This is a genomic window from Streptomyces sp. NPDC102451 (assembly GCF_044765485.1).
Classification (GTDB): Bacteria; Actinomycetota; Actinomycetes; order Streptomycetales; family Streptomycetaceae; genus Streptomyces.
In genome coordinates this window covers 114,377-171,238 of the sequence record NZ_JBIWKD010000001.1, presented here as the reverse complement: position 1 = coordinate 171,238, position 56,862 = coordinate 114,377, and the positions used below count along the sequence as shown (strand labels likewise).

Annotated in this window: 50 protein-coding genes, 3 tRNA genes and 1 pseudogene (2 of these 54 only partly in view); 25 read left to right on the top strand and 29 right to left on the bottom strand. The window is 69.4% G+C overall.

Annotated features, from left to right (window positions below; genetic code table 11):
• Positions 1–999 carry the 5' portion of an ABC transporter substrate-binding protein gene (locus ACIRD8_RS00755; RefSeq protein ID WP_403984564.1) on the bottom strand. The gene continues 66 nt to the left of window position 1, outside the view, so the window shows 999 of its 1,065 coding nt (coding positions 1–999); it begins with the start codon at positions 997–999; its stop codon lies beyond the left edge, outside the window.
• A gap of 486 nt (positions 1,000–1,485) precedes the next feature.
• On the opposite strand from ACIRD8_RS00755, the gene ACIRD8_RS00750 reads away from it, so the two are divergent.
• Both ACIRD8_RS00750 and ACIRD8_RS00745 read left to right on the top strand, forming a co-directional pair.
• Positions 1,486–1,962 carry a MarR family winged helix-turn-helix transcriptional regulator gene (locus ACIRD8_RS00750; RefSeq protein WP_403984562.1) on the top strand — a complete coding sequence of 159 codons (477 nt, stop codon included), beginning with the start codon at positions 1,486–1,488 and terminating at the stop codon, positions 1,960–1,962.
• Positions 1,963–2,265: 303 nt separating this feature from the next.
• Positions 2,266–3,519, top strand: a complete 1,254-nt coding sequence (locus ACIRD8_RS00745) for an MFS transporter (RefSeq protein ID WP_403984560.1) — start codon at positions 2,266–2,268, stop codon at positions 3,517–3,519.
• A gap of 25 nt (positions 3,520–3,544) precedes the next feature.
• Here ACIRD8_RS00745 and ACIRD8_RS00740 read toward each other — a convergent pair whose 3' ends face one another.
• The 15 genes from ACIRD8_RS00740 to ACIRD8_RS00670 all read right to left on the bottom strand — a co-directional run bounded on the left by ACIRD8_RS00740 (position 3,545) and on the right by ACIRD8_RS00670 (position 19,396).
• Positions 3,545–4,771, bottom strand: coding sequence for a lactonase family protein (locus ACIRD8_RS00740; RefSeq protein WP_403984558.1), 1,227 nt, complete (start codon positions 4,769–4,771; stop codon positions 3,545–3,547).
• Between the two features lie 36 nt (positions 4,772–4,807).
• Positions 4,808–5,674: an ABC transporter permease gene (locus ACIRD8_RS00735; RefSeq protein ID WP_403984556.1), complete on the bottom strand. Its 867-nt coding sequence runs from the start codon at positions 5,672–5,674 to the stop codon at positions 4,808–4,810.
• Between the two features lie 32 nt (positions 5,675–5,706).
• Positions 5,707–6,744, bottom strand: coding sequence for an ABC transporter substrate-binding protein (locus ACIRD8_RS00730; protein ID WP_403984554.1), 1,038 nt, complete (start codon positions 6,742–6,744; stop codon positions 5,707–5,709).
• A gap of 14 nt (positions 6,745–6,758) precedes the next feature.
• Positions 6,759–8,348 (bottom strand): carboxylesterase/lipase family protein, encoded by a 1,590-nt coding sequence (locus ACIRD8_RS00725; RefSeq protein WP_403984552.1) that lies wholly within the window; start codon positions 8,346–8,348, stop codon positions 6,759–6,761.
• A 26-nt stretch (positions 8,349–8,374) separates the two neighbouring features.
• Positions 8,375–9,070 (bottom strand): GntR family transcriptional regulator, encoded by a 696-nt coding sequence (locus ACIRD8_RS00720; RefSeq protein ID WP_403984550.1) that lies wholly within the window; start codon positions 9,068–9,070, stop codon positions 8,375–8,377.
• A 63-nt stretch (positions 9,071–9,133) separates the two neighbouring features.
• Positions 9,134–9,994: an amidohydrolase family protein gene (locus ACIRD8_RS00715; protein WP_403984548.1), complete on the bottom strand. Its 861-nt coding sequence runs from the start codon at positions 9,992–9,994 to the stop codon at positions 9,134–9,136.
• A 44-nt stretch (positions 9,995–10,038) separates the two neighbouring features.
• Positions 10,039–11,022 (bottom strand): ABC transporter substrate-binding protein, encoded by a 984-nt coding sequence (locus ACIRD8_RS00710; protein WP_403984546.1) that lies wholly within the window; start codon positions 11,020–11,022, stop codon positions 10,039–10,041.
• A gap of 48 nt (positions 11,023–11,070) precedes the next feature.
• Positions 11,071–11,952: a hypothetical protein gene (locus tag ACIRD8_RS00705; protein WP_403984544.1), complete on the bottom strand. Its 882-nt coding sequence runs from the start codon at positions 11,950–11,952 to the stop codon at positions 11,071–11,073.
• 32 nt (positions 11,953–11,984) lie between these two features.
• Positions 11,985–13,163, bottom strand: coding sequence for a DUF3500 domain-containing protein (locus ACIRD8_RS00700; protein WP_403984542.1), 1,179 nt, complete (start codon positions 13,161–13,163; stop codon positions 11,985–11,987).
• 68 nt (positions 13,164–13,231) lie between these two features.
• Complete coding sequence (locus ACIRD8_RS00695; protein ID WP_403984540.1) at positions 13,232–14,143, bottom strand: ABC transporter substrate-binding protein; 912 nt, start codon at positions 14,141–14,143, stop codon at positions 13,232–13,234.
• 5 nt (positions 14,144–14,148) lie between these two features.
• A complete protein-coding gene (locus ACIRD8_RS00690) occupies positions 14,149–15,801 on the bottom strand; it encodes a thiamine pyrophosphate-binding protein (protein ID WP_403984538.1) in 1,653 nt (550 codons plus the stop codon).
• Positions 15,798–16,868 carry an amidohydrolase family protein gene (locus tag ACIRD8_RS00685; protein WP_403984536.1) on the bottom strand — a complete coding sequence of 357 codons (1,071 nt, stop codon included), beginning with the start codon at positions 16,866–16,868 and terminating at the stop codon, positions 15,798–15,800. The genes ACIRD8_RS00690 and ACIRD8_RS00685 overlap by 4 nt, the downstream gene beginning before the upstream one ends.
• Before the next feature lie 63 nt (positions 16,869–16,931).
• Complete coding sequence (locus ACIRD8_RS00680) at positions 16,932–17,792, bottom strand: HpcH/HpaI aldolase/citrate lyase family protein (RefSeq protein ID WP_403984534.1); 861 nt, start codon at positions 17,790–17,792, stop codon at positions 16,932–16,934.
• On the bottom strand, positions 17,789–18,454 hold the full coding sequence (locus tag ACIRD8_RS00675) for an SRPBCC domain-containing protein (protein ID WP_403984532.1): 666 nt from the start codon (positions 18,452–18,454) through the stop codon (positions 17,789–17,791). The genes ACIRD8_RS00680 and ACIRD8_RS00675 overlap by 4 nt, the downstream gene beginning before the upstream one ends.
• A gap of 147 nt (positions 18,455–18,601) precedes the next feature.
• Positions 18,602–19,396 carry an ABC transporter ATP-binding protein gene (locus ACIRD8_RS00670; RefSeq protein WP_403984530.1) on the bottom strand — a complete coding sequence of 265 codons (795 nt, stop codon included), beginning with the start codon at positions 19,394–19,396 and terminating at the stop codon, positions 18,602–18,604.
• Between the two features lie 1,318 nt (positions 19,397–20,714).
• Here ACIRD8_RS00670 and ACIRD8_RS00665 point away from each other — a divergent pair.
• From ACIRD8_RS00665 to ACIRD8_RS00645, 5 genes are all read left to right on the top strand, one after another.
• Complete coding sequence (locus tag ACIRD8_RS00665) at positions 20,715–21,176, top strand: helix-turn-helix domain-containing protein (RefSeq protein WP_403984528.1); 462 nt, start codon at positions 20,715–20,717, stop codon at positions 21,174–21,176.
• Positions 21,177–21,265: 89 nt separating this feature from the next.
• On the top strand, positions 21,266–21,736 hold the full coding sequence (locus ACIRD8_RS00660; protein WP_403984526.1) for a PIN domain-containing protein: 471 nt from the start codon (positions 21,266–21,268) through the stop codon (positions 21,734–21,736).
• A gap of 1,175 nt (positions 21,737–22,911) precedes the next feature.
• Entirely contained in the window at positions 22,912–23,178 is a 267-nt protein-coding gene (locus ACIRD8_RS00655) for a hypothetical protein (protein ID WP_403984524.1), read from the top strand.
• Between the two features lie 12 nt (positions 23,179–23,190).
• A complete protein-coding gene (locus ACIRD8_RS00650) occupies positions 23,191–25,440 on the top strand; it encodes a DUF6571 family protein (RefSeq protein WP_403984522.1) in 2,250 nt (749 codons plus the stop codon).
• Between the two features lie 3 nt (positions 25,441–25,443).
• A complete protein-coding gene (locus ACIRD8_RS00645; RefSeq protein ID WP_403984520.1) occupies positions 25,444–26,040 on the top strand; it encodes a hypothetical protein in 597 nt (198 codons plus the stop codon).
• A gap of 768 nt (positions 26,041–26,808) precedes the next feature.
• On the opposite strand, the gene ACIRD8_RS00640 is transcribed toward ACIRD8_RS00645, so the two are convergent.
• On the bottom strand, positions 26,809–27,018 hold the full coding sequence (locus ACIRD8_RS00640) for a hypothetical protein (protein ID WP_403984518.1): 210 nt from the start codon (positions 27,016–27,018) through the stop codon (positions 26,809–26,811).
• Positions 27,019–27,223: 205 nt separating this feature from the next.
• Between ACIRD8_RS00640 and ACIRD8_RS00635 the strand changes: the two genes are divergently transcribed.
• The 6 genes and pseudogenes from ACIRD8_RS00635 (at position 27,224) to ACIRD8_RS00610 (ending at position 31,172) form a co-directional block, all read left to right on the top strand.
• Positions 27,224–27,505, top strand: coding sequence for a type II toxin-antitoxin system prevent-host-death family antitoxin (locus ACIRD8_RS00635; RefSeq protein WP_358967472.1), 282 nt, complete (start codon positions 27,224–27,226; stop codon positions 27,503–27,505).
• Positions 27,502–27,765 (top strand): Txe/YoeB family addiction module toxin, encoded by a 264-nt coding sequence (locus tag ACIRD8_RS00630; protein WP_185301023.1) that lies wholly within the window; start codon positions 27,502–27,504, stop codon positions 27,763–27,765. The genes ACIRD8_RS00635 and ACIRD8_RS00630 overlap by 4 nt, the downstream gene beginning before the upstream one ends.
• Before the next feature lie 377 nt (positions 27,766–28,142).
• A pseudogene (locus ACIRD8_RS00625) lies at positions 28,143–28,454 on the top strand (hypothetical protein); the annotation flags it as partial.
• Between the two features lie 285 nt (positions 28,455–28,739).
• Positions 28,740–29,171 carry a hypothetical protein gene (locus tag ACIRD8_RS00620; protein WP_403984516.1) on the top strand — a complete coding sequence of 144 codons (432 nt, stop codon included), beginning with the start codon at positions 28,740–28,742 and terminating at the stop codon, positions 29,169–29,171.
• 49 nt (positions 29,172–29,220) lie between these two features.
• A complete protein-coding gene (locus ACIRD8_RS00615) occupies positions 29,221–30,660 on the top strand; it encodes a hypothetical protein (protein ID WP_403984514.1) in 1,440 nt (479 codons plus the stop codon).
• Positions 30,657–31,172 (top strand): hypothetical protein, encoded by a 516-nt coding sequence (locus ACIRD8_RS00610; protein ID WP_403984512.1) that lies wholly within the window; start codon positions 30,657–30,659, stop codon positions 31,170–31,172. Before ACIRD8_RS00615 ends, ACIRD8_RS00610 begins: the two co-directional genes overlap by 4 nt.
• Positions 31,173–31,941: 769 nt before the next feature.
• Here the strand turns inward: ACIRD8_RS00610 and ACIRD8_RS00605 are convergent.
• The 3 genes from ACIRD8_RS00605 to ACIRD8_RS00595 form a co-directional block, all read right to left on the bottom strand.
• A tRNA-Ile gene (locus tag ACIRD8_RS00605) sits at positions 31,942–32,015 on the bottom strand.
• Between the two features lie 212 nt (positions 32,016–32,227).
• A tRNA-Asn gene (locus tag ACIRD8_RS00600) sits at positions 32,228–32,300 on the bottom strand.
• Positions 32,301–32,305: 5 nt separating this feature from the next.
• A tRNA-Asn gene (locus ACIRD8_RS00595) sits at positions 32,306–32,378 on the bottom strand.
• 191 nt (positions 32,379–32,569) lie between these two features.
• Between ACIRD8_RS00595 and ACIRD8_RS00590 the strand changes: the two genes are divergently transcribed.
• From ACIRD8_RS00590 to ACIRD8_RS00575, 4 genes are all read left to right on the top strand, one after another.
• On the top strand, positions 32,570–32,872 hold the full coding sequence (locus ACIRD8_RS00590; RefSeq protein ID WP_362887825.1) for a YtxH domain-containing protein: 303 nt from the start codon (positions 32,570–32,572) through the stop codon (positions 32,870–32,872).
• 98 nt (positions 32,873–32,970) lie between these two features.
• Positions 32,971–34,416 (top strand): FGGY family carbohydrate kinase, encoded by a 1,446-nt coding sequence (locus ACIRD8_RS00585; protein WP_403984510.1) that lies wholly within the window; start codon positions 32,971–32,973, stop codon positions 34,414–34,416.
• Positions 34,417–34,527: 111 nt separating this feature from the next.
• Positions 34,528–36,261, top strand: a complete 1,734-nt coding sequence (locus tag ACIRD8_RS00580; protein WP_403984508.1) for an ABC transporter ATP-binding protein — start codon at positions 34,528–34,530, stop codon at positions 36,259–36,261.
• Complete coding sequence (locus ACIRD8_RS00575) at positions 36,261–38,183, top strand: ABC transporter ATP-binding protein (protein WP_403984506.1); 1,923 nt, start codon at positions 36,261–36,263, stop codon at positions 38,181–38,183. The genes ACIRD8_RS00580 and ACIRD8_RS00575 overlap by 1 nt, the downstream gene beginning before the upstream one ends.
• 15 nt (positions 38,184–38,198) lie before the next feature.
• On the opposite strand, the gene ACIRD8_RS00570 is transcribed toward ACIRD8_RS00575, so the two are convergent.
• The 5 genes from ACIRD8_RS00570 to ACIRD8_RS00550 all read right to left on the bottom strand — a co-directional run bounded on the left by ACIRD8_RS00570 (position 38,199) and on the right by ACIRD8_RS00550 (position 45,097).
• Positions 38,199–39,275 carry an RNA polymerase sigma factor gene (locus ACIRD8_RS00570; protein ID WP_403985601.1) on the bottom strand — a complete coding sequence of 359 codons (1,077 nt, stop codon included), beginning with the start codon at positions 39,273–39,275 and terminating at the stop codon, positions 38,199–38,201.
• A 187-nt stretch (positions 39,276–39,462) separates the two neighbouring features.
• Positions 39,463–41,370 carry a DNA primase gene (dnaG, locus tag ACIRD8_RS00565; RefSeq protein ID WP_403984504.1) on the bottom strand — a complete coding sequence of 636 codons (1,908 nt, stop codon included), beginning with the start codon at positions 41,368–41,370 and terminating at the stop codon, positions 39,463–39,465.
• 96 nt (positions 41,371–41,466) lie between these two features.
• A complete protein-coding gene (locus ACIRD8_RS00560; protein WP_403984502.1) occupies positions 41,467–42,726 on the bottom strand; it encodes an NAD(P)/FAD-dependent oxidoreductase in 1,260 nt (419 codons plus the stop codon).
• A 118-nt stretch (positions 42,727–42,844) separates the two neighbouring features.
• On the bottom strand, positions 42,845–44,155 hold the full coding sequence (locus ACIRD8_RS00555; RefSeq protein WP_403984500.1) for a deoxyguanosinetriphosphate triphosphohydrolase: 1,311 nt from the start codon (positions 44,153–44,155) through the stop codon (positions 42,845–42,847).
• Positions 44,156–44,191: 36 nt separating this feature from the next.
• Positions 44,192–45,097 carry a sirohydrochlorin chelatase gene (locus tag ACIRD8_RS00550; protein WP_403984498.1) on the bottom strand — a complete coding sequence of 302 codons (906 nt, stop codon included), beginning with the start codon at positions 45,095–45,097 and terminating at the stop codon, positions 44,192–44,194.
• Positions 45,098–45,294: 197 nt separating this feature from the next.
• On the opposite strand from ACIRD8_RS00550, the gene ACIRD8_RS00545 reads away from it, so the two are divergent.
• Together ACIRD8_RS00545 and ACIRD8_RS00540 are read left to right on the top strand one after the other, a co-directional pair.
• Positions 45,295–45,996, top strand: coding sequence for a vancomycin high temperature exclusion protein (locus ACIRD8_RS00545; RefSeq protein WP_403984496.1), 702 nt, complete (start codon positions 45,295–45,297; stop codon positions 45,994–45,996).
• Between the two features lie 67 nt (positions 45,997–46,063).
• Positions 46,064–48,136: a molybdopterin oxidoreductase family protein gene (locus ACIRD8_RS00540; RefSeq protein WP_403984494.1), complete on the top strand. Its 2,073-nt coding sequence runs from the start codon at positions 46,064–46,066 to the stop codon at positions 48,134–48,136.
• Here ACIRD8_RS00540 and ACIRD8_RS00535 read toward each other — a convergent pair.
• From ACIRD8_RS00535 to ACIRD8_RS00525, 3 genes are read right to left on the bottom strand one after another with little or no spacing between them, the layout of a single operon-like run.
• A complete protein-coding gene (locus ACIRD8_RS00535; RefSeq protein WP_403984492.1) occupies positions 48,102–48,542 on the bottom strand; it encodes a gamma-glutamylcyclotransferase family protein in 441 nt (146 codons plus the stop codon). The genes ACIRD8_RS00540 and ACIRD8_RS00535 overlap by 35 nt on opposite strands.
• Positions 48,539–48,877, bottom strand: coding sequence for a divalent-cation tolerance protein CutA (gene cutA / locus ACIRD8_RS00530; protein WP_403984490.1), 339 nt, complete (start codon positions 48,875–48,877; stop codon positions 48,539–48,541). Before cutA ends, ACIRD8_RS00535 begins: the two co-directional genes overlap by 4 nt.
• 48 nt (positions 48,878–48,925) lie before the next feature.
• On the bottom strand, positions 48,926–49,552 hold the full coding sequence (locus ACIRD8_RS00525) for an NADPH-dependent FMN reductase (protein ID WP_403984488.1): 627 nt from the start codon (positions 49,550–49,552) through the stop codon (positions 48,926–48,928).
• 69 nt (positions 49,553–49,621) lie between these two features.
• Here ACIRD8_RS00525 and ACIRD8_RS00520 point away from each other — a divergent pair, with 69 nt between their 5' ends.
• From ACIRD8_RS00520 to ACIRD8_RS00505, 4 genes are all read left to right on the top strand, one after another.
• Positions 49,622–50,416, top strand: a complete 795-nt coding sequence (locus ACIRD8_RS00520) for an aminotransferase class IV (RefSeq protein ID WP_403984486.1) — start codon at positions 49,622–49,624, stop codon at positions 50,414–50,416.
• Positions 50,417–50,463: 47 nt separating this feature from the next.
• A complete protein-coding gene (locus ACIRD8_RS00515; protein ID WP_403984484.1) occupies positions 50,464–50,937 on the top strand; it encodes a DUF5990 family protein in 474 nt (157 codons plus the stop codon).
• A gap of 363 nt (positions 50,938–51,300) precedes the next feature.
• On the top strand, positions 51,301–52,029 hold the full coding sequence (locus tag ACIRD8_RS00510; protein WP_403984482.1) for a hypothetical protein: 729 nt from the start codon (positions 51,301–51,303) through the stop codon (positions 52,027–52,029).
• 23 nt (positions 52,030–52,052) lie between these two features.
• Positions 52,053–52,685 (top strand): class F sortase, encoded by a 633-nt coding sequence (locus ACIRD8_RS00505; RefSeq protein WP_403984480.1) that lies wholly within the window; start codon positions 52,053–52,055, stop codon positions 52,683–52,685.
• A 61-nt stretch (positions 52,686–52,746) separates the two neighbouring features.
• Here the strand turns inward: ACIRD8_RS00505 and ACIRD8_RS00500 are convergent, their stop codons facing one another.
• Positions 52,747–53,538, bottom strand: coding sequence for a sulfite exporter TauE/SafE family protein (locus ACIRD8_RS00500; protein WP_403984478.1), 792 nt, complete (start codon positions 53,536–53,538; stop codon positions 52,747–52,749).
• A gap of 127 nt (positions 53,539–53,665) precedes the next feature.
• Here ACIRD8_RS00500 and ACIRD8_RS00495 point away from each other — a divergent pair, with 127 nt between their 5' ends.
• Together ACIRD8_RS00495 and nirB are read left to right on the top strand one after the other, a co-directional pair.
• Positions 53,666–54,907 carry an NAD(P)/FAD-dependent oxidoreductase gene (locus tag ACIRD8_RS00495; protein ID WP_403984476.1) on the top strand — a complete coding sequence of 414 codons (1,242 nt, stop codon included), beginning with the start codon at positions 53,666–53,668 and terminating at the stop codon, positions 54,905–54,907.
• On the top strand, positions 54,907–56,862 hold the 5' portion of the coding sequence (gene nirB, locus ACIRD8_RS00490; RefSeq protein WP_403984474.1) for a nitrite reductase large subunit NirB. Its footprint extends 633 nt past the window's final position; 1,956 of the gene's 2,589 nt are visible here — the first part of the coding sequence; it begins with the start codon at positions 54,907–54,909; the stop codon falls past the right edge of the window. Before ACIRD8_RS00495 ends, nirB begins: the two co-directional genes overlap by 1 nt.

Below are 56,862 nucleotides of genomic sequence, written 5' to 3'. Positions count from 1 at the left end.
TTCGTCAACGAAGTGAAAAGTCTCCCGCCAGTCATGGGCGTTCATGTTCGCGAAGAGGGGGTACTCAGCCTCCTCGATACTTGCTTTCACCACCGGGGCCGGGACGCCGGGCAGAGCCTTCCCTGCCACCGCCACGACGGAAGGGTCATCCATGTGCGCAACCAGATAGGACGCACCCTCCCGCACGGCAGCCATGAAATTCTTGACCGTGGCCGTGTGCTGACTCGCGTAGTTCTTATCGGTCACCACGACCTGCCCGTAGCCGGCGTAGCCGCTGGACCACTCGACCACCTTTTCCGAATTGGCCACCACGACACCGCCGCCAGCGTGCTGGATCTGCAGCGGGAGCGGCTCCGAGGTGAGGAACCAGTCGATCCTGCCGTTGCCGAGCGCGGCCTCATCCGCGCTGGGGCTGGGTAGCGACACCCAGCTGACGTCCTTGGGATCGACTTCCCAGGCCTTGAGGAAGATTCCCGCCTCGGCCTTCGTGTTGGCCGAGCTGAAACCACCGGTCGAACCCTCCAGCGCCTTGGCCACCTCGCCCGGCGGGGACTCGGCGGTCAGCGCGTGCCGCTTGGCGAATTCCTTGCTCACGACAAGGCCGAGCGGGTTTCCGAGACCGTCCACGCCGACCGCGACCAGCGGAAGCCCCTTCGCTACGCCCCCCAGAAAGCTCGTGGGGCTGGAATTGAGGAACTGCAGGGTGCCCGATTTCAGGGAAGGCGTCCCCGTGGCGGCCGTTACCTGGACGAATTCGACCTTCAACCCATGCTTGCTGAAGTACCCTTCCGCGTCCGCCACTCGGAGTGGAACGTCGAAGACGTTGCCCGCAACGCCGACGGTCACCGTGCCCGTCCCATCCGCCTCGGAGCTCTCGCACGCCGTCAGCAGAGCAGAACCAACTACCAGGGCCGTCGCGAGCACGACCGCCCGGCTGCCGGTGGCCACCGGCGACAGGCCACCCGCAGAGGCCTGGAAGTGTCTGTGGTGAAGCTTCATGGTCTTTTCCTGTCGCCTGTCCTGAGAGGCGGTTCCGTCCGCACGGACGGCACCCACGTCAAAGTTGGTCGCCCGCGTCCACGGCTGAAGAGGAGCGGGTTGACACCGCTGCCCGGGGTTCGTTCGTTCTCGACGGATGTGCAGCCTCGGAGACCATCACCTCGCACGACGCGACCGTCTCGGCCCCACCGGAGGGCCCCTGAGGGACTCCCGGGCAATGCTCAGCACGCCTCCGAGGGGCTACTCGATTCGTTTGTCACACGCACCCAGTGCATGGATTGTCGAACAAAGCGCGCCTGACCGTAACACCGAGAAAATCCCCACACAAGGAATCCTGCAAGAACGCGGCGACGGCACATCAGAAGGGGGCACATCCTGTCCGACAATCAGCGCCCATCGAGGCGGCAAAGGCCCCACCCCCCTTGGGCGCGCGGGCTCGTTAGACTCGTGACGTCATGGAGCCGAGGGTTCAAGGTGTGTAGAGCGATGGCCGGGGACGACGGGACGACGCTGGCGAGACTTCGTACGGTCACGATGTGGCTGTCACGGCAGATGCGTGAGCCGGCCGCTGTAGAGACGTCGATAACGCCGTCGCGTCACTCCACCCTGTGGGCGGTCGACACGTTCGGTCCACTGCGGATGACCGACCTCGCACGTCTGGAGAAGATCAGCAAGTCGTCGGTCACGCGCATCGTGGGCAACCTTTCGGCGGACGGTCTGGTCGAAGTCGCCCCGGACGCGAACGACGGCCGGTCCACGCTCGTCCGCATGACACCCGAGGGCAGGGATGTCCTCGCGGCGACCTCCGAGCGCACCGACACGTTCTTCCTCTCCCGGATCGCCACCTTCTCGGAGGCCGAGAAGGTGATGCTCGAGGCCGCCGTGATGCTGCTGGAACGGCTGGTCACTCCCGTCGACGGGCAACAGCCGGACGAGCCGGAGCCCCGCGGGACCGGATCCTGAAGCAGTACCTAGTTGTTTCAACTCGGTACTTTATTTTGACACTCGACGCACCGGCCGATGAAGCGGTCCGCCATCCGACGTGCACCCACATCGCCCTCCGATGAGCCCAACCGCCCAGTCCTGCCCACATGATCGGGCGCTCCGCCGGAACCTTGCCCCCTGTGCACCCATGGATTACCGTTCGCCACACGATCTCCCCTCGTGCAACTAGTACCGCAACAGAACTTTCATCGAGTCCGGCGAGCCGCGACTCCTTCCCGGCTCCGGCACCCGTCGGAGTCGGGTGATCCGGAAGGGAGCTTCATGCTGTCCCTTCGGCCGCGAGCCGTCGGCGCCACGCGCTTGAGCAGCTTCACCTCACTCAGGATCCGCAACTACCGCTTGTACATGCTCGGCCAGTCGATCTCAGTGGCCGGCAACTGGATGCAGAGCATTGCTGTGGGCTGGCTGGCGCTGCAGCTCACGCACAGTGGGACGATGCTCGGCATCGTCACGGGCGCCCGTTACCTGCCCATCCTGCTCCTGGGGGCCTGGGGCGGTCTGGTGGTGGACCGGCACGACCGTCGCCGACTGCTCACCTTCACGCAGATCTGCTTCGCCGCGCAGGCCGCGCTGCTGACCGTGCTGTCGTGGGCCGACCTGGTGGGGCTTCCGCTGCTCGTCGCGTTCATGCTCATGCTCGGCTTCGTCAACGTCTTCGACAGTCCCGCACGCCAGAGCCTGATCAGTGAACTGGTCGACCCCGAGCACCTGCCCAACGCGATCGCCATCAACTCCACACTCGTCAACACCGCGAAGCTTGTCGGGCCGGGCCTCGCCGGAGCCATCATCGCCACCCTTGGGGTGGCCCCGTGCTTCGCGCTCGACACCCTGTCCTTCCTGGCAGTCATCGTCAGCCTCCGCGCCCTGCGCGCGGCCGACATGCGTCCCAGCGAGCCCGAGGTACGGGCGAGGGGGCAGATCCGTGCCGGCCTCGCCTACATCTGCCGCACGCCCGAACTGCTGCGGCCCATGGTCATGGTGTACGTGACGGGCATCCTGACCTGGGAGTTCCCAGTGACCCTCCCGCTCTTCACCACCTCGGTACTGCACGCAGGCCCCGCAGGGTTCGGTGCCGCAACGGCCTTCATGAGCGCCGGCGCGATCCTGGGCGGGTTCATAGCTGTCAGGCGCCCCCGGGTGACCACACGGTCCCTGTCGGTGTCGGTGGCGATCTGGGGGGCTTTGATCTGCGTCGCCGCCCTGGCGCCAAACCTCCCACTGGCGCTGGCCGCACTGGTACTCGTCGGCTCCGGCTCGATCACGTTCAATTCAGGGGCCAAGACCCTCCTGCAGGTGGCAGCCGCGCCACAGATGCGAGGGCGTGTGGTGTCCATATGGTCGATCGGCTGGATGGGCGGCACCGTCATCGGCGCGCCGGTCGTCGGGGCGGTCGCGACCGTAGGAGGGCCGCGCAGCGCCCTTCTCCTCGGCGGGCTTGCCGCGGCGGCGGTGGGATTCGTCATGCTCGCCCTGCCTTCTGAGCGGCGCGACATTGCCGGGCCCGACGGTCAGTGACAGTCGGGCCCGGCAATGCCGGTGATCAGAAGCGGCCGTGCGATGAACGAATGCCGATGCAGTCGGGGTTGGGGACGGATACGGAGGTACCGGTGTCCGTGAGGCGTCCGGATCGCGGGTCCACACGGAACAGGTTGACCGTACTGCTGACCTCGTTCGCGACGAACAGCCACCGCCCGTCGGGGTGCAGCGAGAAGCTCCACGGTGTAACGCCGCCGCAGGGCAGGCGTTGCGCCTCGGTGAGCAGGCCGGTGCTCGGGTCGACGGAGAAGACGACCAGGGAGTTGTCGCCACGGTTGGAGACATAGACGTGACGGCCGTCCCTGCTGACGGCTAGTTCGGCGGCGCTGGTCGTCCCGGTATGGCCCGGTGCGTTCGTCGTCAGGAGCTGGCGGGACGTCAGTGTGCCCCTTCTCCCGTCCCACCCCAGAACCTCGATGTCCGCGGTCAGTTCGTTCAGCAGATAGACCCACCGACCGTCCGGGTGGAAGGCCAACCGCCGAGGTCCCGACCCGGCCGCGGTCGCATACGAGCCGGGGCCGTCCGGGGTCCCGGCGGACATCCGGTGCGTGGCCCGGTCGTAGTCGTAGACGAACACCCGGTCGGCACCGAAGTCCGCCACGAGGGTGAACCTCCCACCCGGGTCGACGACGACATGGTGCGGGTGCGGTCCTGCTTGTCGCGGATTGGGGCCGGAACCGGTGTCATGTACGCGAGACGCTACGGCCTCGAGCCCCCCGGGCACGCCGACCGGAACCGTCGCTGCGGAACCCGCCGAGAAGTCGGCGACCAGCAGTGTGTCCGCCCGGTCGTTCAGCCCGATGTACGACAGCCCGCCGCTGACGCCCGGGGCCTCCTGTGCTTGGATCTCACCGGTCTGCCTGAGTGATCCCGTGGCGTCGTCGATACGGAAGACGCGGATGGCGCCGCCCTGCTCACCGGCCGCGACGTAGAGGACCGGGCGGGTCGGATGGACCACGAGCCAGTTCGAACTGACCTCGGCCACCGACCCGAGGGGTGTCATGGACCCGCGGGCAGGGTCGAAGCGTACGGCGTGCACCTGGTTCCGGCCCCAGGTGCCGATGTAGAGCAGGTCGTCGGACCGGTACGGCGTGGCCTCGGCCGACGCGGCGGAGAGCAGGGGTACCGCTGCCCCGGTCGACGCCGTGATGGCTGCCAGCACGGTTCTGCGGGAGGGCCTCCCGGATGACGGCAGCCCGTCACCCTGGGCAGTGCGCAGGGTTTCATTCATCGAGGGATCCGACCTCTCTCCTGGCTGGGGGTGGGGTCATTTCTTGGGCTGGGGCCGTCGGCGAGCCGCAAGACCGAGACGCTTGAGGGCGTAAGTGTCCAGGGCACTGAGCACGCCGTTGAGGGACAGGGTCAGCGCGACCAGGACAATCAGGCCGGCGAACTCTGAGGCCGCGTCAAGGTTCTGGGCGGCGGTGAACAGCTCGTGCCCCACGCCCTCGGAGGAAGCAATGAACTCTCCGCCGATGACGCCGAGGATGGCCAGGGGGCCGCCGGTCTTGAGGGCGGCGAAGAACGGGGCGGCGAGCGTCGGAATCGTCACGTAGCCCAGGACGTGGTGTTTGCGACCGCCCATCACCTGGACGACCTCGACGAGCTCGCGCTCCCTCAGCCGCAGCCCCAGATAGATGTTGTAGAAGACCACGAAGGCGACACCTGTCATGGCGATGGTGATCTTCGACCACTGTCCGATACCGAAGAACAGCAGGAACAGTGGGGCCAGTGCGATCTTCGGGATGCCGTTGACGGCTGCGACGAGTGGTTCGAGCACCTTCCCCAGGAGCGGGAAGGAGCCCAGGACCAGGCCCATCACCGTTCCTGCGGCGACGCCGAGACCGAAGCCGGCCAACACCTCGATGGTGGTCACCTTGATGTTGGTCCACCCGGAGGCGGATCCGAGCATCGTGGTGAGGGCGTCGTACACGTCGGTTGGTTTGCTGACGGCGTACTCGGGCACGACAGGCCCGCTCATCACCTGCCACAGGACGAGAGCAGCCGCGATCACCAGGATGCGCAGCGCGATGACCGAGCCCGTGCTCTGCCACCCAGCGCGTAGCTTCTTGGCGGGCCGTCCCGCGGTTTCGGGCTCGGGCTTGGTCACGGCTTTGTCGGTGACGGTTGCCATGGTCTGCTCCTTTCCTCTTCGGTTCGGCCGTGTCACGGCAGGTACGTGTTGGTCCAGTTGTCGGAAGACACCTTCGCGTCCGGCACCGCGCCGATGCCGTCCTTCACGAAAGCGACGGTCTTCTTCCATCCGTCGGCGTCCTGCTTGGCGGTCTCGGGCCAGTCCACCTGGGAGACGGCCTTGCTCAGCACGTCGTCGGGCACGCCCGGCAGGCTCTCGCGCGCCGCGGCCAGGACGGCCTTGTCGTCGGACTCGTGGGTGTCGAGGTAGGTGGTGGCCTGCTGTACGGCGGTGGCGAATCCCTTGACCACGGCGGAGTTCTTCTTTGCGTAGTCCTCCTTCACGACCACGACCTGGCCGTATCCGGCCTGCCCGTAGGCCCACTCGGGAACCTTGGTGGGGTCGGCCACCACGATGCCGTCGCCCTCGTGCTCGACCTGCAGGGGGATCGGCTCGGAGGTGATGAACCAGTCGACCTCCCCCTTGCTGAGGGCTGCCTTGTCGGCGGCCGGGCTCGGCAGCGAAACCCACTTCAGCTTGTTCGAATCGACGCCGTGAGCCTTGAGGAAGATGCCGGCCTCGGCCTTGGTGTTGGCGGAGCTGGCGCCGGCGGTGGAGTCTGCCAGCGCCTTGGCCACTTCGGCTGCCGGGGTCTCTGCGGTCAGGTCGTGCTTCTTCGCGAAAGCCGTGCTCACGACAATGCCGAGCGGGTTGCCTCCACCGTTCGTGGCGACCGAGAGCTCCGGCAGGCCCTTGGAGAGACCGGCCAGGAAGCTCGTCGGGCTGGAGTTGAGGAACTGCACCGAATTCGACTGCAGCGCCGAGGTGCCGGTGGAGGCCGTCAACGTCACGTACTTGATCTTGATGTTCTGCTTGTCGAAGTAACCGTTCTCGTCCGCCAGGCGGATCGACATGTCGAAGACGTTGCCGCTCACGCCCACCGAGACGGTGGTCTTGCCGTCCGAGCCGACCGACGACGAGCCGTCACCGCCACAGGCGGTCAGACACGCGGCACCGCACAGTACGGAGGTAGTCAGTGCCAGGTGTGTACGGTTCATGCGGTAGTTCATGGGAACTCCTTTGTTCACCAGGCTTGCTGGGTACGGAAGAATCGGATCCAGAAATCGGTGCAGGCCGGATCGGAGACAGGAATCGTCCGGAAGTGCGCACCGATCTCCATGACGGTGTCGGCGCCCGAGAAGGCCGGCCAGGGCGGCAGGTCACTTCCGTTGGGGTCGCCGGTGGCGACGAAGTTGGTCCAGTACGCGGAGACGGTCCGCGCGATCCTGTGGTCCTCTTCCGTCCATGCCCCGGTACCGCCTATGGGGTTGCGGAAGACGAAGTCGATCTCAGAACCGTGGCCGGCCCGTCTCGGGCCCCCGTCCCGCGCCGGGGCGCGGTGGGTCCAGAAGTAGGTATGCAGGTTGCCGGTGGCGTGACGGGTCCAGTCCGCGCCCCACAAACAGGTCGAGACACGGGAGTTGTCACGTGCCGCACGGCTGCTTGCGCGTGCCGCCTCGTCGTCCGTGGTGGCTGGATACAGCCGCAGGAACTCCTCGGCGAGCAGCCCGAACTTCCGGTGAGCCGCGGTGACATGGTGCTCAAGGCTGACGTTGACCGCGGGCGAGCCCGGCCGGATGGTCCTGCGCCCGTTGCGCAGAGCGGCCACCATTGACTCCGGTACCGCACCGCTCTCGTCGAGATTGTTCCCGGTGAGGTAGTCGACGTCGTTCTGCAGGCCCTTGACGTACGTCTCGTCGTAGCCGGCGGGCAGTGCCCAGCCGTCCAGTACGGGGCGGAACAGCGGAGGTGACGTGAGACTGCCGGTGTCGACGCTCGCGTCGACGGGGTGGTGGCCGTCGACGAGCTTCCGCCAGTGCAGGGAGCGTAGCTCTTGAGCGGTGCTCGCACCATGGGTCCGTGCGTATCGGTTTCCGGCAATTTCGGCATCCGCGGCCGTCCGGTAGGAGGTCGACAGATAGCGCAGTTCGGGATCGCGTGCGTGGCGGGCATGGCTCTGTGCGATCGCACGGCGGAACAGGCCCTTGGCGAGCGGTGACATGGCCAGGAAGTTGACCATGCCGGCGCCTGCGGACTGGCCCGCGATGGTAACGCGGTCCGGGTCCCCGCCGAAGTGCGCGATGTTGTCACGCACCCAGCGCAGGGCTGCCACGCAGTCGAGCAGTCCGTAGTTCCCCGAGGAACGGTGTTCCGACTCCTCGCTCAGCTCCGGTGTGGCAAGAAAACCGAAGGCTCCCAGGCGGTAGTTGAAGGTGACAACGGTAAGGCCGTCGCGGGCCAGGTTCTCACCGTCGTAGCGGGGGCTCGCCCCGGTGCCCTCGCGGAAGCCACCTCCGTAGATCCAGACGAGGACCGGACGCTGCTCCTCACGGTAGGCCGAGCCCGTCCAGATGTTCAGATTGAGGCAGTCCTCGCTCATGGGCACGTCTACGCCGGTAGCTGCCGCCGCCGCCGGTGTCTGTGGACACATGGGGCCGAACCGGTCGGCCCGCAACGTGGTCTCCCAGCCCGTAGGCGGCTGTGGCGGCCGCCAGCGCAGGCCTCCGACGGGCGGTGCTGCGTAGGGAATGCCTCGGAAGACGGTGACGGTCCGGTCCCGGCAGAAGACGCCTTCGACAGGCCCCGCTTCGGTCTCCGCTGTGGGGCGGCCCATTGAGTCCTTTCCGCCCCGTCCACTCCTCAGCTGAGGTGTGACTGCGGGGACTTGTCCAGCAGCAGCGCCCGGCGGGCGGAGCCGACGTGATGGCGCATCGCCGCGTTCGCCGCATCGGGGTTGCGGGTGACGATGGCCAGGAAGATGGCCTGGTGCTCCTCGAACGACCCCGTCCTCGGGTGCTGAGCAGAGAGGTTGCGGTACTGCCGCATCACCAGTGGGTAGAGCAGCGTGTCGTAGGCGCGGGCCAGGGTCGTCTGGTGCGAGGCGTGCTTGATCTGCTGGTGGAAGCTCCGGTTGCCGCGCGAGTAGGCATCCCCATCCCCACGGGACTGCGACTCCTCCATCCCCTGGAGCGTGCTGCGCAGCTTCGCGATCTCCTCGGCCGTGGCCCGCTCCGCCGCCTTGCCGGCCAGGGCGGCCTCCAGGATCTCGCGGGCCTCCAGGATGTCCGCCGCCTCCTCGATGGAGAAGCTCCTGGTGCGCACCCCGCGATTGGCCTCGCCCGTGACATAGCCCTCCTGCGTCAGCCGTACCAGCGCGCTGCGCACCGTGCTCCGCGACACGTCGAACATGCGCGTCAGATCCGCCTCGGTCAGTCGCGTGCCGGGCTCGATGCTCCCCGACAGCAACAGGGAGCGCAGCCCCTCGTAGGCATGGCTGTAGCGGCTGCCCGACGCCTTCGCCCGCGATTCGGCACCGGTGCTTTCGCTCTCCACCATGACCACCCTTGTCTTCCGTGAAGTTGAGAACTGAGGCGGGAACAGTAGCTGACGGCATAGAGGTCAGCTCCCGTGTGCGCCCAGGAACGGGTACAGGCGCCGAGCCGTACCCGCGAAGATCTCCTGGCGGTCCTGCTCCGGCAGGACCGCCAGGATCCCTTCGGCGAGGGCACGGAGTTCGGGCAGGGACTGCTCGGCCGCCGGCAGGTTCGACCCCCACGCGATCCGCCCGGCGCCGAATGCCTCGACGACCGGGGTGAGGAAGTCGCCCGCCTGCTCCCCGGCGTCCTGGAGCCGTTCGAGGTTGCGGTGGGTGAGCTTGAGGTGCAGGCCCGGGTGCATCCCGAGCTCCGCGACTTCCGCGCCGGCGCGGGCCGGCGAGGCGGCTATGTCGGGGTAGCCGATGTGGTCGAGGAGCACCTTGACGCCCGGGAACCGCTCCAGGAGCTCCACCAGCTGCTTGGTGGCGGGCCCAAGACGCATCTGGAGGCAGACCGGAAGGTCCAGCTTCGCGGCCTCCTCCCAGAAGGGGAAAGTCTCCGGGGCGACGAACCACTCGCCCTGGGTGGGTACGGTGCTGCCGCTGGTGAACAGCCGCACCCCGGACAGGCCGCCTTCTCCGACCGCGGTCCTGAGGTCGGCGGCGGCATCCGGCCGCAACGGGTCGACGGTGCCGACGGCGACGAAGCGCTCCGGCCGGCGCCGGCTGCTGTCGAGGACGTACGAATTGTCGTAGCCGTAGTTCGTGGTGGCCTGGACCAGGACGGCCTGGTCGATGCCGGTCTCGTCCATCCGGGCGACCATGCCCTCGGCGGTCACGGGCCGGCTCGCGGCCCACTCCGACTGCTTTCCTCCGATCGGCGCCTTGGGGTAGGCCGTCAGGTCCTCGGAGATGATGTGGCAGTGTGCGTCGACGAAGTCCACTGTGGTGCTTCCTTGTCTTCGGTGTGCGTGCTGTACGGGTCGGCTCAGGCGTCCGGGTAGTCGCCCGCGGCGAACAGTGACGGCAGGTCGGTGGAGAAGTCCGCGTCGAGCAGACCTTGATCCTTCGCGAACCGCACCATCGCGTTCAGGCTGTCCTCGTTGGCCTTGATGCCGTAGGGAACCGGGTCCGCGCCGATCGCGCGCCCCTGGCGCTGCAGCCGGGGAACGGCCGACCACTCGGGCTGGACGGCGAGGTGCCGGCGCTTGCTCTCCACGAACGCCGCGTACAGCTTGGTCGGCAGGCCGGGGTCGCGCTCCACGAGTTCGGTGCGGATCGAGATGAGCGAGTGCAGAGGGTAGACACCGGTCCGCAGGTAGTGGTCCACGGCGAGGGCGCCCGCTTCCGGGAAGAGCGGGTACGGCCCCTCGTCGCCGCTGGGCTCCGGAGCGGTCGCCGCCGTCCAGCCGGCCTTCGGGGCGCCCGCCCGGCCGGTTCCGGCGTTGCCGGTCAGCGCGGCGTCGATCTCTCCGGCGCGCAGCAGCTCACCCAGCGAGCGTCCGTCGGTGACCCGCTCGACGTTGGCGGGGACCCTGCCCTCGATGTGGTCGTCGTCGTCCACCACCCAGGTGATCGTGTCGATGTCCACCCCGTACTGATCCCGCAGCACGCCGCGCACCCATACTCCGGTGCTCACCGAGTAGGCACGCACTCCGATGCGGCGTCCTTCCAGATCCCGCGGCACGCGAATGCCGGAGTTCGCGGCGCACTGCACGTCGCCGTGGTGGAAGCGCCGGTTGAGGAATACCGGCACCGCGGTCAGTGCGATGCCCTCCTGGCGCGCCATGAGATAGGAGACCGGCGCCAGTTCGCACACGTCGAACTCCAGGTCCCGGATCATCCGCCGGTAGGCGCCGATGACCGGCTTGACCTCTACAGGTTCGACCAGGAACCCGTCTGTCTCCGTCTCACCGTCCAGCAGCGGCTGCGCGTGCGGGAAGTCTCCGAGAACCACCGTGAGCTTGTCCATACCCTGTCCTTCGCTGTTTCTGATACTGGTCCGACAGTGCTGCGGCCGTCAGCCGCCGAGGCGTGCCGGTGAGACGCCGAGTGCCGCACAAGACCGCTCGACGAGCTCGTCGTAGTCGACCGCCCGCGGGATCACGTCCTGCTCCAGGGCGTAGGCGGCCGCTTTGGTGAATGCCGCGCGCAGTCCTTCGAAGCCCACGGGGTGCAGGGGGAACGGCCGCCCGGCCTCCTCCTTGGCCGTGAGCACCGACTTCATCGCGTCGTACGCGGCGAGGATGGCGTCGGAGTGCTCGGCGGCAGCGGCCTCGGACACGCCGACCACGTGATTGACCGGGATGAATCCCTGGTCCTTCGACCACTGTTCGGCGGCCTCGTGGGCGTGGTCGACGGCGGTGCGGATGCGGTCGTCGGAGGGCAGCTCGTTACCCATGATCCCGAAGTCGATCCGGCCGTCCAGGAAGTCCGCCGGCAGCTTCGTCCCCTGCGGGGCCCGAGTCACCCAGGACGGGTCCTCGGCACCTTCGACGTGGTGGCCCTCGTACGTCGTCCAGTTCGCCTTGCGGAGGTCGACGCCGTACTGCTCAGTGAGGAAGCCGCGCATCCACACGCCGGTGGTCTGGCTCCACGCGCGGACTCCGACGCTGTGCCCCTCCACGTCGGCGACCGACAGTTCGCGGAGGGTCACCAGGGTCTGGTGCTGATGCCGCCCGAGGGTGGTGACCGGCAACAGCAGGACCGGCTTGCCGTGGGCGAGGGCCTGGAGAACCGTCACGATCGCCAGTTCGCACAGGTCCACGTTCGACTCGTTCACAAAGCCGCGGGAGGCTTTGTGTACCGGCTTGATGTCGACCCGCTCGGGCTCCGAACCCGCTTCGCGGGCCGCCGACAGCGCGGCTGCCGCGAGATCGTCACGGCCAAGCACCAACTGCATTTCTCTCTCCTCTTGCTACAGGAACCGGAGGTTCAGGACCGCTGATCGGAAGGCGCCGACGGCGGCTGGTGGTGGCGCTCGTGGTGCTGACGCAGCAGGTCGACACCGAAGTCGTTGCCATTGGGGGTGCGGACGATGGTGTGGATGTGCCGCCGCGAGGGGTAGTCGTTGTCGAAGAGCACGCCGGCCATGTGCTCGAACTCGACGAGGATCACCGGGCTGTGGAAGCGGTAGTAGAACGTGCCGTCGGGGTCCCCGGCCCAGCCGAAGCGGGTGTCGCGCCCGTGGGCCAGAACTTCCTTCATCCGCACCCGAGCGTGGTGGTCGTCGGCCCGGTTCACGTACAGGCCGAGGAGCTGGAGCGCGGTCTCCCGTTGGCCGGAAGACATATCAGCGAGCCGCAGCCCCTGGTAGTCGAGCTCCCAGTTGTCCCGGAAGGCGCCGACAAGGAGCTCCTTGGGCATCGTGTCCGCGATGACGGCCCGCTCCCGCTGCCGGCCGTCGAGCTGGGTGAACAGCTCGTGGCCGAGTGCCTCCTCGCCCCGGAAGGCAACAGTCCCTGCGTACTTCCCGGACCCTGCGACCACCGGCTCGGCGCCGAGGAAGGTGGGGGTGAGGACCATCTGGTCCCCGACGAACACGCAGTTGATGTTGACGTGGTGTCCGTCGAGCTGCCAGCCCCACGGGCCGCCGTTCTCCGGCTCGCCGTAGAGGGAGAACCAGTACAGCCACTCATTGAGGCCCTGGGTGTTGTCGCTCATCTCGCCGATGGTGAGATTGAGGTGCATCAGGTCGACCATCTGGCGGTAGCCGTCCACGCTCAGGCTGGCCCGGATGACGGCCAGAGCCCGCGCGCGTCCCGCGTCGTCGAAGTCCTCCAGCAGCAGGCCGTGGCGCAGGAAGTACCGGGCGCCGTTGTTCCAGTGGCGCCAGCTCACGTCGTCGATCGGGAACCGGCCTTCGGCCAGTTCCTCCGCCGTCAGGCCCGCCAGGTAGTCCTCCGCCGCCAGATACACCTTGCTGACGTCAGCGCCGGTGTCGCGCAGCGGGAACAGTCCCGGCTCTATTCCGTCGGAGGTGGCCACACCCCGGAAGGGCTCTTTGGCCGCCTCAACTCGCCAGGCGATCTTTTCGAGCAGGTCGGGCGTCCAGACCTCCGGCTTGCGCGTGGGCGGGTTGCCCCGCTTGCGCAGCCCTACTGGCTCTCCCATCGCTGCTCCTCCTCTCGCTGTTCCTTGACGGTGCGCCGGCGGGCGGCACACCCCTGTCGATCGCCTTCTCACTTGTCGAGGAAGGCTGTCTTCTCCTCGATCGCCCCGACATCGACCGGTGTTCCGATGAGGTCCTGCTCCAGGGCGTAGCGTCCGGCGATCTCCAGGCAGGCGACCAGGGATTCGCTCCATCCGGCCGTGACCGCGCGCCCGGCGGGTGAGTCGTCACGCTCGTCGGCGGTGGCCACGATCGCCTTTTTCAGGGCTCGGTAGAAATTGAGTACGGAGTCAGGACGGGTGCGCAGGACGTCGTCGCGGACCACCAGCAGGTGGTTCGCCGGGACCGTCCCGTGCCGATCAGCCCATGCCTGCCCGGCGCTCTCGGCGTCCGCCACGAGCGGGACCAGTCCGGCGCCCTGCCCGCCGATCGCCTTCGGGCCGAGCACCGCCGCGGCCACCTCTCCGGCGCGCAGCAGGTCCACGACCCGTTCGGCACCCGACCGCTCCACGTGCGGAGGGTTGACGTACTGGGCGACGTGCACGTCCTCGGTGGTCACCCAGGTGACGTCCGAGGACTTGACCCCGTACTCCTCCTGCAGCCAACCGCGCACCCACAACCCGGTGGTCTGGCCGTACGCACGGACGCCCACCCGCCGGCCGACGAGGTCCCGGGGACCGATCTCCGGGTCTTCCGGCAGCCGGGTCAGGGAACGGTGGTGGGTGCTGCCCACCAGCACTGCCGGGAGCAATGTCAACGGGATGCCGGCGTCGCGTGCCTGGAGGTAGGTTGCCGTCGGCATCTCGCAGATGTCGTAGGCCAGGTCACGGACCATCCGGGCGAAGGCCGGGGGTAGCGGGGAGGATTCCAGGTACTGGCAGCCCACCCCGTCCACGGGGATGGTCCCGTCCTTCAGCGGCCGGGTGTGCGGGTAGTTGCCGAGGAGTACGGTCAGCGGTGCGGTGGGGTGTGTCTCGCTCATCGGGCTCACACGTCCTCGCCGTACTGGATGCGGCGGTACGGGGTGCTCAGCACCTCGCGGGTGATGCGGACGTCGATCACGGTGGGCCGGGGGGAGCGTACGTACTCCGCCAGTGCCTCGCGCAGCTCCTGCGCCGTGCGGACCGTGGCCCCGCCGCCGCCGAGCGCCTGGGCGACCGCGCCCAGTTCGGGCGTCGAGATGGTCGCCAGCTCCGGGTCCAGTCCCTTCGCCTTCGCCTTGTGGTACTCGGCGCCGAGGCCCTGGTCGTTCATCACGACGACGAGCAGCGGGATGTCGTAGCGGCACGCCGTCTCGAACTCGGACAGGTGCATGATGAAGCTCGCGTCGCCCTCCACCACGAAACCGGGCTTGTTGCCCTTGGCGACCATCTGGCCCATGGCGATAAGCGGGGCCTGGCCGATGGCGCCGAACATGCCGTAGTTGGAGAGCACGTCGCGGGAGCGCTGGAAGAGCATGGTGCCGAAGTCGGTCTGGTGACCGCTGCCCAGCACCAGTCCCATCTCGCCGGGGAGTTCGTGGTCGAGGATCCAGATCGCCTCGCGCGGGTCGAGCCGTCCGGGCTCCTGCACGTACTCCGGCTGCTGGAGCCGGCCGGTCAGGTGCTGCCGGACCTGGTCGGTGTGGTAGCCCTCCAGCTGGACAGACCGCTCCTGGAGCACGCGGGTCAGCTCGCCGAGGGCGGTGACCGCGTCGGCCTGCAGGTAGCAGTCCGCCGTCCTGCCGTTGCCCATGACCAGGTGCGGGGCGGTGTCGATCTGGACGTACCTGGCCTCGGGATAGAGGTAGCCGCTCTCGATGGTGTAGTGGTTCAGGCTGGCCCCCACCGCGATCACGCAGTCGGCCTCCTGGAGCAGTTCCATCGACAGCTTGTCGCCGAAGAGACCCGACAGGCCGACGTGGAAGTCGGTGCGGTCGCACAGCCAGTTCTTCGCCTGCAGGGTGGTGGCCAGCAGGGCACCGGTCCGCTCCTGGAGAGCGAGGACCTCCTCGCCGGAGTCCGCCTTGCGCGCTCCCCTGCCTGCGATGATCACCACGCGCTTGGCATCCTGGATCAGGTCGCAGGCAGCCTGGATCCCGGCCGGGTCCGGCAGCAGCCGCGGCTTCTTGAGCAGGGCGGTGGACGGTACGTAGTTCTCGTCGTAGTCGTCCATGTCGGCGACCTGGACGTCGAAGGGCGCGCTGATCATGACCGGCCTGGACTTGGTGCGCGCCAGGTAGAAGGCGTCTCGCACGGCTTCCTGGGCGTTCTCGGGCCGAGTGACCTGGATGAACTCGCACTCGATCGCGGCTGCGAAGCGCCGCTGGTCGAGGTACTGGGTGGCGCCTTCGTCGCCCAGGGGGGTCTCCCCGCAGAAGGCGACCAGGGGGGTGCCCGCACGGCTTGCGCAGAGCATCGAGGTGGCCAGCTGCGAGACGCCGGGGCCGCTGGTCGTGGTGACCACGCCCGGCTGTCCCGCACCGCGGGCCCAGCCGTCGGCCATACCGAGGCCGGAGCCCTCGTGCCGCACCTCGTACAGTCGGACCCCGCGGTCGGCGAGCGCGGCCATCCAGTGCATGTTGGCGTCGCCCATCATGCCGAAGACGTCGCTGGTGCCTTCCTTGACGAACGCCTCGGCCAGTGCTTCGTAGACCTTCACTTCTGGGACTCCTTCGTGTTCGCCGCGGCCGTCGCCCGCGCTTTCAGGACGCCGTCGAGCCGTGCGAAGACCCGCAGCGCGTTGCCTCCGTAGACCGCCTGCCGGTCGGTGTCACTCAGGCTGTCGATGGAGTCGAGGGTGTACTTGGTGTCGTCGAACCTGCGTCCGGTCTCGGGGTCCACGCTGCGGACCGCGCCGATCATCTCGGAGGCGAACAGGACGTTCTGGGCCGGAATGATGTCCAGCAGAAGTTCCATGCCTCGCTTGTGGTACACGCAGGTGTCGAAGTAGACGTTGCGAAGGATCGACTCCTCCAGCGGCGGCCGGCCGCGGTCCTGCATCATTCCGCGGTAGCGGCCCCAGTGGTACGGGACAGCGCCGCCGCCGTGCGGGATGATCAGCTTCAGCGTCGGGAAGTCCTTGAACAGGTCCGACTCGCAGAGCTGCATGAACGCGGCGGTGTCACCGGCGAGGTAGTGCGCACAGGTGCCCTGCACCGCGGGGTTCCTCGACATCGCGACGTGGACCATCGCCGGGACGTCGAGTTCGACCATCTTCTCGTAGAGCGGGTAGTAGACCCGGTCCGTCAGCGGAGGCGCCTGGTAGTAGCCGTCCGATGGGTCCGGGTTGAGCAGGCAGCCGACGAAGCCCAACTCCTCGACACAGCGTTCCAGCTCGCTGACAGAGTTGCGTATGGAAGCCTCCAGCGCGTCACCCGGTGACTGCGGGAGCTGGCACACGCCCACGAACCGCTCGGGAAACAGACCGCACACCCTGGCGATCAGGTCGTTGCTGACCCGGGACCAGTCGAGGCTGGTCTGCTCGTCACCGTAGTGGTGGGCCATCTTTCCCGCGCCCGGCGAGAAGATCGTCAGGTCGGTGCCGCGCTCGGTCTGCAGCTTCAGCTGACCGTTCTCGATGGCGGTACGGATCTCTTCGTCGCTGATATGCAGCTCGTCGGGCGAGACCCGGGCGCCGGACTCCTCGAACGCCCGGATCTGCTTCTCCCGCCACTCACCCAGCGCAGCAGGCGCTGTGGTGAAGTGGCCATGACTGTCGATGATCATGAATTACTCCGAAAAATTGCGTGCGGTGGTCGCGTCGTGAGCGAGCGGGGCCGGAAGGCCACGTCAGATGCGGCCGGTCAGCTCCCGGGCCTTGTGCAGGCCGGGGTACGTGCGCACCGGAGCCGACATCAGGAACCGGTAGCCGTCGGCGAGTACCTGCTCGACGTTGCCGGCGGTGACGTGCGGGTGGCCCACGGCGACTCCGCGCTCGTTGCAGATGTCGAGGATCTGCCGCTTGCACTCCAGGACTCGCGGGTGTTCGTACTGGCGGGGGAAGCCCAGTTCCTGGCTCATGTCGCCCTCGCCGATCAGGATCACCCCGATGCCTGGGACCTGGTCCAGAATGTCCGGCAGGTTCTTGATGCCGAGCTGGTCCTCGATCATGAGGCCCACGAGGATCTCCCCGTCCGGGGCGAGCGGCCATACGTCGGCCCTGGCGTAGTACTCGATGTTCGAGATGCCCCAGTAGCGGGTCGCGGCGTGCGGGCCGTCCCCGCGCAGGCCGGCCGGGTCGTAGCGGGGGGCGTCGGGCAGCCGCGGATAGCGGCAGGCGGCGACGGCGTTACGGGCTTCCTCCACGGTGGAGATGTGCGGCCAGATAATGCCGAACGCACCGAGGTCGAGTGCCTGTTTGGCGTGCCACTGCGCCTTCTCCGCACCGTTGGCGGGGATGCGCACGATCGGGGTGACGTCCGGTGCGAGGCTGTCCGCCTCATGGATCCGGCGCCTGCTCAGCAGGTACTGGAAGCTGTCCTTCAGGGCGTTGATGTCCCAGGGCTTGTGCTCCATCTCGAACACCACGGCGTCGTAGTCCGAGTTGCTCAGCTCGATCGCCGACGCCGGATCCGCAGCGGAGAAGGTCGCGAAGACGTGCTGCCCCGCGTCGAGGGCGCCGATCACCTTGTTGAGCCTGGGCGTTGTCATCGCCGACCTCCCTGGTCGAGTGATTCACCGGACGTGTTCTTCGAACGCGGCGTCGTCTGCGGCGACTGCCCCGCGCGCCTGGACCGCCGCCCCACCCACCAGGCCCGAAGCCGGGCGAACAGGCCGGCCGGGCGGGGCGGAGCCGTGTGCACCGTGTCGGGCGCTGCTGCCAGCTGCCCGGCGGACACGTCCGTCAGCGGCTCTTCAGGGGCCACGGCACACTTCTGGACCAGTTGCTCGGTGAACTCCCCCGTCATTCGGGAAACCACCATCCCCGCGCCCGACTCGATCAGCTTGGCGAGCTTCCCGTTGAGTTTGATCTCCCCGTCGCAGAAGACCTTGGAGGTGCCGGGAGCATCCCCTGGAATGACCCGGAAGGTGGCGCCGGCACTGAAGCGGGTCGCGCCCTGCCCGTCCGCGCCGCGGGCCGTGAGACGGCCTTCACGTGAGGACTCGTCCAGGTCCAGGGAGATCCGGGCGGCAAACTTGACCCGAAGGCCGCCGAACCTGATGGCCAGGGTTCCGTCGAAGGAACCGTCGTCGTGCGACTCCCCGAGTTCCGCGCCGCCGATGCAGGACACGACGGCGGAAGGATCGGAGATGATCTCCCAGACACGTTCGGGCGGACTCGGTACGGCGATCTCTTCCGTGATCGATATCAAAGCTGTGAACCTCACTCGGCGGCAGGCGCGACGTCGGACGAAAAGAGCGCGTGACGGCGCGACCGGCATGGTGGCTTGGGGTGCGGAGTTCCGGGGCGCGGGGCCGGGAGGCCCGCGGTGCCCTCCGCCTGCGGGGCCGCAGCCGTGCTAAGCGGCGGTCTTCCGCTCGGCGGCGAAGAGTCCCCAGAGGTCGTTGTAGAGCTCCGCGAATTCAGGTGACTCGACGAGCGAACCGATCTGGCGCGGACGTTCGAAGGGGACGTGCATGACACGCCGGATCGTGCCGGGGCCCTTCGACATCACGATGACCTCGTCGGCCAGGTAGATCGCCTCGTTGAGGTCGTGCGTGACGAAGATCAAAGTCCCCTTCTGCTCTCGCCAGATGTTGAGCAGTTCCTGCTGCAGTTCGAGGCGGGTGATGGCGTCGAGCGGCCCGAACGGCTCGTCCATCAGCACGATGGACGGGTTGTAGATCAATGCTCGCGCTATCGCACAGCGCTTCTGCATCCCGCCCGACAGCTCCCGGGGGAAGTGATGCTCGAATCCGGTCAGGCCGACGAGCTTGACCCACTGCGCGACGCGCTCCTCACGTTCCTCCTTGGAAACCTTGCGGAACTTCAGGGCCAGACCGATGTTGGCCTGGACACTCAGCCAGGGCAGCAGGTGGGACTGCTGAGTCACGTACGCCGCATCGGAGTTGACGCCGGTAACCGGCTCGCCGGCGTAATGGACCTGCCCCTGGGTGGGAGTGAGCAGTCCGGCAGCCAGGTTGAGGATGGTGCTCTTTCCACAACCGCTGGGCCCGATCACGGCAACGACTTTGCCGCGATCGATGTTGAACGACACGTCCTCGATCGCCGGTCGGTGAGCCCCGGGAAACTCCAGCGTGACGTGCTCGAGGCGGAGAGCCTCCGAGTCGGAGTTGCGCTGTGTGGTCGACATATCTGCCTCCTCGGCCTGCTCCTCCCAAGAGATGAAGCGGGGCCGCGCTCGCGCCTGTGGCGGCGTTCGTGGGTGGCGGTGCAGTGACGTTGGTGCGTCTGATGCACGTGAACGGGCATCGAGGTTGGCTGGCTTCTCCTGCAGATGCAGCCATCGGTGTCACTTGCTGCCGCAGTGATTGTCTGACAACCGATGCGGTGAAGCTAACACCGCCACCCAGGGGGCACAAGAGTTTGCAGGGGGGAGCTGACATTCACAGGAATCTCGCGTTACCTGACGGAGAACTGTCAGACAAAGGTGGTTCACCGGCACGGCGCCACGGCTCGGTCACGCAGGGTGCCGAGGCGCGAGGGGAGGATCGGCCCCACACCAGGGCGCGGTCGGCAGGAGCGGGGCTCCAGCCGAGAGCCCGGCGCCCAAGCGTGGCGAGCCGGCCGGCACTCCGACAGCACCGCACGGGGCGCACGGCTCACGCTACTCGCGAGCGGGTGCCCAACCTGGTGCGTTCGCGACTCGGATCGTCCGACAAAAACCGCAGGGGTACGGCTCCGCTCCCAGACTCCGGAGATACCCACCCAGAATGGTCGCGCCCTTCATGTCCATATGCGCCCACGGGGATCACCAGGACATGGGTTCGACGGTGCCCAACAAGGCAGGAACCAACAGGCCAATCAAGGACCACATGGATCCCTCATCCGGACCCCTTGAAGCGCCTCGTCGCGACTGCTACGTTCCCACCCATCACTTGTCCGACAATCAGCCATGGCGGCATGGTCGATGCCCGACACGTGTGCCCGCGTAGGCCTGGCCCGGAGTCCTCGGACAGGTCGGCGCGGATCCCCGCAAGCCATTTTGTTGCGCCAACGTCAGCGGCAGGCTGGGGAAGCCGCCGTCACATCCCTGCGCCACGGCCGTGGGACCGCCGTTAACCATCCCACGGCGCCGAGACCGGAAAGGTCCAGGTCACAGCCACGCAGGAAGCACCCTCGACACGTGAAGACCCCCGTCCGCCACACCACCGTGAGGCGAACACCTAACGCAGAATGACCCCGGAAAACGCACTGGCTGACCGGGCGCACAAGCATCCCGCAGCCGCAGAGTCAACGAAGCAGCCGGGGTCGATCCAGGCCGGACCAGTGGGCCATCCCAGCAGGAGCGGAAGTGAGCCTCCGCACGGCCACCTGCGAGGGCGGGGCCGGCGGCAGCTCCCTACGTTCGACCCAGCCGTGTTTTATTTATTGCGTATGCTGCGAATATTGCGGATACCAGAGGCACCTCAAGCAAGACGCCCACCCGCCACGAAATTTAGGGGCGCACCGTGACGAAGACAGACATCAGGCCCGTGAAGCTCCCGCCCGAGAAGACCGCCACAGCGAACCGCGCCCTCACTCGTGTCCGCGGTTACCTCACCGAGCACCCCGACCTCGGACAGATCGCCGTCAAGCCACTCGACGACGACGAGCTCGAGCCCCTCACTCTGCCCCGCGAAGCCGTCGAGCTCCTCGCCGGTCTCCTCGCCCACCTAGGGGCAGGCCGAGGCGTGTCCATCGTCCCCAGCACCGCGGAGCTCACCACCCAGCAAGCGGCAGACATCCTCAACGTGTCCCGGCCCTTCCTCATCGGCCTCCTCGACGCCGGCGAAATCGAGTGCCGTCTAGTCGGAACGCACCGCAGAATCACAGCGTCGTCGCTCATGGAGTACAAGCAGGCAGACGACCGGCGTCGCCGTGAAGCAGCAGACGAGCTCACTCAGCTCGGCCAGGAGATGGGATTGATGTAGTCGATGGCCTTCGTCGCCGTTTACGACGCGAACGTGCTCTACCCGAATATCCTCCGCGACGTGCTCATCCGCGTCGCGGAGGCAGCCTTGTGCAGGCGAAGTGGACCGAGGCAATCCTTGACGAGACGTTCCGCAACCTGAAGGCCAACCGGCCGGACCTGGACCCCGGAGCCCTCGACAGGACACGGCGGCTGATGAAGGCAGCCGTACGGAACTGCCTCGTCAAGGGGCACGAGCCGCTCATCGACATACTGGAACTCCCCGACAAGGACGACCGGCACGTCCTGGCCGCGGCGATCCGCGCCAAAGCCCAGGTGATCGTGACGTTCAACCTCAAAGACTTCCCCGCGGATGCCCTGGCGCCATGGGACGTTGAAGCCGTCCACCCGGACGCCTTCCTCGAAGCGCAGATAGATCTGGCGCCGGAGGTCGTGTACGCAGAGATCCAGCGCATCGCCGACAGTTGGAAGAATCCGCCCGGCACGGTCGCGGACGTGATCGAGCAACTCGAGAGGAACCGTCTGGTTTCGTCCGCGGCGGCCCTGAGGGCGCTCGCCTGATTCCGTATGACTAGCGGCCGTCCCCGGCCAAGCTGCAAGAGATCAGCCACCGGGCAGCCTCGAGGAAAGGCCGTATGTCGGTCCCGGCTCATCGGGTGGTGGCGAAGAGCATGCGGGCCCGGGACCAACCCTGGCACCCTGGCCCACACCTGCTGTTCGCCCAGGAACTGCCTCTGCCTGGCAGCGGCACGCGAGCGAACTTCCTCGGACCCGGCGAGTGCTGCTCGCCACGCCAGCCATCGTTGCGCGCTCCGTGAGCGCTACTCCTCCTCGGCCGATACCAGGCCGCGCTCCGCCTCCAAGTGGTGCGTCAGCCCCCAAAGCCGGTCCATGGCGCCATGATGCACCGCGGCTGCCGCGACATAGGCCGACACCTCGGGCGTCAACCCGCCTTCCCGGGCGGCCGTGGGACCGTTATTAACCCATCCCACGGACGCAAGACTACAAAGGCCCAGGTCACAACCGCGCAAGGCTGGCCCTGGATACCCGAAGCGCCCCGTTCGCCACACCCCCGTGAGGCGACCGCCACACGCAAAAGGCCCCCGAAAAGCGCGTTTCCCCAGGTCAGAACGATTCTGCCTGGGGATGCTGGGTGGGGCGGGTGGGACTCGAAACCCATAAGAGTGACGCGTACGCGCCCTGCTACGAGGTGCACGGCGAGACTGCCGCCTTGCAGCGCTATCGGATCGTCTCCGTAAAGCGGTCGGCCAAGCTGTCCCCTTGGCCGTAAGAAGTGACGCTCCGTAGCGAGGTGCCTCTTTGCCGGCGTCCAGCGGCCGACCCAACCGAGGGCGACTCGTGGACGAATGCGACGATTCCGACGGACTCCCTCGAAGCTCATCCGAACCAAAGCGGGTTGTGGTGACCGTTTCCTCGATGGAGCTTCGATGCATCCACAGGATGTCGAAGACCCTTTGCTTGGCGAAGCGTTTGATCACGCCGGTATCGTGGCGCGCCAGACGGCTGTCTATGAGTACACGGGGTGTGGATCATGTCGTTCGAAGAGGAGTGGGGCGAGCTGAAGACCGCCGCCGCGATGAGGCTGAACTCGGCCGGCGACAGGGGCGGCGAAAGGCTCGGGCGACTATGTGGTCTCGGACGACGAGTTGGGGGACATCGGCCACGCAGCGTTTGGCCTGTTCAACGGCCTCGAGTCGACCGGTAAGCACGCGAAGGTGGCAAGTGAGACCGCTGGTACGAGCCTCAAGGGCGACGGGTTCGACACTGGCGCGGCGTTCACGGAAGTGATCGGGACCTGGGGGACGCAGGTGAAGACCCTCCTTCAGGCGTGCGCACATATCTCCAACCACCTCGACTACACGAAGGCCTCGAAGAAGGCCGACGACGAGTGGATCGAGACACAGCTGCGCATCGTCGGTCCCGTCGCCCCGGAAGCGGATGGGGCCGTTCCCGCCTCTCAGATCAGCAAGTACTTCCAGTAAGGAGCCGCTGCCATGCCCACCTTCGAACAGCTCCTCACTGCCAGACTCGGCCCGCTCGACACGGCGGTGACCCAGTGGACCGAGATGATCGGCAAGCTGACCTCACCGCTCCAGACCGACGCGTCGGCCATGAAGACCAAGGCCGACAAGTCCAGCTGGAAGGGCGAGAACGCCACCGTCACCAAAGAGTTCGTCACCAAGACCGCCAAGGAATTCGGTGACGCCATCGCCGAGGCCGAGTCCGTACGCGACCTTCTCAAGGACGCCCACACGCTCTTCAAGACAGCCCAGGACGACCTCAAGCACACATACGAGAATCCCCCTCCGGGTATCATCATCTACCCCGACGGTGTCCTCAGCCATCGAATACACCCTGACCGCCGGGCCAAGGACAGCACCGAACCCCTGGCCACCGAGGCACAGTTCGAACATCTGCGCGGCAAGATCAACGGCATCCTGAAACGCGCCAACGAAGCCGACGAGCTCTGCGCCTGGGGCCTGCGCGCCCTGATCAAGCACCACCCCAACGACTTCGGAAGCACCGACCTCAGCGGTGTCGCCGACGCCAGGAGGATGCGTGCCGAGGAGCAGCAGCAGGCGGAGAACGGCCGCGAGGCTGCCAAGCTCTACGCCCGCTGGGAACACCTCGACGACGACGAGCGCGAGCGGCTCCTCACACTCGCCGAGGAAGGCAAGGACTCACCGGCCTTCGCCGAGCAGCTGATGACGAAACTCAGCTACCGGGGCCGCGAGCAGCAGGACGCCGTGCTGCTGCTCGCCAGCAGCCTGGAGTCGGGCGGTGCCGACGGACAGCTCTCCAGCACCGATGCCCGTCTCTACAAGGCACTGTCCGGTTCTCTTGCCACCGCCACCGGACCGGACTCATCGATCGGCTCCCCCGGTGGTGTCACCTCGGCCTGGACCGACAAGCTCATCACCACGGCCCGTGACGGCAACGGCCTCCCCATGCGCCACCCTGGGGCCATCGGGGGCGGCGCCGCGACCCTGAAGAACCTCACGGACCTGATGGCCGCCGACGCAGGCGACGACGCTGTGTATGACCCGAACAAGGACCCCAAGGAGAAGTCCTCGCCCTGGAGGAAGGACGAGGGCGACCCGGTCTACAGCGAGGCCTTCCTGACCGAGGTCGGCGACACCATCCGTGAGTGGGAGACCGACAACGACGACGCCTACGACGGCGTCATGAAGAACTGGCAAGGCACGCAGGAGGACCCGATGAAGGGCCTGCTGAACGCCATGAGCCGCAACCCGTCCGCCTCCACCCACTACTTCGACCCGGACACCACCGACAACCTCAAGTACTTCTTGGAAGACCGGGAGTGGCCCGGCGGCGAAGTCGAGAGCAAGATGCCGGACGAGACGCAGTACACCTCGGCACGCGCCGAGCTCGGCCTCGCGCTCGAGTCCGCGGCCACCGGCCGCGTGCCCGGCTCGCCGATGCACCCGGTGCCCGTACACCACGACGCCGCCGAGACCGCGATCTTCGAGCGGGTGATGGGCGAGTACACGGAGGCGCTTCACAAGGACCAGAGCGCCGTTCCCGTCTCCATGCGGCTGCCCTTGGCCGACATGATCGCCGACTACGGATCCGACGTGCACCAGATCCTCGGCAAGAAAATGGACGGGCCGACCGACTTCAACCAGCTCGAGATCGACCGCGGCGACCTCACCCGGATCATCCGCGCCACAGCAGAGGACCCCAACGCCTACAAGATGATCCACGCCTCGCAGACCGTGGTCATCAGTGAGGGGCTCAACGACTTCCCGGCGGACTCCTTCCGCAAGGAGGACCCGGAGCTGCGGGCCTGGGTCAAGCAGTCCGCCTCGGTACTCGGCCACCTCGACGGCGTACGTGGAGACGTGATCTACGACCTGGGCCAGGCGGAGAAGGACGCCAACGCCTACAAAAGGGTGCTCAATTACCACATCGTCGGCGGGCTGCTGACCCCCATCCCGATCGCCGGCGACGCGATTCAACGTTCGGTGGACGCCGGCCTCAACAACCACCTGAACGATCAGAACGCAAGGGTCGACGCCGAGACCCGCAACAACATGATCAGGCACTACGACTACAGCGAGAAGCAGATGTACGGCATGTTGCGCAGGATGGCAACAGAGCGCGGTCTCTCAAAGGACGAGCTGGACGCGAGTCCCGGCGAGTACGAGGACCACCTTCAGTCGATCACCGAGCAGTGGTACCAGAACGGCATGGGCGACGCCGACAAGTGGATGGGGCAGTAACCGATGGACAAGAAGTGGCTGCCGCTGACCGTCGTGCTCGGCGCCGCCGGGGTAGCCGTCGTGGCGGCTAGCCTCTGGCCCGACAACGAGGAAAAGCCGCCACTGCCACAGACCCTGTGTCACGGTGCGCTCAGCCGGGAGACGGCGGGACTGATCGACGACGGCAAGGGAGGCGAGGTCAGCGCGGAGGAGTGGGAGAGCAAGGGCAAGACCACTGACTTCGCGGTGTTCAAGGCATGTTCCGTACTGCGCGCCAGCCCGGACAACGACTATCCCCGAGGCGTTTACAAACTGCTCATCGAAGACACCCCGAGCGCCCCGTACAACAAGAAGGGCTCCGTCCCTCTCGGTCCCGGGTTCACCGGCTGGGCACTCCCCGACCAGGCCGAGGTCACACTGCCCGCCGGCTGCGCCGCCCGCATGGGCTCGACCTCCCCGTACATCACAGCGTCACTCGAGGTGCCCTCACAGGAAGAGGAGCGCCTGACCAGGCTGAAGGAAAAAAGGCTCGTCGACCCGGACACCGCGACACGCAACAACGCGATCGTGATGCGAGAAGTAGCCGCCAAGCTAGCCAAGCGGTACAACTGCGCCTCTTGACCGCCCCCACCCCCCGGGCAGCCCGCCGCCCCCGCTTCGCCACGGCGGCGGGCTGCCTGGGCGCACTGAGCGCAAGGCCGTCGTCCTTCCGGTCGTCGGCCCCGGTGCTGCCCCGGGGGCGGGCCGGTGACTGTGCTTCCGGCCCGCTGACGGCATGTACCCGGCAGATTCCGACTGCGACGCCCACCCCAGCTCAGACAGCCCAGCGCAGTCTCGGGGGCCACCCCTCGGCACTCCGCCTCAACCGAAACTGCGTGCCCGGCGCCTGCGGTCAGACCCTCGCAGTACACCACCCGGCCCCACCGGCACGCAGGGCGCAACACCATCCGTGCGCGAGATCCTCCGCACCGACCTGGGCGATGTTGGTCCCACGGCCGCCCCGGGCGGCCGTGGGATTATTAACCCATCCCACGGACGCAAGACTACAAAGGCCCAGGTCACAGCCGCGCAAGGCTGGCCCTGGATACCCGAAGCTCCCCGTTCGCCACACCCCCATGAGGCGAACGCCACACGCGAAACGCCCCCGAAAAGCGCGTTTCCCCAGGTCAGAACGATTCTGCCTGGGGATGCTGGGTGGGGCGGGTGGGACTCGAACCCAAACCGGTGACGCGTCTCACCTGCGGTTATCTCAAGGAGTCCGACATACCCACCTGTTTCCATCCGGCTGCATCCTGCTCGATCCGACTCCAGCGGGTTGCGGTGCAGCGTTCGCTGCACCGACCCGAGAGGCACATGAGGCCGCATCCGGGCCGTCCGGTCACGTCCCTCTCAACCGCACTGAGCGGAAGTCTCGCCTCCGGTCGGCAGGCCGACCAGAGAATCTGAGACATCGGCCAGCCGAACGTCCGGCATAACCATCAGTAACGGTTCGTTGAACGCCACCGAAGACTGCCGCAGGCGCGGGTCGAGGAGCACGCCGCCCAACTGGGCCCGCTCGAACGCCGCCAACTCCGCGCAGGCGCAGTCCGCAGCCACCATGTCCGTAAGTGATCATTCCCGAGTTCGCGACGATCACGCTCATGGAGCGGGTCGACCGCGAAAACGACGAGGTAACCACGCCAACTGAGCCGCCCGACGGGCTCTGCCACACCCCAATGTCACCGAAGGCTGAACCGCATGGCCGTCCGGAGGCGGAGCGCGATCAGTCGCACAGGGATCTGCTCTGTACGTTATCGTGTACGTCATGAAGACGATGAGTGTCACCGAGCTACGCGCGGGCATCGCCGACGCCCTCGACGCGGTGGAGAACGACGCCGAGGAGCTGGTCATCACCCGGACTGGCCATGAGCCGATGGTCGTCGTCTCGCTCGCCGAGTACGAGGCACTGAAAGAGACCGACTACCTGCTGCGGTCGCCCGCTATGGCCGAGCGCCTGCGCAGGTCCATCGAGCAGGACCGGGCCGGCCAGAGCGCACTTCGCGAGCTGGTGGATCCCGATGACGAGGCCGGGCGGGGCGCCGCGTGAAGGTGCTGTTCGTCGACGACGGCTGGAACGATTACCTGTGGTGGCAGGGGAACGACCGCAAAATACTGAAGCGCATCAACCAGCTGATCGCCGACATCGACCGGGGCGGCCACGAAGGAATCGGCAAGCCCGAACCGCTGCGGAACGACCTCTCCGGCTACTGGTCGCGGCGCATCAACTCCGAACACCGACTGGTGTACCGCATCGATGAGAACGCCATCATCCACGTGGTGGCGTGCCGCTTCCACTACGAACGGTGAACCCGGCGCATACCCACGGGCCATGCCTCGGCTCTTGACAGCGCCCGTCAGCCTTCGCAGGACGCAGGCACGGGCTCACGATCCACGTGCCCAGGGCGCGACCGTTTGCTCGGGGGCGTATCGGACGCTGAGCCTGGTCGTGATCCCCTGCCCCATGAAGACCTCGCGGGCATCCGCTCCTGGGAGCGAGCATCACCCCTACCCACCGCGGGGGTCCGGGTCGCGGTGGTCGAAGAAGAGCTACGCGCCGGCTTCCGGGGTGGCGATGGCGTCCCTCTGGGCCTCGGTGAGCTCAAAGTCGAGGGCGTCGATGTTCTCCGGCGCCCAACGAGAACCTCCCCGTCGGCAGGAGGCGTTCGACAACCTCATGCACCAAAACCCTCACCGGTCACACCGGTGAGGTGCACTCAGTGGCGGTCTCGCCTGACGGAACCCAGCTCGCCACTAGCAACATGGGAGGTGCGGCCGTGGGACCGTCCTTAACGGTCCCACACACGCCAGGGCCACAAAAGACCAGCTCACAGCCATGCAAGATCTGCCTAGAAAGACCGAAGCCTCACGTTCGCTGCACCTACGTGCGGCGAACGCTGCACGCAAAAAACGCCCCCGAAGACGTGTTTCCCCAGGCCAGAACGATTCTGCCTGGAGATGCTGGGTGGGGCGGGTGGGACTCGAACCCAAAAGCGTGACGCCTCTCACCTGCGGAAACACCACAGAGGCGGACATTCACATCCTGCTGGATCCCGCGGCGTCCGGCTCGATCCCGGGCGCCGCCCGGTAGCCGTGCGGTACGTACCGCACGGCTACGGGGCAGCCATGCGCCAGCAGCGGGAGGGAATCCGCCTGGGGCGCATCTGCCGCTCAGCAGCCCATCATGGCCCGCCCGCAGCGCACGCCGCCGACTCGATTACAGAACCTCTCCCTACCCGTGTCAGTCACCCTCTGTATCGACCAGGCGCCTCGAGTAATCTCGGTTGCGGGCTTCGGACCGTACGGCCATCGCCGACATCGCCTACGTTCCGCAGGCCGGTGTTCGCCTGACGCGATGTCATGTCCCTGCGGAGGCTGAGGGCTGCTCCGGGGCCAACCGTGCTCTGGACAAGAAGCAGGCAGCAGCGAAGGCCATCAACGATGATCTGGAACACGACGTCGAGAGGGACGGCAAGCACGCCGCCGAGAGCGTGAAAGCTGTGGTCAAGGAGCTCGGTGCCAGGGACGGGTACGGCTGGGACACGTCGGGTGCGTTGAAGAAGGCGCACCGGACGTGGGAGCAGCAGGTCAATGCGCTGCTGGGTCGACTGGCGTCGGAGAAGCACGCCCTGAGCAAGACGGGCATCGACTTCCGGAACGACGACATCGGCATCGGCTCTCAACTGGGTCCGCCGTCCCCGATCGACGACTACTGACCAGCCGACCGACCGCCCCGGGGGATGCGTGCCGACCTATCACGAAGTGATGAGCAGCGACCTGTCCAAACTCACCGACGCCGCCGACAAGTGGGGTGAGATGGCAGGCAAGTTCAAGACGATCGAGGAGCAGTACGAACGGGATGTCCATGGCGTCTCACTCGGACAGTCGTGGGTCGGCCAGAGCGCCGATGCAGCGAACTACCGGTTCACCGTGACGCTCAAGGAGCTGCAGGGGGCTCAGCAGGAGGCCAAGGCTATTGCGTCCATCCTGCGGGATTCACACACCCAGCTGGCCGCCCTCCGTGGCAGAGTGAACACCGTGCGCACCGACGCGATCAAGGACGGCATGCGCGTCTCCGACCAAGGCGTGGTTTCGTTCGATACCGAACAGCTCAGTCAGAGTGCACGCAGTGCGTACGTGCATGACCCCGGCTACCAGGAAAGTGTGCGCGCTCAGGTGACCCGGTGGGGCGATCTCCTCGACCAAGCGGTCCAGGCGGTCACTGACGCCGACGACGGCATCAGACTCGCCCTCGCAGCCGCCGTGGTCGACTCCGACATCATGGACGGGACCATGAACGGCTTCAACAGAAGCCCTGTGAAGAGTCCTTATCCCTCCCTTGAGGAGGCCGGCAAGGCCGCCAACATGCCGAAGGGGCGGGCCGCCGTGGCGGAGTGGTGGCGTGATCTCGATCCGGTGACCCGCGGCATCCTGCTGCGAGAGAGCGGCGACGACCTTCGAGAAGCAGGGATCATGGCCCCGCTGTACGAGTGGAGGCCGGCCGACGCCGGCTCGGGAGCATTCGACACGGAGGATCCCACCGCTCACGATCTCTGGGTCCTGACGCAGGCTCAGGCGATCGCCGCAGGTGGCGATGTCACAGGAGAGGTCGCGGCATCCCGCAACATGCAGCACTATCTCAGCGGCACCGGCGAGCCGCTCGACCTCGACGTCGGCCGCATCCTGCACGACGATTCCGGGTTCCGGACCGACGTCGGCACGCTTCACATCACCGAGAACCAGGAAGCATGGCGTCAGAAGGCCCTCGATGAGTTCGAGAAGGCCGGAGGCGACAGGACGGTCGTCGTTCCCGTGGAAAGCCAGGCAATCGGGCGGACCTTCGCGGAGGACGAATGGTTCCACGCGGTCGGGTCGCACCAGCAGAACGTGTCGGGCATGGTCACCGTCAGTCCGGGCGACGGCGGCAAGCCACAGGTCTCGCTCGACTACCAGGTCAACGTGTGGGACCGGTACAACTGGGACTCCGGAAAATCGACGACGTTCCCCGGTGGTGTCACCATTCCCGACGACGACATGGGGCGACTGCACAAAGTGGGCTTCGCCCAGGAATTCGATATGCGCGGTAGCAGCAGCACCTACACCCAGGATCTGAACAGTGGCTCAGCCCCCGGGGTGACACCGGCGGACCCTGGGCGCGAAGGGTCCCGCGGGGACGTCTCGCGCGGCGACGAGGAGAACCGGTGAACAACGGATCTGCCCTGCGGCCACGGCTGCTCGCGGCCCTCGGGGCCGCCCTGCTGCTCACCTCCTGTTCGAGTGCCGGCGGGGATGATCACCGGACGACGGACGAGCGCGCCTCGCACTGGGGAAAGGACATGGGCGCCCCGGAGGCATCGGCGTTCATGAAGGTGGCGGTGCCCGAGAGCGCGACAGAGGTAAAGGGCGCCGTGCAGATCAATCCGCAGGAGGACATCTACCTGCTCTCTTTCGTAACCGACGAGAGGACCGCGGTGCGGGTAGCGGAGGACCTGCGTCCCGAGAAGCCCCTGCGCACCAGAAACCAGGACCTCCCGGCCCCCACCGAACTCTTCGGACACCTCGGCCTCGCCGAGCCCCAGAGCGAGAAAGGTGTCCGTTGGGCCGGGGTTTGCCCGCCCTGCGTGGGGGACAGCCGCCGGAGCGAGGTCCAGTGGATCGAGATCCACGTCCTCGAACTGGACCGCAGCACAACCCGGGTGTACATGCAGGCGTTCTGACCGACCGGGAGACGCCTGCGCCGCCCCGGAGCCCGGGACCTGGCGGCCGGCTCCACGTGGGCCTTCCTGGTCTTCGCCAGCGAGGACGAGTAGCCCGTGCTGCTGGGCACTGCCACTCCCCAGCAGTACGCGGGCGGTCACGCCAGCGGCTTCGAGCGCCTCGACCTGGCGCGTGGGCAGGTCACCGCCCACGAGAACTGGCATCGGCATGAGGACAGCGTCTGCTGCCCGTCGGGCAAGGCCGTCACCGTCTGGCGGGTGGGCGACGAGACACCCTTGAGGCGGGGACACCACGCGTCACTGCCTGAAACCCGCACCCGGAGGGCACCGCGCCGGCGCATCCACCTCGACGAAGGTGCGGCGCGCTCCCCGGCGCCGGACCACGCGCCCGGGACACTGGGCCCGTCGGCACCCCGCCGCCTTGCCGGACAACGCGACCGCCGGTCCGGTCCGTCCCAACTCATCCCAGTGCCTGACGCCCTCAGCCACACGCTGACCACAAGCGTCCAGCGCTGTTCGGACTTCAATGCCTGCCGGAGAACGTGCCGCGGGAGACGCGGTCTCAAATCGACCAGCAGCCGTGGGATCGCTCTTAACGGTCCCACACACGCCAGGGCCACAAAAGACCAGCTCACAGCCATGCGAGATCTGCCCTGAAGGACCGAAGCCTCACGTTCGCTGCACCTACGTGCGGCGAACGCTGCACGCAAAAAACGCCCAGGAAAACGCATTTCCCCAGGTCAGAACGATTCTGCCTGGGGAAGCTGGGTGGGGCGGGTGGGACTCGAACCCACGGCCGACGGATTATGAGTCCGCTGCTCTAACCGGCTGAGCTACCGCCCCGTCTCGGCGTGGCGCGTACAAGTGTGCGCGCCGTCTGCCGCAGCATAGCCGGTCATACGATCTCCTGCTGGCGATGGTCGGCTTCGCATGACCATGAAGACTGTGCTGCGTGCTGCCCGGTTCCGGGTGGTGCGGAATCGCCCCGAAAGAGTCACGGACCCGCCGCGCGGGCACACGAAAAAGGGCCCCCTCGGGGGCCCTCTTCCGTTCCGCTCCCCCGACTGGACTCGAACCAGTAACCCTCCGGTTAACAGCCGAATGCTCTGCCAATTGAGCTACAGGGGATCGCGCTCCCCCGACTGGACTCGAACCAGTAACCTGCCGGTTAACAGCCGGCTGCTCTGCCAATTGAGCTACAGGGGATTGCTGCGTTGCCTCGAATCGTACCTGCCTGGCGGCTGCCGAGCGGCGCGCGTTCGCTGCGACACATACATTAGCGCAAGCAGGGGGGTGCTCCGCCAATCGGTATCCCCCGGGGTGATCTCGGTGTGTGCGGGTAGGCGGGCAGAACACGTCGCACGCAGCGAAGACGGAGCGAAGGAAGGGTGGCAGCCATGCGGTACCGGCTCACGTTCATCGCCGGAGTGGCGCTCGGTTACGTGCTCGGCACGCGAGCCGGGCGCGAGCGTTACGAGCAGCTGAAGAAGGCCGCGCAGCAGCTGGCCGAGAATCCCGCCGTACGGAACGCGGCGGAGTCCGCCGCGCACGGCGGCCGGGACTTCGCCGGCAAGGCGTACCACTCGGTGAGCGAGAAGGTCGGGGACAAGGTCCCCGTCTCCGTCTCGGACCGGGTGCGCTCGCTGCGGGAGCGCAACGGTCACACCGGCAGCGACGACTGGGGTACGACGAACACCTGAGGCCTGTTCCGTGCCGGGCACCGCCCGGCACGGAACGGTCCGCGCACCGGGCGGTCCGCGTGTACGGAACGGTCCGCCGGTGCGGCAGAATCGTGTCCATGGGCATAGTGGCCGGCTTGGACAGTTCATCCGCCTTCACTCACATCGTCGTCTGCGACACGGACACCGGTGCGGTGCTGCGGCAGGGGTACGCCGCGCATCCCATCGAGGCCAAGGCCTCCGAGGTGGATCCGCAGGCGTGGCTGCTCTCACTCGGTGAGGCGGCCTCCGGAGGGCTGCTCGAAGGCGTGCAGGCCATCGGTGTGTCCGCGCAGCAGCACGGGCTGGTGCCGCTGGACCACCAGGGCAATCTCGTACGGCCGGCGCTGCTCGGCAACGACCGGCGGGCGCAGGCCGCGGCGGCCGATCTGATCGACGGGCTCGGCGGGCGGCAGCCCTGGGCCGAGGCCGTGGGCGCCGTGCCGCAGGCCGCGCAGCCCGTGGCGAAGCTTCGCTGGCTGGTGCGGTCCGAACCGGAGAACGCGCAGCGGGTCGCCGCCGTGCTGCAGCCGCACGACTGGCTGGTGTGGCAGCTCCTCGGCCGGCCGGCCCGCCGGACCACGGACCGCGGGGCCGCGTCCGGCACCGGTTACTGGTCGGCGGGGACCGGCTCCTACCGGCCCGATCTCGTGGAGCTCGCGCTCGGCCACCAGGCCGCGCTGCCCGAGGTCCTCGGCCCGGCCGACGCCGCCGGGACGACACCGGAGGGGCTGCTGATCTCGGCGGGCACCGGAGAGACGATGGCCGCGGCCTTCGGGCTGGGCGTCGCCGTCGGGGACGCCGTCGTGTCGCTGGGGGCCTCGGGTTCGGTGATGGCCGTGCACCACGAGGCGCTGGCCGACCCCACGGGCATGATCACCTCCTTCGCCGACGCGACCGGGATGCATCTGCCGGTGGTCCACACGTCGAACGCGGTACGCGCGCTGCGCGGTACGGCGGAGATGCTGGGCCTGGACGGCCTGGACGAACTGTCCGCGCTGGCCCTGAAGTCGACGCCGGGTGCTTCCGGGCTCGTCCTGCTCCCCTACCTGGAGGGTGAGCGCACCCCGCACCTGCCGCACACCGCGGGGACGCTGAGCGGGCTGCGGCGCGAGTCGATGAAGCCCGAGCACCTGGCGCGGGCCGCCTTCGAGGGGATGCTGTGCTCGCTGGCCGACGCCCTGGACGTGCTGCGGGACCGGGGCGTGGAGGTGCGGCGGGTGTTCCTGCTCGGCGCCGCCGCCGAACTGCCCGCCGTGCAGGCGCTGGCGCCCGCGGTGTTCGGCACCCAGGTCGTCGTACCGCAGCCCGCCGAGTACGCGGCGCTGGGCGCGGCCCGGCAGGCGGCGTGGGCGCTCGGGGTCTCGCAGGGGACGCTCGACCCGCGTACGCCCCCGGCCTGGCAGGGCGCCGCGGCGCAGGTGCTGGAGCCGGGTGATGAGCTCGCGGTGGGCAGTGCGGTGCGCCAGCAGTACGGGGCGACCCGGGACCAGATCCACCCCGGGGCGTTCGGCGGAACCGCCTGAGGAGCGCGCCCGGGAATTTGACCGGGACTTGGATAAAAGCGTTGGCAGTCGGGGGACGCGGTGCCGGAGTATGGACCGGCCTCTGCCCTACGCCGACTCCGAGAGACACGCGTGCTCATAAAACTCCTGCGGACCTGTCTGGGTCCGTACAGACGTCCCATCATGCTGCTGGTACTGCTCCAGCTCCTGCAGACCTGCGCCAGTCTCTATCTGCCCAGCCTCAACGCGGACATCATTGACAACGGTGTCGTGACGGGTGACACGGGTTACATCCTGCAATTCGGCGCCGTGATGATCGCCGTCAGCATCATCCAGATCGTCTGCAACATCGGTGCGGTCTACTACGGCGCCCGGACGGCCTCCGCCCTGGGACGCGACGTACGCGCACTGATATTCGACCGGGTGCAGTCGTTCTCCGCCCGTGAGGTGGGACGGTTCGGGGCGCCTTCTCTGATCACCCGTACGACCAATGACGTGCAGCAGGTCCAGATGCTCGTCCTGATGGCCTTCACCCTGATGGTCTCGGCGCCCATCATGTGTGTCGGCGGCGTCATCATGGCGCTCGGCCAGGACGTCCCGCTGTCGGCGGTGCTGCTGGCCGTGCTGCCCGTGCTCGGCATCTCCGTGGCCCTCATCGTGAGGCGGATGCGGCCGCTGTTCCGCACGATGCAGGTGCGGCTGGACACGGTGAACCGTGTGCTGCGCGAGCAGATCACCGGCAACCGCGTCATCCGCGCCTTCATCCGTGACGACTACGAGGAAAAACGCTTCCGCGGCGCCAACACGGAGCTGACGGACGTCGCGGTGTCGACGGGCCGGCTGATGGCGCTCATGTTCCCGACGGTGATGACGGTCGTGAACCTGTCGTCCATCGCGGTGGTCTGGTTCGGGGCGCACCGCATCGACAGCGGCGGGATGCAGATCGGTGCGCTGACCGCGTTCCTCGCCTATCTGATGCAGATCGTCATGTCGGTGATGATGGCCACCTTCATGTTCATCATGGTGCCGCGCGCGGAGGTCTGCGCCGAGCGCATCCAGGAGGTCCTGGAGACCGAGTCGAGCGTGGTGCCGCCGACCGCACCTGTTACCAAGCTGCTGAAACACGGGCATCTGGAGATACGGGGCGCGGAGTTCCGCTTCCCGGGCGCCGAGGAGCCGGTGCTCCGCTCGGTCGATCTCGTGGCGCGGCCCGGGGAGACCACGGCGATCATCGGGTCGACGGGCAGCGGCAAGTCGACGCTGCTCGGGCTCGTACCGCGGCTGTTCGACGCGACGGACGGCGATGTGCTCGTCGACGGTACGGACGTGCGGACGCTGGATCCGGTCCTGCTGGCGAAGACCGTGAGCCTGGTCCCGCAGAAGCCGTACCTCTTCTCGGGGACGGTCGCGACGAATCTGCGCTACGGCAATCCGGACGCGACCGACGAGGAGCTGTGGCACGCGCTGGAGGTGGCGCAGGCGAAGGACTTCGTGGAGCTGCTGGAGCACGGCCTGGACGCGCCGATCGCGCAGGGCGGCACCAATGTCTCCGGCGGCCAGCGGCAGCGGCTCGCGATCGCGCGGACCCTGGTGCAGCGGCCGGAGATCTACCTCTTCGACGACTCGTTCTCGGCCCTGGACTACGCGACGGACGCCGCGCTGCGCGGTGCGCTGTCCCGCGAGACGGCGGGGGCGACCGTGGTGATCGTGGCGCAGCGGGTGTCCACGATCCGTGACGCCGACCGGATCCTGGTGCTGGACGAGGGCCGGGTCGTCGGGACGGGCAGCCATCACGAGCTGATGGACGGCAACGAAACCTACCGGGAGATCGTGCTCTCCCAGCTGACGGAAGCGGAGGCCGCCTGATGGCAGGACCGGGCGGACGGATGATGGCGGGGCCCACCGAGCGGTCCATGGACTTCAAGGGGTCGGGGAAACGGCTGCTGCGACGGTTCAGCAAGGAGAAGTCCTCGCTGTATCTGATGCTGGGCGCGGGCACGCTGAGCGTGGCGCTCTCCGTGGTGGGGCCCAAGATCCTCGGCGGGGCCACGGACCTGATCTTCGCGGGTGTCGTCGGACGGCAGATGCCGGACGGCACGACGAAGGAGCAGGCCATCGACGGCCTGCGCGAGCAGGGGAACGGCGGGCTCGCCGACATGCTGACCGGGGTGGACTTCATCCCCGGCAACGGCATCGACTTCGACGCGGTGGGCCGGGTCCTGCTGGCGGCACTGGTGGTGTACGTCGGTGCCGGGCTGCTGATGCTGGTGTCGACCCGGCTGTCGATCCGGGTGATCAACCGGGTCGTCTTCCAGCTGCGCGAGGACCTGCAGACCAAGCTGGCGCGGCTCCCGCTCTCCTATTTCGACCGGCAGCAGCGCGGTGAGGTGCTGAGCCGGGCGACGAACGACATCGACAACATCTCGCAGACGATGCAGCAGACGATGGGCCAGCTCATCAACTCCCTGCTGACCATCGTCGGCGTACTGATCATGATGTTCTGGATCTCTCCGCTGCTCGCCCTGGTGGCGCTGGTGACGATCCCGCTGTCCGTGTTCGTCGCGACGCGGGTCGGCAAGCGGTCGCAGCCGCACTTCGTGGCGCAGTGGAAGGTGACGGGCAGGCTCAACGCCCACATCGAGGAGATGTACACCGGCCACAGCCTGGTGAAGGTCTTCGGGCGGCAGGAGGAGTCCGCGAAGGACTTCGCCGAGCAGAACGAGGCGCTGTACGAGGCGGGCTTCAAGGCCCAGTTCAACAGCGGGATCATGCAGCCGCTGATGATGTTCGTGTCGAACCTGAACTATGTGCTGGTCGCGGTCGTCGGCGGGCTGCGGGTGGCGTCGGGTTCCCTGTCGATCGGTGATGTGCAGGCGTTCATCCAGTACTCGCGGCAGTTCTCGATGCCGCTGACCCAGGTCGCCTCCATGGCGAACCTGGTGCAGTCGGGCATCGCGTCCGCGGAGCGGGTCTTCGGCCTGCTGGACGCGGAGGAGCAGGCGCCCGACCCGGATCCCGCGGAGCGGCCGAAGGAGCTGCGCGGCAGCGTCGCGCTGGAGAACGTGTCCTTCCGGTACGACCCGGAGAAGCCGCTCATCGAGGACCTCTCACTGAGCGTGGAGCCCGGCCACACGGTCGCGATCGTCGGTCCGACCGGCGCCGGCAAGACGACGCTGGTCAATCTGCTGATGCGGTTCTACGAGGTGACGGGCGGCCGGATCACCCTCGACGGGGTCGACGCGGCGCGGATGGCGCGCGACGAACTCCGTTCGTCCATAGGCATGGTGCTCCAGGACACCTGGCTGTTCGGCGGGACGATCGCGGAGAACATCGCCTACGGCGCCTCGCGCGAGGTGACCCGGGAGGAGATCGAGGAGGCGGCGCGCGCCGCCCACGCCGACCGCTTCGTCCGTACGCTGCCCGAGGGCTACGACACGGTGCTCGACGACGAGGGGGCCGGGGTCAGCGCGGGCGAGAAGCAGCTGATCACCATCGCGCGGGCGTTCCTGTCCGACCCGGTGATCCTGGTGCTCGACGAGGCCACCAGCTCGGTGGACACCCGGACCGAGGTGCTGATCCAGAAGGCGATGGCGCGGCTGGCCCACGGCCGTACGAGCTTCGTGATCGCGCACCGGCTCTCCACCATCCGGGACGCGGACGTGATCCTGGTGATGGAGAACGGCTCGATCGTCGAGCAGGGCACGCACGACGAGCTGCTGGCCGCCGAGGGGGCGTACGCCCGGCTGTACGCGGCGCAGTTCGCAGAGGCGCTGGCCGAGGTCGACTGATCCGGGCGGCCCCGCTCAGTCCAGGTAGCCCCTGAGCTGGTCGGCGAAGGCGTGGTCCCGCAGCTTGTCGAGGGTCTTGGACTCGATCTGGCGGATGCGTTCGCGCGTCACGCCGAAGATCCTCCCGATCTCCTCGAGCGTGCGGGGCCGCCCGTCGTCCAGTCCGTAGCGCAGCTGGACGACCTTCCTCTCCCGCTCCCCGAGGGTGGAGAGCACCGCCTCCAGGTGTTCGCGCAGCAGGAGGAAGGCCGCGGACTCCACGGGGGAGGCGGCGTCACCGTCCTCGATGAGGTCACCGAAGGCGACGTCGTCCTCCTCGCCGACGGGGGCGTGCAGGGAGACGGGTTCCTGGGCGAGCCGCAGGACCTCCCCGACGCGTTCGGGCGTCAGGTCCAGCTGGCCCGCGACCTCTTCGGGGGTGGGCTCGTAGCCGCGCTCCTGGAGCATGCGGCGCTGGACCCGTACGACCCGGTTGATCAGCTCGACGACGTGCACCGGGACCCTTATGGTCCTGGCCTGGTCGGCCAGTGCGCGGGACATCGCCTGGCGGATCCACCAGGTCGCGTACGTGGAGAATTTGTAGCCCCGTGCGTAGTCGAACTTCTCGACCGCCCTGATCAGTCCGAGGTTCCCCTCCTGGACCAGGTCGAGCATGGTCAGGCCCCGGCCCACGTAACGCTTGGCCACGGAGACCACGAGGCGGAGGTTGGCCTCGATGAGCCGGCGCTTCGCCATCCGTCCCATGACCACGAGGCGGTCCAGGTCGACGGCGAGCCGGGTGTCGGGGTCGGGGGTGCGGGCGAGCCGTTCCTCGGCGAAGAGCCCCGCCTCGACGCGGCGGGCGAGGTCCACCTCCTCGGCGGCGCTGAGCAGCGGTATCCGTCCGATCTCCCGTAAGTACTGGCGGAAGAGGTCGGAGGTCGGGCCGCCCGCTTCCGGGCGGCTCCGGGGCTCGGGGGGCTCGGGGGGCTCCACCGGTTCCTCCAGCACCGGTTCGGGCGTGCCCGCCGTCTCCGGGTGACGTGTGACCCGGTTCTGCGCGGGAATCGCCGGGACATGCTCGGTCGTGGTCGGCACGGTCCGGGTCTGCACGGGGGCGACCTCCAGGTGATCGCTGCCGGACGCGGGGATGGAGGTCCGCCCTGGACGGAAGGACCGGCCGCGCTCCGATGACTCAGGCACCGCCACCCAGTGTGGGGTACGACACATCGCCGCCACGAGGGGCGTGCGGTGACTTTTTGCGTCCGGAGCGTAACGGGGTGCTGACAGGCCCTGAGGGTCAGAGGGCGTCGGCGCCGTGGCTCCGCAGCGACTGGGCGTACTGCTGGAGGACCCAGACCTCGTTCTGTGCGGCGGCCAGGTGGTCCGGGGCGACATTGCTGCCGAGGCGGGCGAGGCTGCCCTGGACGTCGCCGATCCTGCGGTCGACGGCACGCAGACGGACCTGGACGAGCTGCATGCCGGCGTACGTCTCGTCGATCGTCTTGCCGTGGAACACCTCGACGGCGAGCTCGGTGACGAGGTTGCGCACGGTGTCGTCGGGGGCCGCGTCCAGCACGTTGACCAGGTATTCGCGGGTCTCGGCCAGGCCCTGTTCGGCGCCGCCCGCCTCCGCGATGCACTGGCGCACCGCCGCGTACGGCGGGGCGGTGAACTCGTCGATGCCGTAGGCGTCGAAGGCGGGCGACACCAGGGCGGGCTTCTGCAGGGCGAGCTTGAGCAGCTCGCGCTCCGTGCGGTGGGCGGGGCTGCGGAGGTTGAGCGCGGGGCCCGGCGGTGCCTTCGGGGCCTGCACCTGCTGGTGCGCGGGGCCGCCCCGGGAGGGCCCGCCAGGCGCGGGGCCGCGCTCGCCGCGGTCGCGGGCCCAGCGGGCGAGCTGCCCCACGCGCTTGACCACGAACTGGGTGTCCAGGATGCCGAGCAGTCCGGCCAGCTGGACGGCGACCTCGTGCTGGGAGGAGCTGTTCTTGATACGGGCGACCACGGGCCCGGCCTCGTCGAGCGCGGCGGCACGGCCGGCGGGGGTCTCCAGGTCGTACCGGCCGACGATCTGGCGGAGCGCGAACTCGAAGAGCGGGGTGCGGGGCTCGACCAGGTCGCGTACGGCGTCGTCGCCCTTGGCGAGCCGCAGGTCGCACGGGTCCATGTTGTCCGGGGCGATCGCGATGTACGTCTCGGCGGCGAACTTCTGGTCGTCCTCGAAGGCCCGCAGGGCCGCCTTCTGGCCGGCGGCGTCGCCGTCGAAGGTGAAGATGACCCGGGCGCTGCCGTTGTCCATCAGGAGCCGTCGGAGGATCTTGATGTGGTCGTTGCCGAACGAGGTGCCGCAGGTGGCGATGGCGGTGGTGACCCCGGCGAGGTGGCAGGCCATGACGTCGGTGTAGCCCTCGACGACGACGGCCCGGCTCACCTTGGCGATGTCCTTCTTGGCCAGGTCGATGCCGTAGAGCACCTGGGACTTCTTGTAGATCGAGGTCTCGGGGGTGTTGAGGTACTTCGGGCCGTTGTCGTCGTCGCGGAGCTTGCGGGCGCCGAAGCCGACGATCTCGCCCGAGGTGTCGCTGATCGGCCACATCAGCCGGCCGCGGAAGCGGTCGATGGGGCCCCGGCGGCCGTCCTGGGAGAGACCGGAGCTGATGAGCTCCTTGTCGCTGAAGCCCTTGCCGCGCAGGAAGCGGGTGAGGTGGTCCCAGCCCGCGGGGCTGTAGCCGACGCCGAAGTGGGCCGCCGCGTCCTGGTCGAACCCGCGTGCGGCGAGGAACGCCCGGCCGATCTCCGCCTCCGGGCCGTTCAGCTGCTCGCGGTAGAAGTCGGCGGCGATCTTGTGTGCCTCGACCAGCCGGATGCGTTCGCCGCGCTGGTGGGAGGGGTTGTAGCCGCCCTCCTCGTACCGCAGGGTGATGCCCGCCTGGCCGGCGAGGCGCTCGACCGTCTCGGAGAAGGTGAGGTGATCGATCTTCATCACGAAGGCGATCGTGTCGCCGCCCTCCTGGCAGCCGAAGCAGTGGAACAGGCCCTTGCCCGGGCTCACCTGGAAGGAGGGGGACTTCTCGTCGTGGAAGGGGCAGAGGCCCTTGAGGTTTCCGCCGCCCGCGTTGCGCAGCTGTAGGTACTCGGACACGACGGCGTCGATCGGGACCGCGTCCCGGACCGCCTTCACGTCGTCGTCATTGATCCTGCCTGCCACGTGTGAAGTCTACGGGTGGGGCCGGACGTCCGGGACCGGCCGGCGGCGGGGGTCCGCCCCCGGGCGGAGGCCGGTCCCGGAGGTCCGGGCCACCGGTCAGAGCAGGGAGTCCAGGGGCACCGAGGGGTCGCCCAGGGTGTCCGGGTCGACCTGCCGGGCGGCCCTGATCAGCTTCTGGATGCTCTCGGTGACGTCCCACACATTGACGTTCATCCCGGCGAGGACCCGGCGGTCCTTCAGCCAGAAGGCGATGAACTCGCGCTTGCCCGCGTCGCCCCGGATGACGACCTGGTCGTACGAGCCGGGCGGCGCCCAGCCGGAGTACTCCAGCCCGAGGTCGTACTGGTCGGAGAAGAAGTACGGCACGCGGTCGTACGTCACGTCCTGGCCGAGCATGGCCTTCGCGGCGGCCGGTCCGCTGTTCAGGGCGTTCGCCCAGTGCTCCACGCGCAGCCGGCCGCCGAAGAGCGGGTGGTCCACGGACGCGATGTCCCCGGCGGCGTAGATGTGGGGGTCGGAGGTGCGCAGGGAGGCGTCGACGACGACACCGCCGCCCTCGGCCCGGCCGGCCATGTCGAGCCCGGCGGCCTCGGCGAGCGAGGTGCGCGGGGCGGCGCCGATCGCGGCGAGCACGTCGTGGGCGGGGTGCTCCTCGCCGTCGTCGGTGCGGGCGGCGAGGACCAGGCCGTCCTGTCCGGTGATCTCGGTGAGGCGGGCGCCGAAGTGGAAGCGGACGCCGTGCTCGGCGTGGAGCTCGGTGAAGATCTGGCCGACCTCGGGGCCGACGACGTGGTGCAGCGGGGTCGCCGAGGGGGCGACGACGGTGACCTCCGCGCCGTACCCGCGGGCCGCCGCGGCGATCTCCAGGCCGATCCAGCCGGCTCCGGCGATCACCAGGTGGCCGTTGTCCCGGCCGAGGGCGGCGAGGACGTTGCGCAGCCGGTCGGAGTGGGCGAGCCGGCGCAGGTGGTGGACGCCGACGAGGTCGGTGCCCGGGATGTCGAGACGGCGGGGCTCGGCGCCGGTGGCGAGCAGCAGCTTGTCGTAGTGGACGACCGTGTTGTCGCCGAGCTGCACGGACCGGCCGTCCCGGTCGATGGAGGTGACCACCTGGCCGAGGTGCAGCTCGATGTCGGCGCCCGCGTACCAGCCCGTCCTGTGGACGAAGACGGAGTCCCGTTCGTCCTTGCCCAGCAGGTATCCCTTGGAGAGGGGCGGCCGCTCGTACGGATGGTCGCGCTCGTCGCCGATGAGGATCACCCGGCCGCTGAAACCCTCCGCCCGGAGTGTCTCGGCCGCCTTCGCTCCGGCGAGCCCCCCGCCGATGATGACGAACGTCCGATGTGCGTCGACCACTTGATGCCTCCTCGGTACTGTGCTGCGCGGCGCCACCACCTGTGAGCGTCCCGCACTCAGCGTGATGGCGAAAGAGGGTGTGCCCCGATCAGGTCACCGCCACTGGCATGTGGCCCGGTCATGGTCCAGTCTGCCGGGCGCCGGTGAGACTCCCGTGAAGGGACCGCGCGGAGGCGTCCGTCAGTGCGGCGATCTGGTCGACGAGGACCCTCTTGCGGGCCCTGGCGTCGGGGGCGGCGGTGTACAGGGCGTGGAACTGCGGCTCCAGCCCTTCGGGCGCGCGGGCGGTGAGGGCGGCGGCGAGCTCGGCGATGACGATCCGCTGGTCGGCGCGGATGACCGCCTGCTCGGCCCGCTGCATGACGTAACGGTCCGCGACGGCCTTGAGCACGGCGCACTCGTTGCGCACCTCGCGCGGGACGATCAGCTCGGCGCCGTACCTCCCGAGCCGTCCGGGGCCGTACGCGGCTTGGGTCGCGGCCTCGGCGGCGAGGCAGAACCGGCCGATGAGCTGGCTCGTGGCGTCCTTGAGCCGGGCCTGGGCGACCGCGCTGCCGTCGTAGCCGTGCGGCCACCACTCCTGGGCGGTGAGGCGGTCGAGGGCGTCGGCGAGCTCCTGGGGGTCGGTGTCCGCCGGGACGTACCGTCCGATGGCGACGCCCCAGATCTCCGCGCGCTCGGGCTCGGCGAAGAGGCAGCCGGGGTCGATGTGTCCGGCGTGCAGGCCGTCCTCGAAGTCGTGCACCGAGTAGGCGACGTCGTCGGACCAGTCCATGACCTGGGCCTCGAAGCACTTGCCGTCCCGCGGCGCGCCCTTGCGGGCCCAGGCGAAGACCGGGAGGTCGTCCTCGTACACCCCGAACTTCGGTGAGCCGGGGTCGGTGGGGTGCGCGCCCCTGGGCCAGGGGTATTTGGTGGCGGCGTCCAGGGCGGCCCGGGTCAGGTTGAGTCCGACGCTGACGAGCTCCCCGCTGCGGGGGTCGCGGACGAAGCGCTTGGGTTCGAGGCGGGTCAGCAGGCGCAGCGACTGGGCGTTGCCCTCGAAACCGCCGCAGTCCGACGCGAAGTCGTTGAGGGCCTGTTCGCCGTTGTGGCCGAAGGGCGGGTGGCCCATGTCGTGGGAGAGGCAGGCCGCCTCCACGAGGTCGGGGTCGCAGCCGAGGGCGGCGCCGAGCTCCCGGCCGACCTGGGCGCACTCCAGGGAGTGGGTGAGCCTGGTCCGGGGGCTGGCGTCCCAGGCCTGGCCGCGGGTGCCGGGCGTGACGACCTGGGTCTTGCCGGCGAGCCTGCGCAGGGCGGCGGAGTGGAGCACCCGGGCGCGGTCGCGCTGGAACGCGGTGCGGCCGGGCTGTTTGTCGGCCTCGGTGTCCCAGCGCTCGGTGTCGGCGGCGCCGTAGGGCGTGTCCCGGGGGTCGTGCGTACCGTCCATGTCCCCGAGGTTAGTCCGGTGGACTGACAGGAACGGTCAGGCGGTGGCCAGGAGGTGCGGGTGCGTCAGGGCGTCCCGGGCGGGCGCGGCGGTGGTCAGGGCCTGGTCGTAGCGGTGCAGCAGGAGGCGTGCCATCGCCGGGTGCGCGCCGAGCGGGGCGGCGGCGATGCCAGGGGCGGCGGCGGCCGAGACGGTGGCGAAGCGGCCGGGGGCCGTGAAGTACGAGGCGAGGGCCACGCGGTGGCGGCCACGGGCGGCGAGTGCGCGCAGGGCGGCCGGTACGTCGGGGGTGGCCGCCGAGGCGTACGCGGGTACGACGGGCACCCCGCCGAGGCGGTCGCCGAGCAGGGCGGCGGTACGGCGCGCGTCCACGTCGGAGCGGGGGTCGCGTGACCCGGCGGCGGCGAGCACGACGGCGGCGTTGCGGTCGGTGCCGTACTCCTCCCGCCAGCCGGCCTCCAGGAGACGCTCGTACAGGGCCTCGACGAGCAGGGGGTGCGGTCCGAGCGGGGCAGCCACCCGGGTCCGCAGGTGGGTCGCGGCCGCCGCCGCGAGGGGCAGGTCGTGCCGGACGTGGTGGCCGCGGCCGAGCAGCAGCGGTACGAGCACGGCGTCACCGTGCTCCATGGCGTCCAGGGTGTCCGGCAGCAGGGGCTGGTTCAGCTCGATGTGGCCGAGCCGGACGTCGAGGGCGGGACGCAGCTCCCGTACCCGGTCCAGCAGCTCCAGGACGGTGCGCAGGGCCTGCGGGTCCCTGCTGCCGTGTGCGACGGCGACCAGGGTGGGGGCGGATCTCCGGGTGCGGTGCATGGGCCTGCGGGTTCCGTTCGGGGTGACGAGGCTGAGCTGGGTTCCGAGCTGGGCGGTGATGCGGGTCAGGAGTTGCGCCGTGCTGTCGAGGGGCAGGGGCTCACGAGGCTGTTCCGGTGCCGTCTCCGTCATGGACCGATCGTCCCGGGCGGACGTTGCCGCGCCGTTTCGCACCGGTCACGGGTGTTTGCCTCCGTCTCACAGGGCGGGGGCCCCGGGTGTCAGTGCGTGTTCACACCGGAGTGTGAATTCGCATCGGCCGCGAACCTTTCGCCGCCGCCGTTCGTCCAAGTCCACGAAGGATCCGGTACGAGCGCGGGGGGCGCCGCATGCGGCTGAGCAGACCGAGGGTGCTGCCACGGACCCGGCGGGGGCGGCGGCGGCTGGTTCAGGTGCTGATGGTCGCCTGTGCGGTGGCGCTTGCGCCCGCGGCCTGGCTTCACGCGTCGGCCGACGCCCGGGTGCGGACGACGGCCGACGCCCCGGCGCGGGAGGTCGCCGTGGTGTTCGGGGCGGGGCTGTGGGAGGGAAGGCCCTCGCCGTATCTCGCGCACCGGCTGGACACCGCCGCCGAGCTGTTCAGGGCCGGCAAGGTCCGGGTCGTGCTGGTGACCGGGGACAACAGCCGCGTGGAGTACGACGAGCCGGATGCCATGCGCACGTACCTCACGGAGCGCGGGGTGCCGGACGGCCGGATCGTCAGCGATTACGCGGGCTTCGACACCTGGGACTCCTGTGTCCGGGCGAAGAGGATATTCGGGGTCGACCGGGCCGTCCTGGTGAGCCAGGGCTTCCACATACGGCGGGCGATCGCCCTGTGCCGCTCCGCCGGGATCGACGCGTACGGGGTGGGGGTCGACGACGTACACGATGTGACCTGGTACTACGGCGGGACGCGGGAGGTGTTCGCGGCGGGCAAGGCGCTCCTGGACGTCGTGTTCGAGCCGGACCCGCACTTCCTGGGGCCGGTGGAGCCGGGGGTGGCGGAGGCGCTCGCGGGTGACCTCACGGCGGCGGGCGGGTCGGGCTGAGGTGCGCGTACCGGGGGCGTAACCGGACGCACCGGCACTCGTAATACCCGCCTCGCACGCTGGGCGCATGGCCCGCACCGAGACGTCCACCCACTGCCCGTACTGCGCGCTCCAGTGCGGGATGAAGCTGCGCCCCGCCGCCGACGGCGGGGCGGTCGAGGTCGTGGAGCGTACGGAGTTCCCCGTCAACCGGGGTGCGCTGTGCGGCAAGGGGCGCACGGCCCCCGCCGTGCTCGCCGCGGGGGTGCGGCTGACGGAGCCCCTCGTGCGCGGTGCGGACGGCGGGCTGGCCCCGGCGAGCTGGGACGAGGCGCTGGAGCGGATCGCGGACGGGCTGCGCGGGACCCGGGCGGAGCACGGTGCGGACGCGGTGGGGGTGTTCGGCGGGGGCGGGCTCACCAACGAGAAGGCGTACGCGCTCGGGAAGTTCGCCAGGGTGGTGCTCGGCACCTCGCAGATCGACTACAACGGCCGCTTCTGCATGTCGTCGGCGGCCGCCGCCCACCAGCGGGCCTTCGGCCTGGACCGTGGGCTGCCGTTCCCGCTGGAGGACATCCCCCGGACCGGGTGCGTGATCCTGGTCGGCTCGAACCTCGCCGAGACGATGCCGCCCGCGCTGCGCTATCTGACCGAGCTGCGGGAGAACGGCGGCCGGCTGGTCGTCATCGACCCGCGCCGTACGAGGACCGCGGAGCAGGCGGATCTGCACCTGGCTCCCCGGCCGGGCACGGATCTGGCTCTCGCGCTGGGCATGCTGCACCTGGTGGTGGCGGACGGCCGGGTGGACGAGGAGTTCGTCCGTACCCGCACGAGCGGCTGGGACGAGGCCAGGGCGGGCGCCATGGCGCACTGGCCGGAGCTGGTGGAGCGCCTCACCGGGGTACCCGTGCCGCAGCTGCGCGAGGCCGTGGAGATGTTCTGCGGGGCGGAGAGCGGGATGGTGCTCACCGCGCGGGGGCCCGAGCAGCAGGCCAAGGGCACGGACACGGTGGGGGCGTGGATCAACTTCTGCCTGGCCACCGGCCGGGCGGGCCGTCCGCTGTCGGGCTACGGCTGCCTGACCGGGCAGGGCAACGGCCAGGGCGGCCGGGAGCACGGCCAGAAGGCCGACCAGCTGCCCGGCTACCGCAAGCTCATGGACCCGGCCGCGCGCCGCCATGTGGCGGGGGTGTGGGGCGTCGACCCGGACTCGCTGCCGGGGCCGGGGCGCAGTGCGTACGAGCTGCTGGACGCCTTGGGGCGCGACGTACGGTCGCTGCTGGTCATGGGGTCGAACCCGGTGGTGTCGGCGCCGCACGCGGGGCACGTCGAGGAGCGGCTGAGGTCGCTGGACTTCCTGGCGGTCGCCGATGTGGTGCTGTCGGAGACGGCGGCGCTGGCCGATGTGGTGCTGCCGGTGACGCAGTGGGCCGAGGAGAGCGGCACGACGACCAGCCTGGAGGGCCGGGTGCTGCTGCGGCAACGCGCGGTCACCCCTCCCCAGGGCGTGCGCAGCGACCTGGAGGTGCTGCACGCGCTGGCCGGGCTCCTGGGGCACGGGAAGGGGTTCCCGACCGATCCGGAGGAGGTCTTCGGCGAGCTGCGGCGGGCCTCGGCGGGCGGGCCGGCCGACTACGCGGGCATCACGTACGCACGGATCGCGGCGGAGGACGGGGTGTTCTGGCCCTGCCCGGACGAGGAGCACGCCGGGACGCCGCGGCTGTTCCTGGAGCGGTTCGCGACGGAGGACGGGCGGGCCCGGTTCGTCGCCGTCACGCACCGGGCGTCCGCGGAGGAGACGGACGCGGAGTACCCGGTGGTGCTGACCACCGGGCGGGTGGTGTCCCAGTACCAGTCGGGGGCGCAGACCCGGCGGGTCGCCGAGCTGAACGCCGCCGCACCCGGGCCGTTCGTGGAGCTGCACCCCCGGCTCGCCGAGCGGATCGGGGTGGCCGAGGGCGAGGACGTCACGGTCACCTCGCGGCGCGGGCGGGCGGTGGCACCGGCGCGGATCACCGCGGCGATCCGGCAGGACACCGTGTTCATGCCGTTCCACTGGCCGGGTGAGGGCCGGGCCAACTCCCTGACGAACCCGGCGCTGGACCCGGTGTCGCGGATGCCGGAGTTCAAGGTGTGCGCGGTGCGGGTGGAGGCCGGCTGAACCAGTCCCCTCCCGGGACGGGCGTGCCGCCGGCGCGCAGGGAGAGGGTGACGGCGGTGGCCGCGAGGTAGACCCAGGCGCGGACGGGCTCCCCGGCCCCCGGCACGGCCCGGCGGGCCACCCGCTCGTACAGGTTGCCCGGGTGGTCCGGTCCCAGGAACTGCTCCAGGTCGTCCAGGAGCCCCAGCAGTTCCGGGTACGCCCCCGGCGCGGCGGTGACCAGCGCGCCGTGGACGGTGCCGTGGCCCTCGACGGCGTACGGATAGCCCGGGCCCTCGTAGAGGAGCGCGCCCGGCAGTGTGGCCGGCCGTTCCTCGCTGGTGCGGCCGCGGAGGAACCGGTCGTGGTTGGGCTCGCCGGGGAGCAGCGTGCCGTACACGAAGAACGGCAGCCCGGGGTCCGTCACAGCGTCGTGGTGGGCGCCGTCTCCGCGGACACCCAGGCGAGGTAGCGGTCGCTGCCGCGCACGACGGGCGTCGCGATGATCTCGGGCGTCGCGTAGTCGTGCGCCGCGACGAGGTGGGCCTCCAGCTCGTCGTACCGTTCGGCCGTCGTCTTGAACAGCACCTGCCACTCCTCGCCGGTCTCGACGGCGTCCTGCCACCGGTACACGGAGGTGACGGGCGCCGAGATCTGGGCGCAGGCGGCGAGGCGCGCGTCCACCGCTCCCCGGGCCAGGGCGTGGGCCTTCTCCTCGCTGTCCGTCGTGGTCAGGACGGTCAGCCATGCGGGTTCGGGCATCCCGGGTCTCCTCGTTCTCGGCGTCCGTGGCCCCTCGATTGTGCGCCGTCAGCCGCCGTACGGGTGCCTGGTCCTGGCCTCGCGCAGGGCTCGGCCCCACCAGACCAGTTGGTCGAGCATCTTCTTGGCCGCCCCGTCGACCTGGGCCGGGTCCTTGGGCACGCCCCGGTCGTCGAAGAGGGCGCCCGCGTTGTGGAAGGAGACGGTGTCGCGGATGGAGACGGCGTGCAGTTCGGCGAAGACCTGGCGCAGGTGCTCGACGGCCCGCAGACCGCCGGAGATCCCGCCGTACGACACGAACGCGACGGGCTTGGCCTGCCATTCGGCGAAGTGCCGGTCGATCAGGTTCTTCAGCGGGGCCGGGTAGGAGTGGTTGTACTCGGGGGTCAGTACGACGAAGGCGTCGGCGCGTGCCAGCCGTGGGGCCACGACGGCGGCTCCGGTGGCGGGCGGCTCGGTCTCGGCGACATCGATCAGTTCGGTCTCGATGTCCGGGTGGCGGGCGGCCCTCCCGAGGAACCATTCGGCGACCACGGGACCGAAGCGGCCCTCGCGGTTGCTGCCGAGGATGACGGCCACCTTCAGAGGTGTGCCGGGAGGGGCGTCGGACGGAGCGTCGGACGTGACGTCGTAAGGGATGTCGGACGGGTTCGGAACAGCTGTGTCGAGGTCCATGCACCGCAGCCTCACACCTCAACCATGATTGAGGTCAAGTATCGCCCCGCGGCACCTACGCTGGAGGCCATGACTCCTTCCGTGCCGGACCTCCACGTCGAGTTCGACGGCCGCCCCGCCACCGCGGACGATCTGCGGATCCCCGCCTTCGCCGGCTTCGGCCACTTCACCGCGATGCAGGTCAGGGACCGTACGGTGCGTGGCCTCGCCCTGCATCTGGACCGGCTGGACTCCGCGAACCGGGAACTGTTCGGACTGCCCCTGGCCGGGGAGCGCGTGCGTGAGCTGATCGGACACGCACTCGACGGCGCGGGGGCCCGGGACGCGTCGGTCCGGGTCCACGGTTATCTGCCGCCGGGCAGCACGGAGACGGTGGCGGTGGTGACCGTACGGGAACCGGTCGAGCCGGACGACGCACCACGGAGCCTGATGTCGGTGCCGTACGCGCGCGCCGTGCCGCACATCAAGCGCCCCGGCGAGTTCAGCCAGAGCTACTACGGACAGCAGGCCCGGCGGGCGGGTTTCGACGAGGCGCTGCTGACCTCGCCCGGCGGCATGGTGACCGAAGGGTCGATCACCAACATCGGCTTCCTGGACGGCGATTCGGTCGTCTGGCCGGACGCCCCCGCACTGACCGGCATCACCATGGCGCTCCTGGAGAGCGGACTCGCACGGACGGGCCGCCCCTCGGTACGGCGCGGGGTGACGCTGGACGGCCTGGGCGCGTACGGGGCGGCGTTCGTCACCAACTCGCAGGGAATCGCACCGGTCCACCGGATCGACGACACCGTCTTCGCCGTCGACGAGGACCTGATGAAGCTGCTCGGCCAGGTGTACGAGGACGTCCCGCGCGACTCCGTCTGATCCTCGCGGCGTGCGGGACCGTGCGGCCGTTGCGGGACCATGGGGCCATGCAGATCCATATCGAAGCATCGGAACTCCCCGGCCGCACCTGCGGTCCCGGGACCGACTTCGCCGGTTTCGAGAACATCCACGTCGGCGTGCAGCGCAAGGACCGGCCCGGCGAACTGCTCAACCTGCACCCCGGTGACGCGGCGCACGCCTCCTGGACCCTGGACTGCACCGCCGCCCCCACCCCGGAGGGCGTCGAGGTGTCGGGCCCTTACGTGCAGAACCGGCTCGGAGGGCGCTTCGTCTACCTGTCCTGGGGCACCGTGGACGCCTCCGGCGCCTTCACCATGTTCCGCCGGGCCAAGCTGATGATGCGCGACGTGGACCCGGAGGTCCTGGAGGCCGCCTCCCGGACGGGGCACCTCACCGCGCGGCTGCGCCTGACCGACGACAAGGGACAGCCGCGGTGCGCCCGCGTACGCCCTCCGGACATCACCTGGTCCGCCACGGAGACCGGACCCCGGGACAGCTGAGGCGCGGAGAAGGCGGGGAAACGACACCGCCCTCACCGGTCCCGGGGGGGGTGGGCCGGTGAGGGCGGCTGCCGTGGGGCCGGCGGGGGGCTGCCGTCCCGTGGGGGGGTAGGGACCGTGTGCCCGGCCACCGGAAGTGCATTCGTGTGATCTGCGTCACACCATGCCGGGTGTCGGACTCACCCGATCGGCACCGGACGGGGCGAGCGGTCTCCGCCACCGCCGCGACCTGCACCGGACCGCGCGTACGGGCGCGCTCCCCGGGTCCGTACGGGTGAAAGCTGACCATGCGTCAGCATGCGGCCGAGGGGCGGGGCCCCTTACCTCGGAGGCAGGACACATCCGTCTGCCCGGAGGATTCCCATGCGCTGCCCCGCCCGCCTCGTGACCGGTACCGCCGCCGCGGCCCTCACCGCCGCCGCGCTCGGCCTCGCCATCCCGTCCGCGCACGCGGACAGCCTCGGCAGACCGGAGTTCGCCGCCGCGGCGGACTGCGGCGCCGAGGGCACGGCGGGCAGCGGCACGGAGGCCCTCTGCGAAGGGGGCGGGACGGCGGCCGGGAACCCGGGAGCGGCCGGGAGCCTCGGCACGGCCGACGACCCGGTGGCCGACGACCCGGCGGCCGACATCCCGGTGACCGACATCCCGGAACCGGCCGACGAACCGGAACCGTTCGGGGACCTGGACGCGGCCGAGGACCCGGCTGCCGTGACGGAACCCTCCTGGCCGGACACGGAGGAGCCGGGCACTGAGGAGCCGGGCACGGAGGAGGCAGGGACCGGGGACGAGGCCGGAACGCTCCGGCAGCCCGGCACCGGAACGGCCCCCGGGACCCGCCCCGCACCCCCGGACGGGACCGGCCCCGGCACCGACCCCGGATCCGCGAAGCCCCCCGTGCCCCCGGGCCACAGGCCCACCACCTCCCCCAGTCCCAGCCCCAGCCGGCCCTCCGGGCACGTCGGGACGGGCGTGGGCGGCAGCGCCGCCCCCGATACCGCCCAGCTCGCCGCCGGTGCCGGCCTCGTCGCGGCGGCGGCCCTCAGCGGCGCCCTGCTCCTGCGCCGCCGCCGGGCCGGCGGCCCGCGCCACTGAGGGCGGCCGGCGGAGGACGGGACGTGGACAGGACGGCACTGAGGACCAGGGTCTGGCTGGTGGGCATCGCCGCACTGTGCGGCGTATGGCTGGTCCACAACGGCGCGGCCCCCCGGACCGTCGCCCCCCAGCCGTCCACCGCCGAGGCCTTCGCGGCGGGCTCCGAGCCACGGCCGGGCACCCGGGTCGCCGCACCCCTGCGCCCCTCCGCACCGGTCAGGATCCGCATCCCGGGCATCGGCGTGGACGCACCGATGACGGGTCTCGGACTGGGCCCGGACGGCAGCCTCGACGCACCGCCCGCGGGCAACCGCAATCTCGCGGGCTGGTACGAGGACGGCACACCGCCCGGCGCCAAGGGCACCGCGATAGTGGCCGGCCACGTCGACAACGCGGAGGGGCCGTCCGTGTTCTACGCCCTCGGCTCCCTGAAGAAGGGTGCCGAGGTCGAGATCGACCGCGGGGACCGCACGACCGCGGTCTTCTCGGTCGACGCGGTCGAGGTGTACGAGAACGACGACTTCCCGGACAAGCGGGTCTACGGCGCCACCGCGCACGCCTCTCTGCGGCTGATCACCTGCGGGGGCGGTTTCACCCGCGAGACGGGCTACCAGGGCAACGTGGTGGCGTACGCCCACCTCACCGAGGTGCGCTGACCTCACCGAGGTGCGCTGACCGGGCTCACCGTGGTGCGTCCGGCCGGGGCCGGAACTCCGGTCAGGCCGTCCACTGGTCGAAGCCCAGCTTGGCGACCAGCGAGAACACCACCACGAGCAGGACCCCGCGGACGAAGTCGCTGCCCCTCCTGAGGGCCATCCGCGCCCCGAGCATCCCGCCCGCCAGATTGAATACGGCCATCAGCGCGGCCAGCTGCCACAGGACGGTGCCCTGGTAGGCGAACATCGCCAGCGCGCCGCCGTTGGTGCAGACGTTCACGATCTTGGCGGTGGCGGAGGCGGTGACCAGGTCGAGGTGGAGCACGGCGGTCAGCGCCAGCACCAGGAAGGTGCCGGTGCCGGGCCCGAACAGCCCGTCGTAGAAGCCGATACCACCGCCGACCAGCACGATCGCAGTGACCGTGCGGGCCCGGGTGACCTTCCTGTCCGTGCCGTCACCGGCCGCCGCCGTGCCGAAGGACGGCCGCAGCATCACGAAGGCGGCGACCGCCAGCAGCACCACCATGATCACCGGGCGCAGGACGTCGCTGCTGATGCCCGCGGCGAAGAAGGCGCCGGTCATCGATCCCACGAGCGCCATGAGCCCGATCCGTACGGCGGTCCCCACCCGCACCGGCGCCTTGCGCACGTAGGTCACGGCGGCGCCCGAGGTGCCGACGATCGCGACGGCCTTGTTGGTCCCGAGGATGTGCGCGGCCGGGACGTGCGGGAGCCCGAGCAGCAGGGCGGGCAGGAGGAGCAGCCCGCCACCGCCCACCACGGCGTCGATCCAGCCGGCCGCGGCGGCGGCCAGGCAGAGCAGGACCAGGGTGGTGAGGGTTGTCTCAGGCATGCTCACGACCTTAGACGGGCCGCCGCGGCGCCCTCACAGAGGTCGTCCGTGCGCGCTGAGCGCAAGGTTCCTCCCGGGAAACAGGAGGGATGCGGTCGGGTAACACCCGCCGCGCACTCTCAAGGACATGAGGACACAGACGGAGAACGCGGCACGGGTGGTGGTGATCGGCGCCGGGATGGCGGGCGCGCGGCTCGCCGCCCGGGTCCCCGGCGTCACCGTCATCGGCGAGGAGGCGCACGCCCCGTACAACAGGGTGCTGCTGGCCGAGGTGCTCGCCGGCCGGTACGAGCCGGACGTGATCGCGCTGCCGCCCGCCGAGGTGCGGCGCGGGGTGCGTGCCGTGCGGATCGACCGGGCGGAGCGCCGGGTGCTCTGCGACGACGGGAGCGTCATCGGCTACGAGCGCCTCGTGCTGGCCACCGGCTCCAACCCGGTGCTGCCACCGCTGCGGGGCCTCGGCAACACGCTGCCGGACGGGGTGCATCCCTTCCGCACCCTCGACGACTGCCTGGCCCTGCGCGAAGCGGTACGCCCCGGTGTGCGCGCCGTGGTCATCGGCGGCGGGCTCCTCGGGGTGTCGGCAGCCCGCGCCCTGGCCGAGTGCGGCGCCCAGGTGGTGCTGGCCCAGCAGGGCGAGCACCTCATGGAGCGGCAGCTGGACGCCGAGGCGGCCGGGATGCTGCGCCGTCATCTGGAGGCCCTCGGGGTCGAGGTGCACACCGAGTGCCGGGTGCGCGGGCTGCGCTGCACCGACGGGGACACCCCGGCGGTGCGGGCCGTGGAACTGGCCGACGGCTACGAGCTGGAGGCCGAGATCACGGTGCTGGCCTGCGGGGTCCGCCCCAGGGCGGGCCTGGCACAGGCGGCGGGCCTGGAGGTCCGCAAGGGCGTCGTCGTGGACGACGAGCTGCGCACCTCGGACCCGTACGTCCACGCCGTCGGCGACTGCGCCGAGCACGACGGCACGGTCTACGGGCTGGCCGGTGCCGCGCTCGAACAGGCCGACGTACTGTCCGAGGTGCTGGCCGGACGCCCCGCCCGCTACACCGGCACCAGGGCGCTGACCAGGCTGACCCTGCGCTCCCCCGCCCCAGCACCCGCCACCGCCGCCGCTCCCGTCGGCGGGCTCGACCTGGCCGCCTTCGGCGACTCCCGCCCGCTGCCCGGCGACGACGTGATCCGGCTGGCCGACGCCACCCGGAACGCGTACCGGACGGTCGTCGTCCGGGGCGACCGGCTGGCGGGCGGGGTGCTGTTCGGCGATCTCGCCGCGGTCGGCACCCTCGCCCGGACCTGGCAGGACGACGACGCCCTCCCCGCCGGCATGTCCCTGCTCCACCTGCTCACCAACGACGGAGGCTTCTGATGCCGGTGTCCACTCCCCCGACCGCCCCCACCGCAGGCGTGCCGACGATCGTGGTCGTCGGGCACGGCATGGTCGGACAGCGGTTCCTGGAAGCGCTCGCCGACCGCGGCCTGACCGCCGCCGCGGGCACCGCCCGGGTCGTCGTGCTCTGCGAGGAGCCCCGCCCCGCGTACGACCGCGTACAGCTGACCTCGTACTTCGCCGGGAAGACCCCGGAGGACCTCTCGCTCGTCGAGGCCGGTTTCATGGAGCGCCACGGCATCGAGCTGCGCGTCGGCGACCCTGCGGAGAGCATCGACCGTGAGGCGCGCACCGTCACCGCGCGCTCCGGGGAGACGTTCCCGTACGACACGCTGGTGCTGGCCACCGGCTCGTACCCCTTCGTGCCGCCGGTCCCCGGCAAGGACGCCGAGGGCTGCTTCGTCTACCGCACCATCGAGGACCTCCTCGCGATCGAGGAGTACGCGAGGACCGCGACGACCGGCGCGGTCGTCGGCGGCGGGCTCCTCGGTCTGGAGGCCGCGGGCGCCCTGAAGGGCCTCGGACTCAGCACGCACGTAGTGGAGTTCGCCCCCCGGCTGATGCCCGTCCAGGTCGACGACGGCGGTGGCGCCGCACTGCTGCGCACCATCGAGAACATGGGCCTGACCGTCCACACGGGTGTCGGCACCCAGGAGGTGACCGCGGGCGAGGACGGCCGGGTCGACGGCATGTCCCTGTCGGACGGTTCCTCGCTCGCCACCGATCTCGTCGTCTTCTCCGCCGGCGTACGCCCCCGGGACCAGCTGGCCCGCGACTGCGGTCTGGCGGTCGGCCCGCGCGGCGGCATCATCGTCGACGAGGAGTGCCGCACCTCCGACAGCGCCGTCTTCGCGATCGGCGAGTGCGCACTCGCGTCGGACGGCCGGGTCTACGGGCTGGTGGCGCCTGGTTACGAGATGGCGCTGGCGGTCGCCGAGGTGATCGCGGGCAACGCGGCCTCCTTCACCGGCGCGGACCTCTCGACGAAGCTGAAGCTGCTCGGGGTGGACGTCGCCTCCTTCGGTGACGCGCACGGCGCGGCCGAGGGCTGCCTCGACGTCGTGTACGCGGACTCCCGCTCGGGCGTCTACAAGAAGCTGGTGATCGGCCAGGACGGCACGCTGCTCGGCGGCGTCCTGGTGGGTGACGCCGACCAGTACGGCACGCTGCGGCCGATGACCGGCACGGTGCTCCCGGTCGCCCCGGAGCAGCTGGTGCTGCCGGCCGGTGCGGGCGGCCCGGTCACCCTCGGCCCGTCCTCCCTGCCCGACGAGGCCGTGATCTGCTCCTGCCACAACGTCACCAAGGGCGCGATCTGCGAGCACACCACGCTCCCCGAGGTGAAGAAGTGCACCAAGGCCGGTACCGGCTGCGGGAGTTGCGTCAAGGTCATCGGCCAGCTGCTGCCGCAGCCCACGGACCAGGGGCTGTGCGGCTGCTTCTCGTACACCCGCAGCGAGCTGTACGAGATCGTCCGCACCCTGGGCGTCACGACGTACGCCGGTCTCCTGGACTCGCACGGCCGTGAGGCGGCGCGGGGCGGCGACGGCTGCGAGGTCTGCAAGCCCACGGTCGGCTCGATCATCGCCTCGCTGGCCCCGACGGTCGGCGCGAGCGGCTACGTCCTGGACGGCGAGCAGGCGGCCCTGCAGGACACCAACGACCACTTCCTGGCCAACCTCCAGCGCAACGGCTCGTACTCGATCGTGCCGCGCATCCCCGGCGGCGAGATCACCCCGGAGAAGCTGATCGTGATCGGCGAGGTGGCCCGGGACTTCGGCCTCTACACGAAGATCACCGGCGGGCAGCGGATCGACCTGTTCGGCGCCCGCGTCGACCAGCTGCCGCTGATCTGGACGCGCCTGGTGGACGCGGGCTTCGAGTCCGGGCACGCGTACGGGAAGTCGCTGCGCACGGTCAAGTCCTGTGTGGGG

Coding starts and splice junctions, on each gene's coding strand:
- ACIRD8_RS00750 (WP_403984562.1), top strand. CDS start 1,486: ATGGCCGGGGACGACGGGACGACGCTGGCGAGACTTCGTACGGTCACG.
- ACIRD8_RS00745 (WP_403984560.1), top strand. CDS start 2,266: ATGCTGTCCCTTCGGCCGCGAGCCGTCGGCGCCACGCGCTTGAGCAGC.
- ACIRD8_RS00740 (WP_403984558.1), bottom strand. CDS start 4,771: ATGAATGAAACCCTGCGCACTGCCCAGGGTGACGGGCTGCCGTCATCC.
- ACIRD8_RS00735 (WP_403984556.1), bottom strand. CDS start 5,674: ATGGCAACCGTCACCGACAAAGCCGTGACCAAGCCCGAGCCCGAAACC.
- ACIRD8_RS00730 (WP_403984554.1), bottom strand. CDS start 6,744: ATGAACTACCGCATGAACCGTACACACCTGGCACTGACTACCTCCGTA.
- ACIRD8_RS00725 (WP_403984552.1), bottom strand. CDS start 8,348: ATGGGCCGCCCCACAGCGGAGACCGAAGCGGGGCCTGTCGAAGGCGTC.
- ACIRD8_RS00720 (WP_403984550.1), bottom strand. CDS start 9,070: ATGGTGGAGAGCGAAAGCACCGGTGCCGAATCGCGGGCGAAGGCGTCG.
- ACIRD8_RS00710 (WP_403984546.1), bottom strand. CDS start 11,022: ATGGACAAGCTCACGGTGGTTCTCGGAGACTTCCCGCACGCGCAGCCG.
- ACIRD8_RS00705 (WP_403984544.1), bottom strand. CDS start 11,952: ATGCAGTTGGTGCTTGGCCGTGACGATCTCGCGGCAGCCGCGCTGTCG.
- ACIRD8_RS00700 (WP_403984542.1), bottom strand. CDS start 13,163: ATGGGAGAGCCAGTAGGGCTGCGCAAGCGGGGCAACCCGCCCACGCGC.
- ACIRD8_RS00695 (WP_403984540.1), bottom strand. CDS start 14,143: ATGAGCGAGACACACCCCACCGCACCGCTGACCGTACTCCTCGGCAAC.
- ACIRD8_RS00685 (WP_403984536.1), bottom strand. CDS start 16,868: ATGATCATCGACAGTCATGGCCACTTCACCACAGCGCCTGCTGCGCTG.
- ACIRD8_RS00680 (WP_403984534.1), bottom strand. CDS start 17,792: ATGACAACGCCCAGGCTCAACAAGGTGATCGGCGCCCTCGACGCGGGG.
- ACIRD8_RS00670 (WP_403984530.1), bottom strand. CDS start 19,396: ATGTCGACCACACAGCGCAACTCCGACTCGGAGGCTCTCCGCCTCGAG.
- ACIRD8_RS00650 (WP_403984522.1), top strand. CDS start 23,191: ATGCCCACCTTCGAACAGCTCCTCACTGCCAGACTCGGCCCGCTCGAC.
- ACIRD8_RS00645 (WP_403984520.1), top strand. CDS start 25,444: ATGGACAAGAAGTGGCTGCCGCTGACCGTCGTGCTCGGCGCCGCCGGG.
- ACIRD8_RS00640 (WP_403984518.1), bottom strand. CDS start 27,018: ATGGTGGCTGCGGACTGCGCCTGCGCGGAGTTGGCGGCGTTCGAGCGG.
- ACIRD8_RS00635 (WP_358967472.1), top strand. CDS start 27,224: ATGAAGACGATGAGTGTCACCGAGCTACGCGCGGGCATCGCCGACGCC.
- ACIRD8_RS00615 (WP_403984514.1), top strand. CDS start 29,221: ATGAGCAGCGACCTGTCCAAACTCACCGACGCCGCCGACAAGTGGGGT.
- ACIRD8_RS00590 (WP_362887825.1), top strand. CDS start 32,570: ATGCGGTACCGGCTCACGTTCATCGCCGGAGTGGCGCTCGGTTACGTG.
- ACIRD8_RS00585 (WP_403984510.1), top strand. CDS start 32,971: ATGGGCATAGTGGCCGGCTTGGACAGTTCATCCGCCTTCACTCACATC.
- ACIRD8_RS00575 (WP_403984506.1), top strand. CDS start 36,261: ATGGCAGGACCGGGCGGACGGATGATGGCGGGGCCCACCGAGCGGTCC.
- ACIRD8_RS00555 (WP_403984500.1), bottom strand. CDS start 44,155: ATGGACGGTACGCACGACCCCCGGGACACGCCCTACGGCGCCGCCGAC.
- ACIRD8_RS00550 (WP_403984498.1), bottom strand. CDS start 45,097: ATGACGGAGACGGCACCGGAACAGCCTCGTGAGCCCCTGCCCCTCGAC.
- ACIRD8_RS00545 (WP_403984496.1), top strand. CDS start 45,295: ATGCGGCTGAGCAGACCGAGGGTGCTGCCACGGACCCGGCGGGGGCGG.
- ACIRD8_RS00540 (WP_403984494.1), top strand. CDS start 46,064: ATGGCCCGCACCGAGACGTCCACCCACTGCCCGTACTGCGCGCTCCAG.
- cutA (WP_403984490.1), bottom strand. CDS start 48,877: ATGCCCGAACCCGCATGGCTGACCGTCCTGACCACGACGGACAGCGAG.
- ACIRD8_RS00525 (WP_403984488.1), bottom strand. CDS start 49,552: ATGGACCTCGACACAGCTGTTCCGAACCCGTCCGACATCCCTTACGAC.
- ACIRD8_RS00520 (WP_403984486.1), top strand. CDS start 49,622: ATGACTCCTTCCGTGCCGGACCTCCACGTCGAGTTCGACGGCCGCCCC.
- ACIRD8_RS00515 (WP_403984484.1), top strand. CDS start 50,464: ATGCAGATCCATATCGAAGCATCGGAACTCCCCGGCCGCACCTGCGGT.
- ACIRD8_RS00510 (WP_403984482.1), top strand. CDS start 51,301: ATGCGCTGCCCCGCCCGCCTCGTGACCGGTACCGCCGCCGCGGCCCTC.
- ACIRD8_RS00500 (WP_403984478.1), bottom strand. CDS start 53,538: ATGCCTGAGACAACCCTCACCACCCTGGTCCTGCTCTGCCTGGCCGCC.
- ACIRD8_RS00495 (WP_403984476.1), top strand. CDS start 53,666: ATGAGGACACAGACGGAGAACGCGGCACGGGTGGTGGTGATCGGCGCC.